This is a genomic window from Corallococcus sp. AB032C (genome assembly GCF_003668935.1).
Taxonomy (GTDB): Bacteria; Myxococcota; Myxococcia; order Myxococcales; family Myxococcaceae; genus Corallococcus; species Corallococcus exiguus.
In genome coordinates, this window is sequence record NZ_RAWP01000068.1 from 1 (window position 1) to 54118 (window position 54118).

47 protein-coding genes are annotated in these 54118 nt (G+C 69.6%); 24 read left to right on the top strand and 23 right to left on the bottom strand.

Annotated features, from left to right (window positions below; genetic code table 11):
• The first annotated feature begins 170 nt into the window (after positions 1-170).
• Positions 171-1433, top strand: coding sequence for an MFS transporter (locus D7X99_RS26375; RefSeq protein WP_121780199.1), 1263 nt, complete (start codon positions 171-173; stop codon positions 1431-1433).
• Positions 1434-1437: 4 nt separating this feature from the next.
• Here D7X99_RS26375 and D7X99_RS26380 read toward each other — a convergent pair whose 3' ends face one another.
• Positions 1438-2508 carry a PQQ-binding-like beta-propeller repeat protein gene (locus D7X99_RS26380; RefSeq protein WP_233613749.1) on the bottom strand — a complete coding sequence of 357 codons (1071 nt, stop codon included), beginning with the start codon at positions 2506-2508 and terminating at the stop codon, positions 1438-1440.
• 83 nt (positions 2509-2591) lie between these two features.
• On the opposite strand from D7X99_RS26380, the gene add reads away from it, so the two are divergent.
• Both add and D7X99_RS26390 read left to right on the top strand, forming a co-directional pair.
• A complete protein-coding gene (gene add, locus D7X99_RS26385) occupies positions 2592-3755 on the top strand; it encodes an adenosine deaminase (RefSeq protein WP_121780201.1) in 1164 nt (387 codons plus the stop codon).
• Between the two features lie 10 nt (positions 3756-3765).
• Positions 3766-4221, top strand: a complete 456-nt coding sequence (locus D7X99_RS26390; RefSeq protein ID WP_121780202.1) for a hypothetical protein — start codon at positions 3766-3768, stop codon at positions 4219-4221.
• Between the two features lie 72 nt (positions 4222-4293).
• On the opposite strand, the gene glgC is transcribed toward D7X99_RS26390, so the two are convergent.
• Positions 4294-5523 carry a glucose-1-phosphate adenylyltransferase gene (glgC, locus tag D7X99_RS26395; RefSeq protein ID WP_121780203.1) on the bottom strand — a complete coding sequence of 410 codons (1230 nt, stop codon included), beginning with the start codon at positions 5521-5523 and terminating at the stop codon, positions 4294-4296.
• A gap of 207 nt (positions 5524-5730) precedes the next feature.
• On the opposite strand from glgC, the gene D7X99_RS26400 reads away from it, so the two are divergent.
• Together D7X99_RS26400 and D7X99_RS26405 are read left to right on the top strand one after the other, a co-directional pair.
• The gene (locus tag D7X99_RS26400; protein ID WP_121780204.1) at positions 5731-6612 is read left to right on the top strand and encodes a GGDEF domain-containing protein; all 882 of its coding nucleotides are present in this window, start codon (positions 5731-5733) and stop codon (positions 6610-6612) included.
• Positions 6613-6617: 5 nt separating this feature from the next.
• Entirely contained in the window at positions 6618-6794 is a 177-nt protein-coding gene (locus D7X99_RS26405) for a hypothetical protein (protein WP_233613750.1), read from the top strand.
• Positions 6795-6822: 28 nt separating this feature from the next.
• Here the strand turns inward: D7X99_RS26405 and D7X99_RS26410 are convergent, their stop codons facing one another.
• The 5 genes from D7X99_RS26410 to D7X99_RS26430 all read right to left on the bottom strand — a co-directional run bounded on the left by D7X99_RS26410 (position 6823) and on the right by D7X99_RS26430 (position 15678).
• Positions 6823-7851, bottom strand: a complete 1029-nt coding sequence (locus D7X99_RS26410; protein WP_121780206.1) for an NAD-dependent epimerase/dehydratase family protein — start codon at positions 7849-7851, stop codon at positions 6823-6825.
• On the bottom strand, positions 7848-12257 hold the full coding sequence (locus D7X99_RS26415; protein ID WP_121780207.1) for an AMP-binding protein: 4410 nt from the start codon (positions 12255-12257) through the stop codon (positions 7848-7850). The genes D7X99_RS26410 and D7X99_RS26415 overlap by 4 nt, the downstream gene beginning before the upstream one ends.
• Before the next feature lie 17 nt (positions 12258-12274).
• Entirely contained in the window at positions 12275-13885 is a 1611-nt protein-coding gene (locus D7X99_RS26420; RefSeq protein WP_120580259.1) for a lactate racemase domain-containing protein, read from the bottom strand.
• A gap of 32 nt (positions 13886-13917) precedes the next feature.
• On the bottom strand, positions 13918-14583 hold the full coding sequence (locus D7X99_RS26425; RefSeq protein ID WP_120567363.1) for an HAD family phosphatase: 666 nt from the start codon (positions 14581-14583) through the stop codon (positions 13918-13920).
• Positions 14584-14685: 102 nt separating this feature from the next.
• Complete coding sequence (locus D7X99_RS26430) at positions 14686-15678, bottom strand: NAD(P)-dependent oxidoreductase (RefSeq protein ID WP_121780208.1); 993 nt, start codon at positions 15676-15678, stop codon at positions 14686-14688.
• Between the two features lie 380 nt (positions 15679-16058).
• Between D7X99_RS26430 and D7X99_RS26435 the strand changes: the two genes are divergently transcribed.
• From D7X99_RS26435 to hemH, 6 genes are all read left to right on the top strand, one after another.
• Entirely contained in the window at positions 16059-16391 is a 333-nt protein-coding gene (locus D7X99_RS26435) for an SWIB/MDM2 domain-containing protein (RefSeq protein ID WP_014394388.1), read from the top strand.
• Positions 16392-16578: 187 nt separating this feature from the next.
• A complete protein-coding gene (gene treY / locus D7X99_RS26440; protein ID WP_171805499.1) occupies positions 16579-19686 on the top strand; it encodes a malto-oligosyltrehalose synthase in 3108 nt (1035 codons plus the stop codon).
• Positions 19683-21827 (top strand): glycogen debranching protein GlgX, encoded by a 2145-nt coding sequence (glgX, locus tag D7X99_RS26445; protein WP_121780209.1) that lies wholly within the window; start codon positions 19683-19685, stop codon positions 21825-21827. Before treY ends, glgX begins: the two co-directional genes overlap by 4 nt.
• Before the next feature lie 35 nt (positions 21828-21862).
• Positions 21863-22855 (top strand): TerC family protein, encoded by a 993-nt coding sequence (locus tag D7X99_RS26450; RefSeq protein WP_121780210.1) that lies wholly within the window; start codon positions 21863-21865, stop codon positions 22853-22855.
• Positions 22856-22905: 50 nt separating this feature from the next.
• Complete coding sequence (gene apaG / locus D7X99_RS26455; protein WP_120580970.1) at positions 22906-23289, top strand: Co2+/Mg2+ efflux protein ApaG; 384 nt, start codon at positions 22906-22908, stop codon at positions 23287-23289.
• A gap of 25 nt (positions 23290-23314) precedes the next feature.
• Positions 23315-24382 carry a ferrochelatase gene (gene hemH, locus D7X99_RS26460; RefSeq protein WP_121780211.1) on the top strand — a complete coding sequence of 356 codons (1068 nt, stop codon included), beginning with the start codon at positions 23315-23317 and terminating at the stop codon, positions 24380-24382.
• Here hemH and D7X99_RS26465 read toward each other — a convergent pair.
• Entirely contained in the window at positions 24357-25466 is a 1110-nt protein-coding gene (locus tag D7X99_RS26465) for a hypothetical protein (protein ID WP_121780212.1), read from the bottom strand. The genes hemH and D7X99_RS26465 overlap by 26 nt on opposite strands.
• A gap of 95 nt (positions 25467-25561) precedes the next feature.
• The gene (locus tag D7X99_RS26470; protein ID WP_121780213.1) at positions 25562-27643 is read right to left on the bottom strand and encodes a hypothetical protein; all 2082 of its coding nucleotides are present in this window, start codon (positions 27641-27643) and stop codon (positions 25562-25564) included.
• Positions 27644-27834: 191 nt separating this feature from the next.
• Here D7X99_RS26470 and D7X99_RS26475 point away from each other — a divergent pair, with 191 nt between their 5' ends.
• Positions 27835-28533, top strand: coding sequence for a hypothetical protein (locus D7X99_RS26475; RefSeq protein WP_121780214.1), 699 nt, complete (start codon positions 27835-27837; stop codon positions 28531-28533).
• On the opposite strand, the gene D7X99_RS26480 is transcribed toward D7X99_RS26475, so the two are convergent.
• The gene (locus tag D7X99_RS26480; protein ID WP_121780215.1) at positions 28534-29499 is read right to left on the bottom strand and encodes an L-threonylcarbamoyladenylate synthase; all 966 of its coding nucleotides are present in this window, start codon (positions 29497-29499) and stop codon (positions 28534-28536) included. It abuts the gene before it with no gap.
• 32 nt (positions 29500-29531) lie between these two features.
• Between D7X99_RS26480 and D7X99_RS26485 the strand changes: the two genes are divergently transcribed.
• The 5 genes from D7X99_RS26485 to D7X99_RS26505 all read left to right on the top strand — a co-directional run bounded on the left by D7X99_RS26485 (position 29532) and on the right by D7X99_RS26505 (position 35585).
• Positions 29532-30947 (top strand): TIGR01777 family oxidoreductase, encoded by a 1416-nt coding sequence (locus D7X99_RS26485; protein ID WP_121780216.1) that lies wholly within the window; start codon positions 29532-29534, stop codon positions 30945-30947.
• A gap of 72 nt (positions 30948-31019) precedes the next feature.
• Positions 31020-31946, top strand: a complete 927-nt coding sequence (locus D7X99_RS26490) for an ABC transporter ATP-binding protein (protein WP_120577998.1) — start codon at positions 31020-31022, stop codon at positions 31944-31946.
• Entirely contained in the window at positions 31943-32665 is a 723-nt protein-coding gene (locus D7X99_RS26495; protein ID WP_014394402.1) for an ABC transporter permease, read from the top strand. Before D7X99_RS26490 ends, D7X99_RS26495 begins: the two co-directional genes overlap by 4 nt.
• The gene (locus tag D7X99_RS26500) at positions 32662-34533 is read left to right on the top strand and encodes a Gldg family protein (RefSeq protein WP_121780234.1); all 1872 of its coding nucleotides are present in this window, start codon (positions 32662-32664) and stop codon (positions 34531-34533) included. Before D7X99_RS26495 ends, D7X99_RS26500 begins: the two co-directional genes overlap by 4 nt.
• Positions 34530-35585 carry a hypothetical protein gene (locus D7X99_RS26505; protein WP_121780217.1) on the top strand — a complete coding sequence of 352 codons (1056 nt, stop codon included), beginning with the start codon at positions 34530-34532 and terminating at the stop codon, positions 35583-35585. The genes D7X99_RS26500 and D7X99_RS26505 overlap by 4 nt, the downstream gene beginning before the upstream one ends.
• Positions 35586-35588: 3 nt before the next feature.
• Here the strand turns inward: D7X99_RS26505 and D7X99_RS26510 are convergent, their stop codons facing one another.
• Genes D7X99_RS26510 through D7X99_RS26525 form a run of 4 tightly spaced genes read right to left on the bottom strand, consistent with a single transcriptional unit; the run spans position 35589 to position 39121 of the window.
• Entirely contained in the window at positions 35589-36347 is a 759-nt protein-coding gene (locus D7X99_RS26510; RefSeq protein ID WP_121780218.1) for a GvpL/GvpF family gas vesicle protein, read from the bottom strand.
• A 29-nt stretch (positions 36348-36376) separates the two neighbouring features.
• Positions 36377-36787, bottom strand: coding sequence for a response regulator (locus D7X99_RS26515; protein ID WP_121780219.1), 411 nt, complete (start codon positions 36785-36787; stop codon positions 36377-36379).
• Positions 36784-38898 (bottom strand): PAS domain-containing sensor histidine kinase, encoded by a 2115-nt coding sequence (locus tag D7X99_RS26520; protein WP_121780220.1) that lies wholly within the window; start codon positions 38896-38898, stop codon positions 36784-36786. The genes D7X99_RS26515 and D7X99_RS26520 overlap by 4 nt, the downstream gene beginning before the upstream one ends.
• Before the next feature lie 4 nt (positions 38899-38902).
• Positions 38903-39121 (bottom strand): hypothetical protein, encoded by a 219-nt coding sequence (locus tag D7X99_RS26525; protein WP_121780221.1) that lies wholly within the window; start codon positions 39119-39121, stop codon positions 38903-38905.
• A gap of 226 nt (positions 39122-39347) precedes the next feature.
• Here D7X99_RS26525 and D7X99_RS26530 point away from each other — a divergent pair, with 226 nt between their 5' ends.
• From D7X99_RS26530 to D7X99_RS26550, 5 genes are all read left to right on the top strand, one after another.
• Positions 39348-40862, top strand: a complete 1515-nt coding sequence (locus D7X99_RS26530; protein ID WP_121780222.1) for an FAD-dependent oxidoreductase — start codon at positions 39348-39350, stop codon at positions 40860-40862.
• 81 nt (positions 40863-40943) lie between these two features.
• Positions 40944-41432 (top strand): hemerythrin domain-containing protein, encoded by a 489-nt coding sequence (locus D7X99_RS26535; RefSeq protein WP_121780223.1) that lies wholly within the window; start codon positions 40944-40946, stop codon positions 41430-41432.
• Between the two features lie 53 nt (positions 41433-41485).
• Positions 41486-42181, top strand: a complete 696-nt coding sequence (locus tag D7X99_RS26540) for a DNA-3-methyladenine glycosylase (protein WP_121780235.1) — start codon at positions 41486-41488, stop codon at positions 42179-42181.
• A gap of 81 nt (positions 42182-42262) precedes the next feature.
• Positions 42263-43414, top strand: coding sequence for a zinc-dependent alcohol dehydrogenase (locus D7X99_RS26545; protein ID WP_121780224.1), 1152 nt, complete (start codon positions 42263-42265; stop codon positions 43412-43414).
• Between the two features lie 32 nt (positions 43415-43446).
• Positions 43447-43884, top strand: coding sequence for a hypothetical protein (locus D7X99_RS26550; protein WP_121780225.1), 438 nt, complete (start codon positions 43447-43449; stop codon positions 43882-43884).
• Between the two features lie 10 nt (positions 43885-43894).
• Here the strand turns inward: D7X99_RS26550 and D7X99_RS26555 are convergent, their stop codons facing one another.
• The 3 genes from D7X99_RS26555 to D7X99_RS26565 all read right to left on the bottom strand — a co-directional run bounded on the left by D7X99_RS26555 (position 43895) and on the right by D7X99_RS26565 (position 46582).
• Positions 43895-44254, bottom strand: a complete 360-nt coding sequence (locus D7X99_RS26555) for a GFA family protein (RefSeq protein ID WP_121780226.1) — start codon at positions 44252-44254, stop codon at positions 43895-43897.
• A gap of 149 nt (positions 44255-44403) precedes the next feature.
• The gene (locus D7X99_RS26560) at positions 44404-45162 is read right to left on the bottom strand and encodes a hypothetical protein (RefSeq protein WP_121780236.1); all 759 of its coding nucleotides are present in this window, start codon (positions 45160-45162) and stop codon (positions 44404-44406) included.
• 169 nt (positions 45163-45331) lie between these two features.
• Positions 45332-46582 (bottom strand): MFS transporter, encoded by a 1251-nt coding sequence (locus D7X99_RS26565; RefSeq protein ID WP_121780227.1) that lies wholly within the window; start codon positions 46580-46582, stop codon positions 45332-45334.
• Positions 46583-46664: 82 nt separating this feature from the next.
• Here D7X99_RS26565 and D7X99_RS26570 point away from each other — a divergent pair, with 82 nt between their 5' ends.
• Positions 46665-47357 carry an SIMPL domain-containing protein gene (locus D7X99_RS26570; protein ID WP_121780228.1) on the top strand — a complete coding sequence of 231 codons (693 nt, stop codon included), beginning with the start codon at positions 46665-46667 and terminating at the stop codon, positions 47355-47357.
• A gap of 25 nt (positions 47358-47382) precedes the next feature.
• On the opposite strand, the gene D7X99_RS26575 is transcribed toward D7X99_RS26570, so the two are convergent.
• The 4 genes from D7X99_RS26575 to D7X99_RS26590 form a co-directional block, all read right to left on the bottom strand.
• Positions 47383-48657: a pyridoxal phosphate-dependent aminotransferase gene (locus D7X99_RS26575; RefSeq protein ID WP_121780237.1), complete on the bottom strand. Its 1275-nt coding sequence runs from the start codon at positions 48655-48657 to the stop codon at positions 47383-47385.
• Between the two features lie 39 nt (positions 48658-48696).
• Positions 48697-49179 (bottom strand): DNA starvation/stationary phase protection protein Dps, encoded by a 483-nt coding sequence (gene dps / locus D7X99_RS26580; protein WP_121780229.1) that lies wholly within the window; start codon positions 49177-49179, stop codon positions 48697-48699.
• A gap of 113 nt (positions 49180-49292) precedes the next feature.
• Positions 49293-49820, bottom strand: a complete 528-nt coding sequence (locus D7X99_RS26585) for a carboxymuconolactone decarboxylase family protein (RefSeq protein ID WP_120550488.1) — start codon at positions 49818-49820, stop codon at positions 49293-49295.
• A gap of 6 nt (positions 49821-49826) precedes the next feature.
• Positions 49827-50381, bottom strand: a complete 555-nt coding sequence (locus D7X99_RS26590) for a peroxiredoxin (protein WP_120557013.1) — start codon at positions 50379-50381, stop codon at positions 49827-49829.
• 233 nt (positions 50382-50614) lie between these two features.
• On the opposite strand from D7X99_RS26590, the gene D7X99_RS26595 reads away from it, so the two are divergent.
• Positions 50615-52219 carry a sigma 54-interacting transcriptional regulator gene (locus D7X99_RS26595; protein WP_233613751.1) on the top strand — a complete coding sequence of 535 codons (1605 nt, stop codon included), beginning with the start codon at positions 50615-50617 and terminating at the stop codon, positions 52217-52219.
• A gap of 10 nt (positions 52220-52229) precedes the next feature.
• Here the strand turns inward: D7X99_RS26595 and D7X99_RS26600 are convergent, their stop codons facing one another.
• Together D7X99_RS26600 and D7X99_RS26605 are read right to left on the bottom strand one after the other, a co-directional pair.
• On the bottom strand, positions 52230-52823 hold the full coding sequence (locus tag D7X99_RS26600) for a hypothetical protein (RefSeq protein WP_121780231.1): 594 nt from the start codon (positions 52821-52823) through the stop codon (positions 52230-52232).
• Positions 52824-52919: 96 nt separating this feature from the next.
• Positions 52920-54118: hypothetical protein (locus D7X99_RS26605; RefSeq protein ID WP_121780232.1), on the bottom strand; the 1199-nt coding region annotated here is incomplete at its 5' end.

A 54118-nucleotide genomic window follows, 5' to 3' on the forward strand; every position in this document is an offset into this window, starting at 1 on the left:
GTCGCGGGGATGTATATGTGAAAGAGAGACAGGAGGCCCCCCGTGCCCTTCCCCCGGACTCACGGGGTGGGCAGGCGCGGCGGTGGATGTCTGTGTTTGGCGAAGCGGCAGGCGCTGGAGGCGCGGAGTCCTCCTTCCCTCCCGGGCCAGAAGCGGTAGGTTCGCGCGCCATGAACCGCCTCCGGGAACTGCGCTCGGTCCTGAACCTCACCGTCCTCGTGGCGGGCTTGGGCTACTTCGTGGACCTCTTCGACATCACGCTGTTCGGCGTGGTGCGCGTCGCGTCGCTGAAGGACCTGGGCATCACGGACCCCTCGGACATCTTCCAGAAGGGGCTGTTCATCTACAACGCGCAGATGGCGGGGATGATGGTGGGCGGCCTCTTCTGGGGCCTGCTCGGGGACAAGCGGGGACGGCTGTCCGTGATGTTCGGCTCCATCCTCCTGTACTCGGTGGCCAACCTGCTCAACCCCTTCGTCTGGGACGTGAACAGCTACGCCGCGTGCCGCTTCCTCGGAGGCCTGGGGCTCGCGGGCGAGCTGGGCGCGGCCATCACGCTGGTCGCCGAGTCCCTGCCCAAGGAGAAGCGTGGCCTGGGCACCACCGTCGTCGCCACGCTGGGCATGCTGGGCATCGTCGTCGCGGCGCTCGTCGCGCAGCACCTGCACTGGAAGGCGGCCTATGTGACGGGCGGGGTGATGGGCCTGCTGCTCCTCTTCGCGCGCTTCAAGGTGTCCGAGTCCGCCCTCTTCACCCAGAAGTCCGGCCCCGCGAAGGGGAACCCGCTCCTGCTCCTCACGGGCGGACGCTTCTCCAAGTACCTGGGCTGCATCCTCGTGGGCGTGCCCATCTACTTCACCACCGGCATCCTCTTCGTCTTCGCCCCGGAGCTGACGGCGGGCCTCCACGTGCAGGGCACGGTGACGGCGGGCAACGCCATCCTCTTCGGTAGCGTGGGCCTGACGCTGGGGGACCTGTCCTCCGGCTTGCTGAGCCAGTGGCTCCAGAGCCGCAAGCGCGCCGTGGGCTTCAGCCTGTGCGTCTGGTTCGCGCTGGTGCTCGTGTACGGGCTCATGCCGGGCCTCACCCCGACGCTCATCTACGCGCTGACCTTCCTCATTGGCCTGAGCGTGGGCTACTGGGCGGTGCTCGTCACCATGGCGGCCGAGCAGTTCGGCACCAACATCCGCGCCACCGTGGCCACGTCGGTGCCCAACTTCGTGCGCGGCTCCGCGGTGATTGCCGCCACCGCCTTCGGTCAGCTCAAGGGCTCCCTGGGCGTGGCGCACGCGGCGCTCGCAGTGGGCGCGGTGTGCTTCGTCCTGGCGCTCGTCGCCCTGGCGCGGCTGGCGGAGACCTTCCACCGCGACCTGGACTTCGTGGAGTCCGTGAGCGACGCGAAAGCGGACGTCCCCACCAGCTCCGGCGCCTGAGTCCTCAGGCGGGCGGCGGCACCCGCAGCCGCCACGCCAGCACGCGGCCGTCCAGCCCCAGCACGAACACGAGCGGCCCGCGCACCACCGGCCGCGTGCGCAGCGGCGTGTCCGCCCGCACGGTGAACGCAGGCGTCCAGCCCGGCGCCTTGAGCGCGACCAGGTTCCCCTCGTGGCCAGAGGTGGGCACCAGCAGCAGGTCCTCCAGTCCCACCTGCACCCGGCCCACCAGCGGCGAGGGCAGCACCACCCGCGCCACCTCCCGGCCCTCCGAGGTGGACAGCCCCACCAGCGACGACGGCCCCGCGCCCACCCACAGCGCGCCCAGCGCCCGCGCGGGTGGCCCCGTCAGCCCGTCCGAGAAGCGCTGCTCCCAGCGCGTGCTCCCGTCCTTCACCGACAGCGCCAGCAGCCGGCCCGGCCGCGTGGCCACGAACACGGTGTCGCGCTCCGAATCCAGCCCCACCACGTCCTTCACCGGTTGCGACCAGCGAGGCTCACCGCTCCGGGCGTCCAGCGCCCACAGCCCGGAGCCAAGCGGCACCACCAGCACGTCCGCCACCAGCACCGGCGCCGCCCGGAGCCCCGGGGCCACGGATGGCTGTGGCTCCAAGGATTCCGCCGACGCGGGCGCGGGGGCCTTGGGCGCCGGCCGCTTCCAGCGCTCCTGCCCGGAGTCCACCGCCAGGGCGCGCACCGCGCCGTCTGGCGCCACCAGGAAGACGGTGTGTCCCGCGTCGTCCCCCACGGGCGGTGTCAGCACGGGCGGCTCGCCGCCCAGGCGCCAGCGCTCCTTGCCGTCCTCGAGCGACAGGCAGGCCACCTCGCCCACCACCGTCCCCACGACGACGCTCTCTCCGGCCAGGGCGGGGGCCACCGCCACCTCTCGGCCCAGCCGGGTGGTCCACACCGGCCGGCCCTCTCGGTCCAGGCGCACCACCGTGCCCGCTTCGTTGCCCAGGAGCACCCCGTCCGAAAGGGCCGTGAGCCCCGTCCGTGAGGACGCATTGCTGGAGTACTGGAAGGCCAGTTCCACCGGCGCCCGCTGGCACGCCATGACGGCCAGCGTCAACATCAGGCAGGTCAGCAGGGGCAGGCGTGGACAGGCGCGGGACGGCATGGTTTGGGGGAGGATGACGCAAGCGAGGAACTTCGACCATGCCCACGATTCGTGAAGACGAAACCCCCAACGCCACCGGCATCCCTTCATCCGCCCGGCGTACGGACATCATCCCGCCTCCCACGCTGGCGGTGACGGAGGAGCTGCTCCACGCGCTCCCCAAGACGGACCTGCACTGCCACCTGGACGGGTCCATGCGGCTGAAGACCATCCTGGAGCTGGCCGAGCAGCAGAAGATCAAGCTCATGGCCGACACCGAGGACGGCCTCGCCAAGGCCATCCACATGGGCCAGGTGTGCAAGAGCCTGGAGGAGTACCTCGTCGCGTTCGACGTGACGCTCTCCGTCCTGCAGACCGCCGAGTCCCTCTACCGCGCCGCCTACGAGCTGGCCGTGGACGCCGCCGCGGAGAACGTGCGCTGGCTGGAGGTGCGCTACTCGCCCGCGCTGCACCTGCAGAAGGGCCTGAAGATGACCACCGTCATCGACTCCGTGCTGGAGGGCCTGCGCGCCGCCAAGAAGGAGACGGGCATCAAGTGCGCCGTCATCGTCTGCGGCATCCGCCACATCAACCCGCAGACGTCCATGCGCCTGGCGGAGCTGTCCGTCGCGTACAAGAACCGCGGCGTCGTGGGCTTCGACCTGGCGGGCGCGGAGGCCAGCTTCCCCGCCAAGGACCACCTGGACGCCTTCCGCCTCATCCTCAAGAACAACGTCAACTGCACCGCCCACGCCGGTGAGGCCTACGGACCGGAGTCCATCTCCCAGGCCATCCACTCGCTGGGCGCGCACCGCATTGGCCACGGCACCCGGCTGCGCGAGGACGGGGACCTGCTCAACTACGTCAACGACCACCGCATCCCCATGGAGGTCTGCCCGTCCTCCAACGTCCAGACGGGCGCGGTGTCCTCGCTGGAGTCCCACCCGCTCAAGTTCTATTTCGACTACGGCCTGCGGGTGACCATCAACACGGACAACCGCCTCATCACCGACACCACCGTGACGAAGGAGCTGTGGCTCGCCCACCGCGAGCTGGGCCTGTCGCTGGAGGACCTCACCACCATCATCGTGTCCGGCTTCAAGAGCGCCTTCCTCCCGTTCCGGGAGAAGCAGGACATGCTGCGGCACGTGAACCAGGAGATCGCCACCACGCTCGCCGCCTTCGAGAAGCGCCCCGTCGCGGCCATGCGCCAGCCGGCCTGAGCCCCCCGCCATGGACGAGACCCACGACATTCCTCCCGCGCCGGACTTCAACCCGTCGCGCGCGAAGGCCGCGCAGGACCTGTCCGTCCCCGCCATCCTGATGCTGGTGATGGCGGGCCTCACCTTCCTGTACTCGCTGGTGAGCATGGTGACCCCCGTGGACACGGAGAGGCTGGCCCCCTTCTTCAACAACCCGGACATGCCCCAGCAGTGGAAGGACGCCGTCACGTGGATGCTGTCGCCCATGGGACGCATCGTGACCACCGCGCCCGGGCTGGTGCTCAACGGGCTGGTGGCCTTCGGCGGCTGGAAGATGAAGAACCTGCAGAGCTACGGCTGGGCCATGACGGCCGCCATCCTCTGCTGCATCCCGTGCTGCGGCCCGTGCTCCTGCCTGTCGCTCGTGCCGGGCATCTGGTCGCTCATCCTGCTCAACCGGCCGGACGTGAAGGCCGCGTTCCGCTGAAGCGAAAAGCAAAGCGGGCGCCCCGGACGTGATTCCGGGAGCGCCCGCTGCTTGAAGACACCTGGCGATGGGTCAGGTGACCTTCATCCCCTTGGGGATGACGACGACGCCGCCGGACGTGACGTGGAAGCGGCGCTTGTCCTCCACCGGGTCGTACCCAATGGTCATCCCGGGCGGAATCTCCACGTTCTTGTCGATGATGGCCCGCTTGATGCGGCATCTCCGGCCGATGGTGACGTTCTCGAAGAGGATGGAGTCCTCCACCTCCGAATACGAGTTCACCCGCACCTTCGGCGACAGCACGGAGCGGTGCACCTGGCCGCCGGAGATGATGCAGCCCTCCGCCACCAGCGAGTCCGTGGCGCTTCCCACGCGCCGGTTCTCCTTGTCCGCGAAGACGAACTTCGCCGGCGGGTAGTTGTTGGGCTGCGTGTGGATGGGCCAGCGGTCGTTGTACAGGTTGAAGGTGGGGTCCACCTCCACCAGGTCCATGTTGGACTGGTAGTACACGTCGATGTTCCCCACGTCCCGCCAGTAGCCGCGCTCCTTGTCCTCCTGGCCGGCCACCGTGTTCTGGGCGAAGTCGTACACGTACACGGGCTCGTGCTTGTACAGCTGGCTGATGATGGACTTGCCGAAGTCGTGCGCGCTCTTCTCGTCCGCCGCGTCGCGCACCACCTGCTTCACCAGCGTGTCCGTGGTGAAGAGGTAGTTGCCCATGGAGGCCAGGCACATCTTCGGGTTGCCCGGCATGGGCGGCGGGTCCTTGGGCTTCTCCAGGAACTGGAGCATCCGCCCGTCCGGCCCCACGTCGATGATGCCGAACTCGTGCCCCTGCTCGATGGGCACCGGAATCGCGGCCACCGTGCACGCCGCCTTCCGCTCGATGTGGAAGTCCAGCATCTTGCGCGTGTCCATCCGGTACACGTGGTCCGCGCCGAAGACGAAGATGTGGTCCGGCTCCTCGTCCGTGATGATGTTGAGGTTCTGGTAGATGGCGTCCGCGCTGCCCTTGTACCAGTCCACGCCGGTGCGCATCTGCGCGGGCACCGCCTCCACGTAGTGACCCAGGAACGCCGTCATGCGCCACGCGCGCGACAGGTGGTTGTTGAGCGAGTCGCTCTTGTACTGGGTCAGCACCTTCATCCGGTACACGCCGGAGTTGGCGAAGTTCGACAGGACGAAGTCGATGATGCGGTAGCGCCCACCGAACGGAACGGCGGGCTTCGCGCGCTCCCGGGTCAGGGGCTCCAGGCGCGTGCCCGCGCCTCCCGCGAGAATCATGGCCAGCAGCTTTGACATAGGTGCCGGCCACGTTAGCCCCCGGCCGCTGGCCCACAATGGCCGTGCGGCCCGTGCAAGCTTTTCCGTTGAGTGCCCAACCGGGCGGGGCGGATGGGAGGAAAGCGACCTCTCGGTTTCGCGGCATGTAGGAGGAGGGGCGCAACCCCGTACGTCCTCTTGGCTTGCGTGGCTTCCATGGACCTTGCGTGCTAGCGTGGCCGGGCGATGTCTGGCGACCAAACGCGAGTCACCAAGATCTCCAGCCTCACCCCGGGACCCGAGCGCGGCGCTGAGTGTTGCCTCGTGCAGATCCACGGCCCTGAGCTGGGCAAGAAGTACGTGCTGGAAGAGACCGAGTTCACCATCGGTCGCGACCAGCACAACCACATCGTGGTGGACCTGGACAATGTGTCCCGCCGCCACGCGCGCATCTGGGGCCGGCAGGGGAAGATGTTCGTGGAGGACCTCCAGTCCACCAACGGCACCTACCTCAACGACCGGGAAGTGCTCCAGGCGCAGCCGTTGCGCAGCGGGGACCTGGTGAAGGTGGGAGGCTCCATCTTCAAGTTCCTCGACGGCGACAACATCGAGACCCAGTACCACGAGACCATCTACACGCTGACCATCGCGGACGGTCTCACCGGCATCAACAACAAGCGCTACTTCGTGGAGTACCTGGAGCGGGAGATGGGCCGCTCGCACCGGTACCAGCGCAAGATGTCGTTGATGATGTTCGACATCGACCACTTCAAGCAGATCAACGACGTGCACGGCCACCTGGCCGGTGACTACGTGCTGCGCGAAATGGCCCAGTCCATCAAACGGCTGGTGCGCCGCGAGCAGTGCTTCGCGCGCTACGGCGGTGAAGAGTTCGCCATCGTCATGCCGGAGGACGGGCCGGACAAGGCGCGCCTGTTCGCGGAGAAGATCCGCAAGCTGGTGGAGGACAAGCGCTTCGTCTTCGAGGACAAGGACATCCCCGTCACCATCTCCCTGGGCGTGGCGGAAGTCGCCTCGGAGATGTCGGAGCCGTCCCAATTCATCAAGGTGGCGGACGCGAACCTCTACAAGGCCAAGAAGTCCGGCCGCAACCGCGTGGTGGGCTGAAGGCCATGGCGGACGAAGCCAGCGGCCCGTCCTTCCTGGCCCGGCTCATCCTCGTCCTGTTGGGAGTGGCCTTCCTGGGCGCCGCCTGGGTGTGGCACCAGAAGGACAAGGACCCGAACGCCGCCCGGCTCGTGGAGCGCGTGAGCGGCGGCCGGGTGCACGGCGGCGCGGCGAACCCGTAAGGGCCCGCCGCGCGGTCTTCCTGAAACGTCAGGTGCCTTCGCGCGACTCGGCCAGCCGGCCGCGGGTGCCGGGCAGGTTTCCGGGCGGCATCTTCCCGTAGAGGTACTGGACGGTGTCCAGCAGCGTCTCGTGGACGTCGCGCGCCTTGAAGCCCAGCTCGCGCTCGGCCTTGGCGGGCTCCAGGTAGAAGAAGTGCTCGCCAATCTCGACCTCCTGCGGGTCGAGCTTGGACACGGTGCCGCGCAGCTTCGCGAACTGCTCCAGCAGCTTGCCGCCCCAGATGTTCACCTCGCGCGGCAGCTTCATGCGCGGGGCGGGCACGCCGGTGAGGCGCTGGAGCCGGTCGAAGAAGTCCGGCATGGCCATGTTCACGCCCATCAGGTGGCGGCCGTACACCTCGCCCTTGGTGAGCGCCTGCACGAAGGCGTCCGCCGCGTCGCGCGCGTCCACGAAGGAGATGCCGCCGCCGGGCATGGCCGGAATCTCCCGGTTGAGGAACTTCACCACCGTCCAGGTGGAGGACAGGCGGTCATCCCCAGGCCCCATCAGCAGGCTGGGGTTGAGCACCACCAGCGGGACGGAGTGCTTGCGGCAGTACTCCAGCGCCAGCTTCTCCTCGTAAATCTTGGACAGGTAGTAGGGCCAGTTGGCGACGGTGGTGATGGGGTAGTCGTCGTCCTCCGTGCCCACGCGGTCGTCCTTGGACACCGCGATGGTGCCGGAGGTGGAGCCCAGGATGACGCGTTGGATGCCCGCTTCGCGCACGTCGCGCAGCAGCTCGCGCGTGCAGTCCACGTGCAGCTCGTACATCCGCCGCGCGTCCTTGCTCTGGAAGGAGACGAGCCCCGCCAGGTGGTAGACGGCGTCCACGCCCTCCAGCGCGCGGCGCACGGCGTCCCGGTCCTTGAGGTCGCCCTGGTGCACTTCCGTCTTCGCGAACGCGGGGCCTGACGGCTTCGAGCGCGCGATGAGGCGCACGTCGTGGCCCGCGGCCGTAAGCCTGGGCACCAGGTGCGTGCCCAGGAATCCCGTGCCTCCGGTGACGAGCAGCTTCACGCGTCCTTCCCTTCCGGCAGGGCCCGGGCGGGCGGGGTGAAGTCCCGGTCCGCGCCCACCTGCTCCAGGTCCAGCACCTTGCCCGCCCTCAGCGAGCGCACCGCTTCCTCCGCGATGTGCGTCACGTAGCGGTAGCCCTCCGAGCGCGCCATGCCCTGCGCCCGGGCCTTCAGCGACGCGTACTCCAGCGCCGGGCCCACGTGCACCTCCAGCTCCTTCGTCTTCGGGAACATGGAGCCCTTGGGCAGCGCTTCGTACGCGCCGTGGATGTACAGCGGCAGCACGTCCACCCCGTAGGTGAGCGACAGGTAGCCCAGCGTCGGCTTGAACTCCATCAGCTCGCCCGTCTTGGAGCGCGTGCCCTCCGGGAAGATGAGGACGTTGAAGCCCTGCCGCAGCGCCTCGCCCGCCACGCGCAGCGATTCACGCAAGCTGCCCTGCCGGTCGATGGGGATGAGGTGGGTGAAGTTCTCGAACCACGCGCGCTTGAGCGGCGTGTCGAAGAAGTAGTCGCGCGCGGCCAGCGACACCAGCCGTTCGCCCTGGTCGCCCAGCACCACGCGCACCAGGCCCGCGTCCAGGTGGCTGGCGTGGTTGGCGATGACGAGGAAGTTGCGGTTCTGCGGGATGAACGTCTTGCCCGTCACCTTCACGTCGAAGACGCCGCCGTAGAGCACCTTCTGCCCGAAGGACAGCAGCTGCCGGCCCAGCGCGGACACCGACTCCGGCACCGGAATCTCCGCTTCCTCCGTGCGCTCGGCTTCCTTCTTGATGTCGCGCGCCCGCGTCTCCTGCGAGGGCCGGCGTCCGGAGGCCACCACCAGCTTGCGCAGGTCCTCCACCGTCTGCACCTGCGTCAGGTCTTCAATGGCGGGCAGCGGCACGCCCGCGCCCTCCAGCGCCACGGACATCTCCGTGAGCATCAGCGAGTCGAAGCCCAGGTCACCAATGAGCTGCGAGTCCGCCCGCACGTCCGACGCCGGGCGGTGGCATACCTCCGCGATGAGCGGGAAGAGCCAGTCCGACACGCCGCCCGTGGTGGGCGCCGCCTGCGCCTTCTCCTTCACGCGGCCCGCGCTGGCGGCCACGCGGTCCAGCCGCTGCAGTTCCTCCACCACGCGCTTGCGCTTCACCTTGCGCGTGGACGTGCGCGGCAGCTCGCCGTCCCAGAAGCGCAGCACCTTCACGCGCCGGTAGAAGGGCATGCCCGCGCTCACCTTGCGGAAGTGCTCCTCCAGCTCGTGGCGGACCTCTTCACGCGGGCGGTCCTTGAAGTCCGGCACGCACAGGCACGCCACCTTCTCGCCGCCGGCGTCATCCGGCAGGCCGACGATGGACATCTCCTTGATGTGCTCGTGCTCCTGGTACAGCTCCTCCAGCTCGTCCGGGTAGACGTTCTTGCCGTTGGCGTCGACGATGACGTCCTTGGCGCGGCCCATGAGGTACAGGCGGCCTTCGTCGTCCATGCGGCCCAGGTCGCCGGTGTGCAGCCAGCCTTCCTTCACCACGGCTTCGGTGGCCTCGCGGTCCCCGAAGTAGCCCGCCATCACGTTCGGGCCCTTGGCCAGCACCTCGCCAATGCCGTCGTTGTCCGGGTTCTGGATCTTGAACTCGATGCCCGGCAGCGCCTTGCCCACCGTGCCCTTCACGCGCTTGTTGGTGGCCTCGGACACCGCCAGCACCGGCGCGGCCTCCGTGAGGCCGTAGCCCTCGCGCATGGTGAAGCCCAGCTCGTGGAAGGCCTGGTGCACTTCTTCCGACAGCGCGGAGCCGCCGGACACCAGCACCTTCACCCGCCCGCCGAACTTGCGATGCACCGGCCAGAACAGCAGCTTGCCCAGGTTGAGCGAGCTGCGGTTGCGCAGCTCCCCGTTGGCCGCCATCAGCGCCTTGAGCGCCTGCTCCACCAGCGGCGGGCGCGCGGCCATCTCCTGCGTAATCTTGCGGTGCAGCAGCTGCCAGAGCGCGGGCACGCCAATCATCGCCGTCACGCGGCCCGTCTCGAAGACGTCGCCCAGCCGGTCCGACGTGAGCTCGTCGATGTACGTGATTTCCGCGCCGCGCATGAACGGCGTGAGGAAGCCGGCGGAGAACTCGAAGGTGTGGTGCAGGGGCAGCACGGACAGCACGCCGTCGCCCACGCCCACGTCGAACGCGCCCGCCAGCTTCGCCACCAGCGCCGCGAAGTTGCGGTGGGTGAGCATCACGCCCTTGGGCGTGCCGGTGGTGCCGGAGGTGAAGATGACGCTCGCCACGTCGTCCGCGGCGGCGGACTTCCTCACCGGGCCAATGCGGTCCGGGAACGCCGGGTCGCCCGTCATGGCCTCCGCGAGGCTGGCCACGCCCACGCCCTCACCCAGCGCCGTGAAGAGACCGGGGAAGTCCTCCGCGACCTGCTCGGACACCAGGCACTGCTTGGCGGCCGCGCGCTTCGCGATGTTGACGACCTCCGCCTCCGTCAGCGCGGGGTCCACGGGGACGGCGGTGCCACCGGCGCGCAGGATGCCGAAGTAGCTGATGGCCCACTCCGGCCGGTTCTCCGACACCAGCAGCACCCGGTCGCCGCGCTTGATGCCCTGGGCCATCAGGTAGCTGCCCACGCGGGCCGCGTAGCGGTGCACCTCGCCGAAGGTGAAGCGCTCTTCCTTCTCTCCCGCTGCCATGCGGAACGCCACCCGGTGGCGGTACGCGTGCACGGTGGCTTCGAAGAGCTCCAGCAGGTCGCGGTGCGCGGGGATGGCGGTGCGCTTCTCGCGCTCCTCGTCCAGGCCCGGGAACACCCACTTCTCCAGGCCGGGCAGGTGCGTGCCCAGGAAGTACTCGCGCCAGTCGATGCGGTCCGGCGCCCAGTCAATCTTCGCGCGGTCCGCCGGCACCATGCGCTCGTAGACGGAGCGCGTGTTGTCGCAGCGGAAGACGTAGCGGTTCTCCCAGAGGAAGGGGAGGAACAGTTCGATGAGGCCGCCGAGGCTGCCCGCCTGGGACTCCACCTCGTCCAGCGCGACGCGGGCCTTGTCCATCATCGCCTGCACGCGGGGCGCGCCCCACGCGGGCCGCACCTCGTCCATGGCCTTCTTCAGCAGCTTCGCGCCCTTCGCCAGCATGGGCGCGCTGAGCAGCTGGAACTCCTGCTTGCTCACGGGCTGCGGCTCGATGCGCGAGCGCAGCGAGTTGACCAGCGAGTTGCCCGTCTCACGGTTGCGGTAGTAGCGGCGGCGGTACAGACCCACCAGCTCCACGGAGCGGCTGGCGAGGAACGGGTTCACGTCACCGGACGCCAGGTTGTAGACGCGGCGCTCCTCCACCTGGATGGCGTGCGCGGTGATGCCCAGCGTGGCGCCCGCCACCTGGTCCACCGGGATGATGTCCAGGATGGCGTGGTCGCCCGCGGGGATGCCGCGCTGGCCCTTGATGCCCGCGTACGCCAGCGGCGCGGACGTGGTGAAGCCTTCGTTCCAGCCGGGGAAGGGGAAGTGCGCCGCGCTCTCCACGATGGAGGGGCGCACGATGGAGTAGCGAAGCCCCGGCGTCCCCGCCATCACCTGTTCGCCCAGGTGCTTGGCGTACGTGTACGTGTTGGGCCAGCCCCAGTGCTGCGCGCGCTCCATGCCCGCGCGGACCAGCTCGCCGGACAGCCACAGCTTGCGCTCGCGGCCCACGGCCAGGCGCAGCGTCTTCTCGTCGGTGGCGTCGCGGCCCTCCTCCTCCAGGCGGTCCAGCGCCTTCTGCCGGAAGAGGGAGGTGAGCGCCTTGTCATCCGCCTGTTCGCGCAGGCGGGCCACGATTTTATCCGCGTCCGCCAGCTCCTGCTCCAGGCTGAAGTCGCGCCCGTCCATCTCCCCCTGCTTGGGGAAGTAGTTCAGCACCTGCTCGTCCTCGAACACGAGCCCGCTGCGGTTGCCCACGACGAACGCGGTGGACATGTGGATGAGCGGCACGCTCCAGCGCAGCGCCAGCGCCACCGCGTTCTTCACGCCGTGGGTGTTGACGTTGAGGCCCACCTCCAGGGACGGATTGAAGGAGACCAGACCCGCGCAGTTGACGATGGCGTGCACCTGTCCGGTGAGCGCGTCGACCTGCGCCTCCTCCAGGCCCACGAAGGGGTCGGTGATGTCGCCATCCAGGATGGTGCACTTCTTCTGGATGAACGCCATGGCGCCTTCGTCGCCCAGGCGGTCGCGCAGCGGCTGGAAGGGCTCGCTGGGCGCCACCTTGTCGAAGAAGCGGCGCTCCGCGGACGCGGCGCTGCCCTTGCGCACGATGACGTAGACCCGGTCCAGCACGTCGCCGTAGTGGGCCAGCAACATCGACAGCGTCACCTTGCCCACGAAGCCGGTGGTGCCGACGAAGACGATGCGCTTGCCGGTGAAGACCTCGGTGACGTTCAGCTCGGAGGGCGTGGCCATGTCCGTGTGCGACCCTTTCACTTCACGTCCACCATCACCGTGGGCGCGATGCGCAGCAGGCTGATGGACGCGGAGCGCCCCATGAAGCCGCGCGCCTCTTCAATCGCCTCGGAGAGGGTGTCGGTGCGATCCCAGCCAAGCAGGGCCGGGACGTGGTTGTTCTCCGCGCCCGCGACGATGACCTTGCCTACGTGCTGGCGGCCATTCTCGCCCCAGTACCACATGTAGAAGGGGTGCACGCCGTGGTAGGCGTTGCCCTTGCGGTACAGGTGCACGTAGCTGGGGTTCTCCGCGAACTCCTTCTCGTACTTGTGCTCCAGCTTCATGGAGTCCCGCGTCTCCGGCAGCAGCCGGTGGAAGAACTCGATGTAGCTGGGGTGCTGCACGGGGTCGAACTCGTCGTAGGCCGGGTGCAGGAGGATGAGCACGCCCCCCTTCTTCACCAGCGGCACGCCCCGGTTGAGGTTGTAGAAGTACCCCAGCCCCATCACCTGCACGAGCAGCGGGTTGAGGACGGAGTTGACGCTGTAGGGGCTGACGAACGGGATGGGGAAGATGACGATGTCGCTCTGCCCCTCCACCGGCACCACGTACTGCTTCCAGCTCTGCTCCAGCGTCTTCTGGTGCGTGGGCTCCGTGGCCCCCGCGAACACGCCCGTCACGTCATAGGGCGCGGGGATGGCGTTGAGCACCTTGCGCGCCGCCGCGCGGGGCAGCTTGGACAGCGTGAAGCGCAGGGCCTGGAACTTCAGCCGGTCCGCCTCCGTGTAGTCCTCTTCCTTCTTCGCCAGGAAGTCCGTGGGCGCGCCGAACATGCGGTTGTTCAGCGTGGTCTCGATGTGGAAGACCTTCAGCGTCTGGTCGATGACCGTGCCGATGCGCGAGTTCTTCGTGTAGAGCGCGCTCGCCTTCGGCTCCATGTAGCTGTCGGAGTCGCGGATGGTCTTCGGGTTGTGGTGGTGCCGGAGCGACGCGTAGTTCGTCACGCCCGTGCCCATGGACTTGTGCCCGCCGTTCATGGGCACGAAGTTGATGTTCACGTAGACGATGAGGTCGCTCTCCGCCACGCGGCGGTTCACCGCCACCACTTCATTGTGGCTGGTGCGCTCCAGCTCCGTGATGCCGTCCGGGTCTTCCGCGTCGTGGTTGTAGTAGCGGTCCGGGTAGTAGGCGTCGAAGATCTTCTCGCCCACCATGCGCTTCATCTCGCCTTCGGTCATCCGGCGGTGCAGCGCGTTGGCGATGACCAGGTGCACGTCATCCACGCCACTGTCCGCGCACAGCTCCAGCACCACCTCCAGGATGGACTGGCGCACGTCCGGCGTGACCATGGGCGGCAGCGGGACGCTGATGTCGTCGATGACGCACGTCAGCCGCATGCCGGGCTTGAGCAGCGCGTGCAGCGGGTCCATGCCCTCCGGGTGGTTGATGGCCCAGCGGATGGCGGCCTTCACGTTGGGCACGCCCTCCAGCGGGGGGCGGGGGAAGATGACCCGGGTGCCCACGGGCAGGTCTTCCTGGAGGAAGCCCTCACCGTAGAAGAGCGCCCGAGGGGGGCTGCCCTTCTCCGTGATGACCACCTGGCTTTCCTCGTCGTACAGCTTCTGGAGCGTCTTGAGCGGGCGCATGGATGAAGGGGGCGGCGAAAAGGGGTGGGGGATTACTTCAGGTCCAGGATGGGCCAGTTGTACGCGCGCGCGAGCGAGCGCAGCCGCAGGTCCGGGTTCACCGCGGTGGGCCGTCCCACCACGGCGAGCATGGCGTAGTCGGAGGCGCTGTCCGAGTAGCCATGGCACTGGTTGAGGGCCAGGCCTTCGCGCTCGCAATAGGCGCGGATGGCGTTGGCCTTGTTGGCGCCTTCGATGATGGGCGGAATCACCTTGCCGGTGGCCTTGCCGCCCACGAACTGCATCTTGTTGGCGATGACGTCATCGCAGCCCAGGTGCCGGGCCAGCGGGCGCATGGTGAAGTCCAGCGCTCCGGTGACCAACACGATGCGGCAACCGGCACGACGCGCCTCGTCGATGAGGTCCTGCGTCTGCTCGTACAGCGCGGGCTTGAGGACGTCCTCGAACATGTCCTCCGCGATGGTGACGAGCCGGTCCTCGCTGAGGCCCGAGTAGTACCGGTAGAAGAACTCGTTGAAGGCCTTGCGGTTGACGGCATCCAGGATGCCGAACACCGGGAGCCCCAGGGCGGTGCCCAGGGTGCGGCCCGCGATGCCCCGGAGCGAGCCCCGGTTCATGGCGTAATAGGCATAGACGTGGACGATGTTCGTCCGGACCAGCGTCCCGTCGACGTCGAAGAAGGCTGCTTTGGCGGGCACTTTGGGGGGCATGGGCGGTCGGGCTTCCTCCCATCCTGGGGGGGGTCCGGTCAACGAAAGCGGAAGGCCAGCGTGGGCTGCGGGCCCTTTGGGCGCATGGGGCTATAACCAGCCCTGCGCGCGATACCATTCACCACTGCGAGTGATGGACTCCGCCAGGCCACGGCGCGGCCGGAAGCCCAGCAGGCGCTCGGCCTTGGCCCCCGAGCAGGTCCAGGCCGGGGCCAGGAGCTGCCGCGCCAGCTTCCGGTTCAGGGGGAGCTTGCGGCCCGTCAGCCGCGTCACCCCGTCCGCCGCCGAGGCCAGGGCGGTCAGCACCGCCGGGGACAGCCTCCAGGTGCGCGTCTGGAAGCCCAGGGCCTTCGCCCCCAGGTCCTGCATCTCCTCCAGGGTCAGCCGCTCCGGCCCCGCGCAGAAGAACGCCTCCCCCAGGGCCTCCGGCTTCTCCGCCAATACGAGCAGCAGGTCCACCACGTCCTCCACGTCCACCAGGGACAGGGGACGGGGGCCTCCGGCCAGCTCCAGCCGGATGCCCTTCTTCCCCAGCTTGAAGAAGGTCAGGTTTTCCCGGTCTCCGGGCCCGAGGATGCGCGGCGGGCGGATCACCGTCACCGGCAGCCGGTCCTGGAAGGAGAACGCGATGCGCTCCGCTTCCGCCTTGCTCTCGCCGTACCACTCATGCGGATGGAAGGCGTCCTCCTCTACATGGGGGCGCTCCGGGGTGGAGGGCCCGTGGGAGGCCAGGGAGCCGCACATCACCAGCCGGGGACGGGGCTCTGGCAGGGCGGCCATGGCCTCACAGATGAGGTGGGTGCCCTCCGCGTTGACGCGCATGAACTCGTCGCGCAGCGCGGCGCGGCGGATGCCAGCCAGGTGGAAGACGACGTCCACGCCCTTCACCGCGCTGGCCAGCGAGGCGGGGTCCGTCACGTCGCCCACCAACCGCGTCCAGGGGTGGCCCTCCAGGGCCTTTTCCAGCTCGCGGGTGTCCGTGGTGGGGCGCAACAGGCATGAAATCCGGTCGCCGCGAGCCGCCAGCGCCCGCGCGAGCCAGGTCCCCAGGAAGCCACCGGCACCAGTGATGAGGGCATTCATGGGCGCTGTTTCATCCGAAAAGCCACATCCCGTCCACCGCCGAAAAGGGCAGGGTCCCCCCCGAGGGGGAGGCTGCTCCGGGGGCCGACTTTCCGCCTCCGGGCGCGCCGCGAGGCACAATCCCCGAGGGAAAACGGCCTCCGGAGCCGGATTCTGGCGCTCCGGACGCGTCGCGGGACTTCCGTTCCCGAGGGAAGAATGCGCTGCGGGGCCGAGTTCTAGCCTCCGAAGCCGTCGCTCCGAGGAGCCCCAGAGGGAAAAAGCGCGCGATGGACGCTGTTTTTCGCTCTAGGCCGTGCTACTACGCGCCATCGGCTCTAGCTTGAAGATGCAAGCACGCCGTGCAACGTCCCCTTCGGAGGGGAGGAGACACAAGACGAATGGCCGCCAAGAAAGCCGCTGCGAAGAAGTCTGCCCCTGCTGCCGCGAAGAAGGCTCCTGCCGCGAAGAAGGCCGCGGGCCGTAAGCCCAACGCCGCGTTCATGAAGGAGATGACGCCCTCCGCTGAGCTGGCGGCGATCGTCGGTTCCAAGGCGCTGCCCCGCACCGCGGTGGTCAGCAAGATCTGGGACTACATCAAGAAGAACAACCTCCAGGACGCGAAGAACAAGCGCCAGATCAACGCCGACGACAAGCTCAAGCCCATCTTCGGCGGCAAGAAGAACGTCACCATGTTCGAGATGACCGCGCTGGTGAACAAGCACCTGAGCTGAACGGTGCAGGGCCCGTCGGGGCCGTCGCCGGTAGCCCGAAGGACCCTGGGGGCTCGTCACGCATCGCGCGGGACGGGCCCTCCGCTTTTTCCCTCTGTACCGGCCGCCCGTCCGGAGCGTTGAAAAGGGGGCGAAGGCGCATCTGCCTGCTGGCGGACGCGCCGCGTCGGACCTACCTCTGGGGGTCATGTTCCACGACGGTTCCGAGGCAGGGGAGCGCTCCGCGCGGGTGGCGGACGCGGATGGCACGAACACGGCGGTGGAAGCCCAGGCGGAGGGCCTGTTCGAACAGGTCCAACGCGAGCTGCAATCGCGCCGCGGCACGCCGCTGTCCACCTACCGGATGCAGCTGCACCAGGGCTTCACCTTCCAACAGGCGAAGGCGCTGGTGCCGTACCTGGCCCGGCTGGGCGTGAGCGACTTCTACGCGTCGCCCTACCTCAAGGCCACGCCCGGCAGCACCCACGGCTACGACTGCGTGGACCACCAACGGCTCAACCCGGAGGTGGGCACGCCGGAGGACCACGCCGCCCTCTGTGACACGCTGAGCGAGCACGGGCTGGGGCAGGTGCTGGACGTGGTGCCCAACCACATGGGCATCGAGCGGGACAACCGGCTGTGGTTGGACGTGCTGGAGAACGGCCCGTCATCCGTCTACGCGAAGTTCTTCGACGTGGACTGGCGGCCGGTGAAGGACGAGCTGGCGGACAAGGTGCTGCTGCCCATCCTGGGCGACCAGTACGGCATCGTGCTGGAGCGCGGCGAGCTGAAGCTGTCCTATGAGTCCGGCGCCTTCCATCTGCACTACTACGACCACCGTCTGCCGGTGGCGCCGCGCCAGTACGCGACCCTCCTCAGGCACGGCCTGGAGCGGCTGGAGAAGCAGCTGGGGCCGGAGTCGACGCACCTGGTGGAGCTGCTCTCCGTCCTGACGGCCCTGGACCACCTGCCGCTGCGCACGGAGGTGGGCCCGGCGAAGGTGACGGAGCGGCACCGCGAGAAGGAGGTCATCAAGCGGCGGCTCGCCGCGGTGGTGGCGGACAGCGCGGAGCTGGCGGCGTACGTGGAGGAGAACCTCCGGGTGTTCAACGGCACGCCCGGCAACGTGCGCTCCTTCGACCTCTTGGATGCGCTGCTGCAGAACTGCAGCTACCGGCTGGCGCACTGGCGCGTGGCGGGCGAGGAGATCAACTACCGCCGCTTCTTCGACATCAACGGCCTGGCCGCCATCCGCGTGGAGGACGCGGACGTCTTCCAGGAGGCGCACCAGCGCATCTTCGAGTGGCTGCGCGAGGGGCGCGTCACGGGCCTTCGCATCGACCACCCGGATGGCCTCTTCGACCCCACCGCCTACTTCCTGGACCTGCAGGAGCGCTTCTTCGTGGAGCGTGCGCGTGCGCGCTTCGACTCCGGGAAGAAGGACGGGGACGAGGCGCGGTGGCCGGAGGTGGAGGCGCTCTTGCGCGCGAAGTGGCGGCGCGAGGTGATGGCCACGCCGGACAGCCCGCTGCGCAAGGCGCTCTTCGTGGCGGTGGAGAAGATCCAGGGCGGCCGCGAGCGCATCCCGGAGTCGTGGGCGGTGCACGGCACCACCGGCTACCGCTTCGCCAACGCGGTGAGCGGCCTGTTCGTGCACCCGGCCGCGGAGGCGCACCTGACGGAGACGTACGAGCGCTTCGCGGGCGACACGCAGGACTTCGCGGAGCTCGTGTATCAGAAGAAGCTGCTCATCATGCGCGTGAGCATGGCCAGCGAAATCAACGTGCTGGCGCATGAGCTCAACCGCATCTCGGAGATGAACCGCCGCACGCGCGACTTCACGCTCAACAGCCTCAGGCGCGCGCTGGTGGAGTTCATCGCGCTGTTCCCCGTGTACCGCACCTACGTGGACGGCTGGCGCGCGGAGCTGGACGTGCGCGACGTGCAGTACATCGAGTGGACCCTCCAGCGCGCCAAGGAGCGCAACACCACCACCAACGCGTCCATCTTCGACTTCCTGCGCGACATCCTCCTGGGCCGCTACCCGGAGCACGTGGGGGACGACGAGAAGGCGGTGATGCTGAGATTCGCGATGAAGCTCCAGCAGGTGACGGGCCCCGTCATGGCCAAGGGCCTGGAGGACACCGTCTTCTACATCTACAACCGGCTGGTGAGCCTCAACGAGGTGGGCGGCGAGCCGGAGCACTTCGGCATGCGCGCCACCACCTTCCACCTGCGCAACCAGGAGCGCGCGGAGCGCTGGCCGGCGAGCATGCTCACCTCCAGCACCCACGACACCAAGCGCAGCGAGGACGTGCGCGCGCGCATCAACGTCCTCACGGAGCTGCCGGAGGACTGGCGGGAGAAGGTGCGCGCCTGGGCGGACCTCACCCGGCCCTTCGTCAGCCACCTGCCCTCGGGCCCCGCGCCGTCTTCCAACGACGTCTACCTCTTCTTCCAGACGGTGGTGGGCGCGTGGCCCATGGGCGAGCAGGTGCCCGAAGGCGAGTGGAAGGAGTTCCACCGCCGCGTGCGCGAGTACATGGGCAAGGCCATCAAGGAGGCCAAGGTCCGCACGTCGTGGACCAACCCGGACGGCGCCTACGACGACGCGGTGGCGCGCTTCGTGGACGCGTGCTTCGACCCCGCGAAGGGCCAGGCCTTCCTGGACGACGTGAAGGCCTTCAAGCGCCGCATCGAGCGCGCGGGCCAGCACAACGCGCTGGGGCAGCTGCTCCTGAAGCTGGCCTCGCCCGGCGTGGTGGACACGTACCAGGGCTGCGAGCTGTGGGATTTGTCGCTGGTGGATCCGGACAACCGCCGGCCGGTGGACTACGCCCTGCGCGAGCGGCTGCTCACGTCGCTGGACGACGCGGCGGCGAAGGACCGGCCCGCCCTGTGCGCGCGGCTGGTGAAGGACCTGGACGACGGGCAGGTGAAGCTCTTCGTCCTGGCGGAGGCGCTGCGGCTGCGCCAGAAGTACGCGGACCTCTGCCGCGCGGGCGGCTACGAGGCGCTGGAGCCGTCCGGGCCGCGCTCTCCCGCGGCGGTCGGCTTCGCGCGCACGCACGGTGACAGCGTGCTGATTGCCTGCGCGCCGCGTTACACGCTGGAGGCGCTGGAGTCCGGCGGGCTGGCGCGGGCGTATGACGGTACGTTCCTGAACCTTCCGGAGGCATATGCGGGCATGATGTTCCGCAATGTCTTCACCGGGCGCCCCGTCCGTCCCCAGCAGGGGCCGGGAGGCGTGGGGCTGGCCCTGGGGCCGCTCCTCGCGGAGTTCCCGGTGGTGCTGCTGGAGAGGAGCACTGGATGAGAAGGGCCGAGGTGCTTCCAGGGAAGCCGTTTCCCCTGGGCGCCACGTACGACGGGAACGGCGTGAACTTCGCCGTCTTCAGCGAGCACGCGAAGAAGGTGGAGGTCTGTCTCTTCGACCCCGCCGACCCCAAGAAGGAGACGCGCCGCTTCCCGTTGCTGGAGACCACGAACCACGTCTTTCACGGCTACATGCCGGGCGTCCACGCCGGCTGCCTCTACGGCCTGCGGGTTCACGGTCCGTATGAACCGAAGAAGGGCCTGCGCTTCAACCCGCACAAGCTGCTGGTGGACCCCTACGCCCGGGCGCTGCACGGCCAGGTGGACCCCAAGGCCCCCATCCACGCGTACGTGCACGGGGGCAAGGAGGAGGACCTCGTCATGGACACGCAGGACGACGCCTGGGGCGTGCCCAAGGCGGTCATCCTGGCGGACGGGTTCGACTGGGAGGGCGACAAACGGCCGGAGGTCCCCTGGCACAAGACGGTCCTCTACGAGCTGCACGTCAAGGGCTTCACCAAGCTGAACCCGCGCGTGCCGGAGCACCTGCGCGGCTCGTACGCGGGCCTGGCGCACCCGGCTTCCATCGAGCACCTGAAGAAGGTGGGCGTGACGAGCGTGGAGCTGCTCCCCATCCACGCCTTCATGGACGAGCCGTTCCTCACCCAGAAGGGGCGCTCCAACTACTGGGGCTACAACTCGCTGGGCTTCTTCGCACCGGACGCTCGCTACTGCGCGTCGGGCTCGCTGGGCGAGCAGGTGGCGGAGTTCAAGGGGATGGTGAAGCTGCTGCACCGCGCGGGAATCGAAGTGATTCTCGACGTCGTGTACAACCACACCTGCGAGGGCAACCACCTGGGGCCCACGCTGTCCTTCAAGGGGCTGGACGCCGGCGCGTACTACCGGCTCAGTGAGAAGGACCCGCGCTACTTCATGGACTTCACGGGGTGCGGCAACTCGTGGAACGCCACGCACCCGTACGCGCTGAAGCTCATCGCGGACTCGCTGCGCTACTGGGTGGAAGAGATGCACGTGGACGGCTTCCGCTTCGACCTGGCGACGACGCTGGGACGGGACAGGCACGGCTACGACACCCGCGCGGCCTTCTTCCAAATCCTCCACCAGGACCCCGTCTTGAGCCGCGTGAAGCTCATCGCGGAGCCGTGGGACGTGGGGGACTACGGCTACCAGGTGGGCAACTTCCCGGTGCTGTGGAGCGAGTGGAACGGCAAGTACCGCGACACCATGCGCCGCTATTGGAAGGGCGACGACCGGCAGGCGGCGGAGATTGGCTCCCGTCTCACCGGCAGCTCCGACCTGTTCGCGCTGTCCGGCCGCAAGCCCACGGCGGGCGTGAACTTCGTCACCGCGCATGACGGCTTCACGCTGCACGACCTGGTGACGTACAGCCAGAAGCACAACGAGGCCAACGGCGAGGAGAACCGCGACGGCGCCAATGACAACCACGCCTGGAACTGCGGCGTGGAGGGGGAGACGAACGACCCCAAGGTGAACACGCTGCGCGAGCAGCAGAAGCGCAACTTCCTGGCGTCCCTCTTCCTGTCGCAGGGCGTGCCCATGCTGGTGGCGGGCGACGAGATGGGCCGCACGCAGAAGGGCAACAACAACGCCTATTGCCAGGACAACGAGCTGTCGTGGGTGAACTGGGAGCTCAACGAGAAGCAGCGCCAGCTGTTGGACTTCACCTCCCGCATCATCAAGCTGCGGCGCGAGCAGCCGGTGCTGTCCAAGCGCCGCTTCTTCCGCGGGGCCCACATCTGGGACAGCGAGCTGAAGGACCTGGCGTGGTTCCGGCCGGACGGCAAGGAGATGAAGCGCGAGGACTGGGAGAAGCCCTACGTGCGCTCCCTGGCCTTCCTGCTGGGCGGAGACGCCATCGCCACGCCGGACGACGAGGGCCACCGCATCGTGGGGGACACGTTGCTGGTGTTGCTCAACGCGCACCACGAGCCCATCACCTTCATGCTGCCCGCCCTGGAGTGGGGCGCGGACTGGGAGCTGGTGGTGGACACCGCGGCCACGGGGGAATCCCTGCGCACGCACACCCCGGCGGGCGGCAAGGTGCAGGCGGTGGGACGTTCCCTGGTCGTCTTGCGGCGCCCGGCGACGGAATGGGAGTAGCCGCCGGGGCCGTCCCGGAGTAGGCAGCGGGCGTGATGACCCACACGCTCTGGCCCTGGGTGGCCTTCAACGTCTTCGTCCTGGCGATGCTCGCCCTGGACCTGGGGCTGTTCCACCGCAAGGAGCACGCGGTGTCGCCGAAGGAGGCGACGCTGTGGACGCTGGTGTGGGTGAGCATCAGCCTCGCGTTCTGCGGAGGCGTCTTCCACTACGGGGGCAAGGGGCCGGCGCTGGAGTGGCTGACGGCGTACGTCGTGGAGTACGCGCTGTCGGTCGACAACCTCTTCGTCTTCCTGATGGTGTTCGGCTACTTCCGGGTGCCGCCGCAGCACCAGCACCGGGTGCTCTTCTGGGGCATCCTGGGCGCGTTCGTGATGCGCGCGCTGCTCATCGTCGCGGGCACGGCGCTGGTGGCCCGCTTCGAGTGGCTCATCTTCCTGTTCGGCGCGTTCCTCGTCTACACGGCCTCCAAGATGCTGTGGGCCAAGGACGACGACGACGTGGACCCGGAGGCGGGCTTCATCGTGAAGATGGCCCGGCGCCTGCTCCCGGTGTCGCGCCAGGGCGAGGGCAGCCGCTTCTTCGTCCACGAGGACGGCCGGCGCAAGGTGACGCCGCTGTTCATCGTGTTGCTGGTGGTGGAGGCCACGGACCTGCTCTTCGCCATGGACTCCATCCCGGCGGTGCTGGGCATCAGCAAGGACCCGTTCATCATCTACACGTCCAACGTCTGCGCCATCCTGGGCCTGCGCTCGCTGTTCTTCGTCGTCTCCAGCCTGATGGAGAAGTTCCACCTGCTGAAGGTCGCGCTGGGCGTCATCCTGGCCTTCGTGGGCGTGAAGATGCTCATCGAGCACTGGTACAAGATCCCCATTGGCATCTCGCTGGCGGTGATTGCCGCCTGCCTCCTGGTGGCCATCGTGGCGTCGCTGGTGTTCCCCAAGCCTCCGGAGGCGGCGGGGTCCACCCCGGTGGCGGACGCGGACAAGGCCCCGGACGCGCCGGCCAAGGAGCAGGAGCGCGGCTGAACCCTGCGTTTCCCTTGCATCGGGGGGGAGTCGCTGCCAAGTCTCCCGGCATGTCCACCGCCACCACCGACGGCATCCGCGTCACCGTGGAGCCGACCTTCTGGCCGGAGCGCAGCACCCCTGAGTCCGGGCAGTTCGCCTTCATGTACAAGGTGGTGCTCTTCAACGAAGGCACCGTCCCGGCGCAGCTGCGGTCGCGGCATTGGATCATCACCGACGCCCAGGGGCACGTGGACGAGGTGAAGGGCGAGGGCGTGGTCGGCCGTCAGCCGCACCTCAAGCCCGGCGAGCGGTTCGAGTACACGAGCTGGGCGATGCTGAAGACGCCCTTCGGCACCATGCGCGGCGGCTACGAGATGGAGCGTCCGGACGGCACGCGCTTCGAGGCGCGCATCGCCGAGTTCGCGCTCACGCTGCCGCACGCGCTGCACTGAAAAAGACTCCCGAGGGACTTCGCGCATGGCCGTGCCGACCACGAAGCGGGGACTGCTGCTCGTCAACCTGGGGACACCGGACGCGCCCGAATCCGGGCCGGTGCGCCGCTACCTGCGCGAGTTCCTCAACGACCCGCGCGTCATCGACATCCACCCGGTGGGGCGCTGGTTCCTCCTGAACCTCTTCATCCTGCCCTTCCGCCCCGCGAAGAGCGCGGAGGCGTACCGCAAGGTGTGGACGAAGGAGGGCTCGCCGCTGCTCGTGTACAGCCGTGCGCTGGAGTCGCGGGTGCGGGAGCGGTTGGGGGATGACTACGAGGTGGAGCTGGCCATGCGCTACGGCAACCCGTCGATGCCGGACGCCATCGCGCGGCTGAGGGCGAAGGGCGTGTCGGAGTTCACGGTGCTGCCGCTGTACCCGCAGGAGGCGACGTCGTCCTCGTCGTCGTCGTTGGCACGCATCTATGAAGTGCTGACGGAGGGCTGGGACGTCCCCAACGTGCGCGCGGTGCCGGCCTTCTGGGACGACGCGGGCTTCCTGGACGCGTTCGCGTCGGTGGCCCGGCCGGTGATCGCGGACATGCGCGCGGACCACGTGCTCTTCAGCTTCCACGGGTTGCCGGAGCGGCACATGCGCAAGAGCGACCCGACGGGACAGCACTGCCTGTCTTCCGCGGGGTGCTGTGACGCCATCACGCCGGAGAACCGGCACTGCTACCGCGCGCAGTGCTTCGCGACGGCGCGGATGCTGGCCCAGCGGCTGGCGCTGCCGGAGGGCGGCTACACGGTGTCCTTCCAGTCGCGGCTGGGGCGCACGCCGTGGGTGAAGCCCTACACGGACCTGGTGCTGCCGGAGCTGGCGGCGAAGGGCGTGAAGCGGCTGGCGGTGATGTGCCCGGCCTTCGTGGCGGACTGCCTGGAGACGCTGGAGGAGATTGGCCTCCGCGCGAAGGAGCAGTTCGTGGAGGCGGGCGGCGAGTCGCTGACGCTGGTGCCGTCCCTCAACGCCCACCCGGAGTGGGTGGACGCCGTGGTGCGGATGGTGCGCGCTTCGGACGGCCCGGCCCCTACGGCGCGGGCGGAGTCGCGGTAGGCGCGGGCGCTGCCTCCGGAGCCTGGGGCATCTCCTGAGCCTGGGGAGCCTGCTGGGGCGCGCTGACGGGCGTGATGCGGGCCTTGTAGGTGCCCGCGGGCAGGTTCACGGCGGGCTGCGCGGGGCCGTTGAGGGCGGTGGACAGGGTGCCCTCCCAGGAGCGCCACTGGCCGGCCTTCACCAGGAACTCGCCCTTGCCGGTGACCTTCACGGTGGCGCCCAGCTCGGTGCCTTCCGGCTGTGCGGCGGGGGCGGGCGCGTCGTCCAGCTCGTTGGGGACCTCGATGGCGGTGTTCTCGGGGCCCGCCTGGCGCGCGGCCTTGTCCTTCTTGGGAAGGGCAGGGCGCGGGGCGCTGAGGGTGCCGCCGAACTGCTCCACGATGTCGTACTCGAGCGTGGCCACCTGCTCGCCGTTGTCGCCCGGGGTGACGGAGACGAGCTTCACGCGGTTGTGGCGCTCGCCGCCGGGGGCGCGGCGGAACAGGGTGCCCAGGGCGTCCGGCGTGGTGAGCTCGGTGCCCAGGGGCCACGTCTCGCCGGGGCGCACGGGGTCGCGCGGCAGCTCCAGCACCAGCGTGGCCAGGTTGCGCGCGGGGCCCTGGAGCCCGTCGATGATGAAGCCGCGGTCGCTGAACGTGGCGTCCTCGGGGGCGCCGGTGTTGGGCGCCACGCGCAGCTGACGCTCACCGGATTTGTCCAGCACGAGCACGTACGTGTACTCGGTGGGGACGGGGGCCTTGGCGGCGGCCGGGGCCTGGGCCGCGGCGGGGGCGGCCTTGGCGTCCTTCCCCTTCTTCTTGTCGGCCTTGCCGGGCTTCTCCGCCGGGGCGGACTCCAGGACGGGCGCGTTGCGGTCCAGGGCGAGGTTGAGGCGGAAGGAGACGGGCGCGTCCTGGACGAGCTTCCAGCGCAGGACGACGGCGTCCTTGGGGACGGCGGGCGCGGCGGGAACGGGAGCGGCCTCGGCGGGCTCGGGCGCGGTGGCCCCCGGCGGGCGCGGGATGGGCTCCATCTTGCCCGGCGCCTCCTGCTTGCAGGCGGTGAACGCGAGTGCGACGAGCAGACCGGAGAGACTTCGCTTCACGGGGACACTCCTGGGTGACGGTCGCGGGATAGCGGAGCGGACGGCGGTTGTAAAAGGGAGAACGGGCTTTGACGCGGCCCGACGAAGTTGGAGCTTCATGGAAGGGGCGGCATGCAGGAGCGCAGGCCTTCCGGCGCGGTGGGCGGCGGCTCACCGGCGATGGACGCAAGGAGCGCGAGCTCGCTTGGGCCGGGCAGCGTGCCTCCGCAGGCGCCGGGGCAGGGCGCCACCAGTTCGTCGAAGCGCGTGCAGTAGACCTCGATGGGCGCGGGTGGGGCCGGAGGCGGCTGGGGTCCCGTGCCGCACCCGAAGAAGAATTGCCGGGTGCCTGGAGGGGGCGGGCCCAGGGGTCTGGAGCGGGTGGCCATGCATTCCAGGGCGACGCGGGCCTCCGCCAGGCACGCCCGCGCAGCGGAAGCGGTGATGCCGGAAGACGCCTTCCAATCAGCGGCCCCCGCGGCGGCGGCGGCCTGGAGCCGTGGGTCCCGGGAGCGGAGAATAGGGGACAGCAAGCGCTGACGGTCCTCGGGGAGCAGGTTCCGCTCCGCGATGTTCCTGACGCGGGCCGCGGAAGGCGTGCCCTTCAGGGCCTCGGCCATCAGGAGGAGCATGCCCTCGTCGGTCGGCGTGATGCGCGGGCTCCGCTGGAAATCCAGCAGCAGGTCGAGGACCGCCTCGCGTCCGCCCAGCCGGTTCGCGTGGGGTGGGGTGAGCAGCTTCGTCACGACGGCGGGCGTGGCGGTCAGCCCGTCGAGCAGGCCGGTGTCGCGCTCCATCACCCAGTCGAGCAGGGCCTCCGCGCGTGCGGGGTCGTCGAGGCCCAGCTCCGTGCGCAGCATGCGCAGCTGCGCCCCGGTCAGCGGCTGGAGCACGTCGATGAGCTCCCTGGGGGACAGCTTCGCGACGTGGCGGGACAGGACCGAGACGGCGTCTCCCGGGCAGCGCGATTGGGTTTCGGCGATGGCGCGCAGCCGCGCCGCGGACAGGGCCACGTCCCGGGCATCGTGGAGCTGGGGGCAGGGGACGGTTCGTGCCCAGGTTTCGAAGGCCGCATCGGTGGCGGGGTGGCTTCGTTGCTGCTCGCGCAGCAGACCCACGATGGGAGCCAGGGTGGGGTGCTCACGGTGGGCGCGTTCGAGCCACGCATTCTCCAGGGGCGTGAGCGGAGGTGTGGTCAGGGCCTGGAGGCTGGGCCAGGCCCCTTGATGCAGCAGCAGGAGCGCGTCGACCCTGTCGGAGCCCCGGTCCGTGGCGGCTCGCAGGAAGTCGTGCTGGAGCCCGGCGGGTTGATCCCAGAGCCAGGTGACCAGCGACTCGGCGCGACCTTCGAGGACGCCGAACCGTTCAGGCAGACGAAGGCGTTGGGCCAGGCGAATCAACTGCAGACAGTGAGGGCCCGGGCAGGCCCCGTCCCTGAACAGGAGGGGGATGCCCGCGCGAAGCCCCGCATCCCGGCAGCCGGGCTGGAGCACCACGTCCAGGAGGCTGCCCTGGCTCGTGAGGAGGTCCGCGTGCTGGGCGCGCTGCTCGGGGGAGGCGGTGACGCCGCAGAGGAGCATGGCGTGCGTTGGCGGGCTCAAGGGATACAGCTCGCGCGCGGTGGGGTGCGCGTCGTACTCCTTCCTGGCGACGCCCACGCCCTTGCGCGCGAGGTTCACGAGCTGGGTGAGGGCCTCGGTGCAGGGATGCTTCGGGGCGTAGGGGCCGGTGACGCAGTCGTGCTCCGCGACGAGCTCGTGGTAGCGCAGGAGCGGATCCGCCGCCTGCCTCCAGGCTTCACAGTCCACGGGCGCCACGCGGGTGTTGGAGTCCGCGCGGGTGATGAAGCCGTCGCGGCCATCCAGCAGGAAGCGCAGGTTCCGCGTGGCGGGAGTGACGCCGCGGGCTTCGAGCTTCAGGGTGGTGTCTGGAGCGCGGCCCGCTTCGAGGACGGTGAAGACGAACTGGCAGCCGCCGACGGAGTTGGCGTCCGGCGCGGGAGGCCGGCTGCCGTCTGTGCAGGGCAGGGGAAGGAAGCCGACGACCGCGGGGAGGTCGTGGCGGTCCTTCTCCCCGAAGAAGGCCTGTTCGGCGGTGTGGAGCGCGGTGAGTCCGCACACGGCTTCGGCGGAAGGGCCCGGCCGCGCGCCAGATGCCATGGCCAGGACGACCCATAACCACCCCGTGACGATGCCCATGTGTCTGTTCCCCTCTCCAGGAAGAGAGCCTGGGCGACCTGGGCTGTTGGCCGCAAGCCCCCGGGCGTCTGGCGACCCAGCTTCCGGGAACCCTCCGTATTCCTCTATGTCCGCACACCGCGAAGCGCGGGGGATGCCTGCGATGGCGGCCTCAATGGGACGAGGCCCGTGGCTTGGAATGGAGCGATGAAATGAAGTTCAAGGCTTTGGGGCTGTCGGTGGTGCTGGGGTTGTCGGCGGGTTGCGCGTCGGGGAAGCCCACCGCGCTGGAGCGGCGGCAGGCGGTTCGGGACTCGCTGGACAAGACCTACCGGAGCACGGAGGGGTTCCAGACGGTCCGTTGGGGGATGACGCCGGAGGAGGTGCGCGCCGCGCTGCCCGAGGCGAGCGTGGCCCCGGATGGAACGCTGCGGTTGAAGACCACTATCGCGGAGCTTCCGGCGGAGGTGGCGCTGGGGTTCCTGGACAACCGGCTGGCGGCGGTGGACGTCTTCTTCCAGGAGGTGGCGGAGCCGCGCACTTTCCAGACGCTGATGCGCGATCTTCTCACCCGGAAGTTCGGGGAGCCGAAGACGGCCCGTGAGGTGAAGCGGCAGGTGAAGTGGGGAGACGTTCCCGTGCGCTTCGCCGCGGACCTGGCGCCGCTGCAGGAGGCGGACGGGACTGCCTCCACGGCGACCCTGGAGAGCGCGCTCGCGGGACAGGGGCAGTTCAAGGTGCTCAACCGGTGGACCACGCCCGAGAGCCACGTGAACCTGACGCAGTGGACGCTGCCGGCCCGGGGCATCATGGCCATCCAGTATGAGAGCGCGAAGTACGCGCCCAAGCGCGAGGGGCTCATCGGCCGCTACACCGCGAAGGCGCGGCAGGAGCTAGTGAAGGAACTCTGATCAGCTGTCGCGGGGCGCCGCCGCGCGGGACAGCCGGTCCCGCACGGCGATGCCAAGGCCGCTCGCTGCGGGCAGACAGGCCACGAGCACGTCGTGACCCTGTTCGTCGGCTTCACGCAGCCGCGCATAGAGGACTCGCGCTGCCTGCGCGGGTTCTCCTGGCACGTCGAAGCGCTGCACATCTCCAGGCAATGACAGTGACGCGGGGCCCAGCACCCCGACTCGCAATCCCTGTGCGCGCAATGCTTCCACCCGCTGCACCGCTTCATGTGGCTCCGCGAGCACCACGCCCGCCCTGGGCGCGTAGTGTGACTCCAGCGAACCGGACACGCGCACCGTGGTCGACGTGCGCACCGGTACCACGCGCCCCAGCACGCGCTCGATGTCTTCCGTCGCCAGACCACCGGGCCTGAGAATCGCGGGGGCTCCGGACGAGAGGTCCACGATGGTTGACTCCACGCCCACCGTGGACGGACCTCCGTCCAGCACCAGGTCCACGTCGTCGCCCAGGTCTCGCTGCACGTGCTCCGCGGTCGTCGGGCTCACCCGGCCGAAGCGGTTGGCGCTCGGCGCGGCCACGCCTCCTCCCAGCCGCTCGAGCACCTCCATCGCCACGGAGTGGCCCGGCACTCGCAACGCCACCGTGTCCTGGCCTCCCGTCACCGCGTCAGTGGCCTTCGACGTGCGCCGCAGCACCAGCGTCAGCGGACCCGGCCAGAACGCCCTCGCCAGCGCCTTCGCTTCGTCCGGTACTTCACGGGCCCACTCCGGCAGGTACTCCTCATCCGGGATGTGGACGATGAGCGGGTGGTTCGCCGGCCGGCCCTTGATGGCGAAGACGCGGCGCACGGCCAGCTCGTCCTCGGCGTTGGCCGCGAGGCCGTAGACCGTCTCTGTTGGCAGGGCGATGACACCGCCGTGCCGCAGCAATTCGACTGCACGGTCGAGGAGGTCGGGAGTAAGCATGCTCGGGTCGCACTGTCTCCCCTGGAGAAACCATGGGCAAGCCGCACGTTTTCGAAGCGCACAGCCAGATGCCGGTCCCCGCCGCCGACCTCTTCTCCTGGCACACCCGCGAGGGGGCTTTCGAACGCCTGTCGCCCCCCTGGGAGACCGCTGAAGTCGTGGAACGCTCCGGCGACGGCATCCGCCCCGGTGCCCAAGTCGTCGTCAAACTCCACCTGGGCCCCATCCCCCAGCGCATGGTCGCCGAGCACACCGCCTACGTGGAGGGCTCCTCCTTCCAGGACACCCAGCGTGAAGGCCCGTTCGCGAAGTGGATCCATGACCACCGCATGAACCCCTCCGACCCCCGGGCCTCCATCCTGGAGGACTCCATCCAGTACGAGCTGCCCGTGGGCGCGCTGGGGGACACCTTCGGCGGCGGCTATGCGCGCAAGCGCCTGGAGCGCATGTTCGCGTACCGCCACTCGCTCACCCGCGCGGACCTGCGCCGCCATGCCGCCTTCGCGAGCGATGGCCCGCTCACCGTGGCCATCGGCGGCGCGTCCGGCATGCTGGGCTCCGCGCTGGCGTCGTTCCTCACCACCGGCGGCCACCTCGTGAAGCGGCTGGTGCGCGGCCGTGCGAACGCTGCTCGCGGGGACATCTCCTGGGCTCCCGACAAGGGCACCGTTGATGCCGCGGGCCTGGAGGACGTGGACGCCGTGGTGCACCTGTCCGGCGCCAACGTGGGCGAAGGCCGGTGGACCGACGAGCGCAAGCAGGAGATCCTCAAGAGCCGCACCGAGAGCACCCGCCTGCTGTGTGAGACGCTGGCCCGCGCCACCCGCAAGCCGCGCGTGCTCATCTGCGCCTCCGCTACCGGCTACTACGGCAGCCGGGGCGACGAGGAGGTCACCGAAACGTCCTCCTCCGGCGACGGCTTCCTCGCGGACGTCACGCGCCAGTGGGAGGCCTCCACCAAACCCGCACAGGAAGCAGGCATCCGCGTGGTGAACCTGCGCATCGGCGTGGTGATGGACGCGCGCGGTGGGGCGCTCGCGAAGCTGGCGCTCGCGACCCAGGCGGGCGGCGGCGGGCCCGTGGGCTCCGGACGCCAGTGGCTGAGCTGGGTGTCCCTGGAGGACGTGCTGGGGCTCATCCAGTTCGCCATCTTCACCCCGTCCATCCAGGGGCCCCTCAACGCCGTGTCCCCGAACGCGGTGCGACAGGGCGAGCTGGCGAAGGTGCTGGGGAAGGTGCTCCACCGTCCCGCCGTGTTCCCGCTGCCCGCCGCCGTGGTGAAGACCGTGTTCGGTCAGATGGGCGAGGAGACCCTCCTGTCCAGCACCCATGCCCTGCCCACGGTGGCCCAGGCCCACGGCTTCCCCTTCCTCCTGCCCGGCCTGGAGGAGGCCCTGCGCTTCACACTGGGCCGGACCACCGACGGCGCGGAATACCGCCACGGGTAAGCCCCGTGCTTGACACTCCTCGGGAGGGGCGACAGAAGTGCGCCGCTTCCCCCTCGCTTCGAGGAGTCCTGATTGATCCAGGTCGAAGGGCTGACGAAGTTCTACGGCGAGCACGCGGCCATCCGGGACCTGGCCTTCACCATCGGCCAGGGCGAGGTCATCGGCTTCCTGGGCCTCAATGGCGCCGGCAAGTCGACGACGCTCAAAATCCTGGGGTGCGTGCTGTTGCCCACCTCGGGCCGCGTCGTCATCGACGGGCACGACGTGGTGAGCCAGTCCCATGAGGTGCGCCAGCGCATCGGCTACCTGCCGGACGTGCCCCCCGTCTACGAGGAGATGACGGTGGGCGAATACCTGGCCTACGTCGCCCGGCTGCGCGACGTGCCCGCCAAGGCCACCGCGTCCCACGTCGGCGAAGCCGAGGAGAAGACCGGCCTGCGCGACGTGCACGGCGAGGTCATCTCCACGCTCAGCCACGGCTACCGCCAGCGCGTGGGACTGGCGCAGGCGCTGGTGCACAAGCCCGCGCTGCTCATCCTCGACGAGCCGACCAGCGGCCTGGATCCGCTTCAAATCGTGGAGATGCGCGACGTCATCCGCGGCCTCAAGGGCGCGCACACGGTGCTCGTGTCCAGCCACATCCTCCCGGAGATCTCCCAGACGTGTGACCGGCTGCTCATCATCCACAAGGGCACGCTGCTGGCGCAGGGCAGTGAAGAGGATCTGTCGCGGAGCCTGGGCGGCCCGTCCATCGTGCTGGAGGTGCGGGGCGACCGCGCTCGGGCACTCGAAGCGTTGCAGGGCTTCGGCGCGGTGGAGGTGCGGGAAGGGGCGGGCGGAGTGCTGGCCCTGAAGGTCGCGGCGGCGCCGGATATTCGGCCCCAGGTGGCGCGGGCGGTGGTGGGCGCGGGACTGGAGTTGTTGCGCTTGGACGCGAACGAGGGACAGCTGGAGGCGCTGTTCCTGCGCCTGACGCATGGGCAGGAGGTGAAGGCGTGAAGGCGCTCCTGATTGCTCGCCGCGAGCTGGCCGGCTACCTGCGCACGCTCAGCGGCTACGTCATCCTGGCCATCATCCTCGCGGTGAACGGGCTGTTCTTCAACGCGTACGCCCTGGGCGGCGCGAGCAAGCGCTCCGCGGAGGTGCTGTCCGGCTTCTTCTACTACTCCAGCGGCTTCACCATCGTGGCGGCCATCCTCGTGTCCATGCGGCTGGTCGCGGAGGAGCGCCAGACGGGCACGCTGCCGCTGTTGTACGCGTCGCCGGTGCGGGACCGGGACATCGTGCTGGGCAAGTTCCTGGCGGGGCTCGCGTTCCTGGCGCTGTACCTGCTGCTCACGCTCTACATGCCGCTGCTGGTGTTGGTGAACGGCAAGGTGTCCTTCGGGCACGTGGCGGCGGGCTACCTGGGGCTGCTGCTGCTGGGCAGCGCGTCGCTGGCGGTGGGCACGTTCGGGTCGTCGCTCGCGAAGAACCAGCTGCTCGCGGCCATCTTCTCCGCGGTGATGCTGGTGGCGCTCATCCTGTGCTGGCTGCTGGCGCGCATCACCGAGCAGCCGCTGTCCGACGTCTTCAGCGCCATGTCGCTGTGGAACCAGCACTTCCCCCCGTTCCAGGCAGGGCTCATCCACGTGAGGGACGTCGTCTACTACCTGGTGGTCACCTACGTGGCGCTGTTCGCGGCCACGCGGGTGCTGGAAGCGCGGAGGTGGCGATGAGCTCGCCGGCTTCTTTCGGGACGGGGCTCGCCGCGACGGGGGCGTTCGTCGTGGGGCTCGTGGCCGTGTTCCTCGCGGAGCGCGTGCTGGGCGTGGGCTCTGGCCGCGTGGCGCTGGCGTCGCTGGGGACCGCCGGGGTGGTGGCCGCGACGGCGTGGCGCGCGGTGCGGATGATCGCCGCGCCCGCGGACCGGCGCGCGCTGGAGCGGTGGGTGCTCACGCTGTACGTCGTGGGGCTGGCCGCGCTGGTGCTCTACTTCGTGAAGGGGGACGTGGGGACGGCGCTCCTCGGTGAGCCGCTGTCGCGTTCGTCGCCCCGGCTGTCGGTGGTGCTGGCGGTGCTGTTCCCGGCGTTGCTGTTGTGCTCGCTCGTGCCGCTGGCGATGGTGGAGGCCGCGCTCGTGGCGATGGCTCGGGCGCAGGTGCCGGAGACGGGGCGCGTGAAGAGCGCGCTGTTCTCAGGGTTGGGCATGGCGTTCGTCATCGTGTTCGCGTTCGCGGCGACGTACGTGGCGACGCAAGCGGATCCGACCTGGGACCTGTCGTACTTCCGGACCGCGAAGCCGGGCGATGCGACGCGCAAGCTGGTGCGCGGCCTCAACGAGCCCTTGCAGGTGACGCTCTTCTTCCCGCCCGCGAACGAAGTGGGCGAGGCGGTGCGGCAGTACTTCCGCGACCTGGAGCCGGAGAGTCCGCAGCTGGGCGTGGAGTCGTTGGACCAGGCGGTGGAGCCCGCGCGCGGCAAGGCCCTGGGCGTCAGCAACAACGGCTCCGTGGTGCTGTCGCGGGGGGCCCGCAAGGAGATCCTCACGCTGGGATTGGACCCGGAGCGTGCGCGCGGGCAGCTCCAGCGGCTGGACGCGGAGGTGCAGCGGCGGCTGCTGGCGGTGGCGAAGCCCCAGCGCATCGTCTACCTCACGGGAGGCCATGGAGAGCGCGCCGACACGCGGCCCGTGCAGGGTGAGGCGGCCCGGCCGTCGGTGGCGCAGTTCAAGGAGTTGCTGCGCGCGCAGAACGTGGATGTGCGCACGCTCACGGTGGCGGAGGGGCTGGGCTCGGCGGTGCCGGGCGACGCGGCGATGGTGGCGGTGCTGGGGCCCACGCGCGAGCTGCTTCCGGAAGAGGCCACCGCGCTGCGCGAGTACTGGGAGCGGGGAGGGCGGTTGTGGATCGCGCTGGAGCCGGATGGCGCGGCGCTGGAGCCGTTGCTGCAACCAATGGGGCTCAAGTCGCTGCGCGTGCCGCTGGCGAATGACCGGGTGTACTTCCGCACCACGCGTCAGCTGAGCGACCGGGCCAACCTGGGCACGGCGAGCTTCTCCTCGCATCCTTCGGTGACGTCGCTGTCCGCGCTGGGCTCACAGGGCGCGGTGGCTTTCATGGGTGCGACGGCGCTGGAGCCGCTGACGCCGCCCGTTCCCGGCGTGATGCTGGACACGAGCGTGCGCGCGCAGGGCGAGACGTTCGCGGACCGCAATGGCGACTTCGAGCCGGAGCCCGGCGAGGTCACGAAGGCGTGGCCGCTGGTGGTGGCGGTGGAGCGGCCCGCCGCAGAGGGCAAGCCCGCGCCGCGCGCGGTGGTGATGGCGGACGCGGACGCGCTGGGTGACGGCATCCTGGGCAACGTGGGCAATGCGTATCTCGCGGTGGACACGCTGCGCTGGCTCTCCGGCGAGGAGGCGCTCTCTGGCGTGACGACGAGCGAGGAGGACGTGCCGTTGCAACACACGCGCTCGCAGGACGTCGTGTGGTTCTACGCGACGGTCTTCGGGATGCCGATGGCGGTGCTGGCGGTGGGCTACTTCGTGACGCGGCGGCGTGGACGGCGTGCGCCCCGGAGCACCGCGGTGGCGGGAGGTGCGCGATGAAGGCGCGCGACGTGGCGGTGCAGGGCGTGCTGGCGGGCGTGGCGCTCGTGGCCGCGTTCCTCGTGTGGCAGCGCGAGCCTTCGCGTGCGCAGGGTGAGGTGACGGTGGAGGACGCGCAGGCGAGCGCGCTCGACCGCATCCGGTACGACGAGGAGGCGCGCTTCGTGGAGTTGTTCCGCGACCCCCAGGACCGTGACACCGTCTGGGTCCGCTTGGGCAACAAGCCCGCGAAGCCGGGTTCCGAAGCTGGAACGACGGATGGCGGTGTGGCGCAACCCGGGCTGGGAGATGCTGGGACGGATGCGGGTTCCATCGCCACCGCGAGCCCCGCCCCCGTGCCTCCGCCCCGCGAACTGCGTGGCAACGACGTGGCGCTGAAGCTGTTCTCCCGCTTCGCTCCGCTGCGCGCGCAGCGGGACCTGGGCGTCCTGGACGACAAGAAGCTGGACGAAATCGGCCTCGCGAAGACAGAGCGCGGCCTGACGCTCACGCTCGACGGAACGCCCAGGACGTTCCTCCTCGCCACGCCCGCTTCGGGCTGGGGCGCCCCCTACCTCCAGCGCACGTCCGACGGGCACGTCTTCCTCCTCGGCCCCGGACTGCTGCCGGACCTGGAGGCCGCGTCCAGCCGGCTCGTGGACCGGCGCCTGCACACCTTCGACGTGGACGGCTTCGACCACATCGTCATCTCCACCGGCACCACGTCCCGCGCCTTCGTCGCCAGCGGCAAACCGCCGGGCGCCGTGCAGCTGTCGCCCGTGGATGCCCCGAGCACTCCGGACGACTTCGCCCGCAACTGGCATGACCGCCTGTGGCGACTCACCCCCGTGGAGCTCCTGGGCCGGGGTGAAGCCCCTCCGGGCCCGCCCCCCACGCCCGCCTTCCGCGTGGAGTACCAGCGCGGCGGCAAGGCCGTGGGCGAGCTCTCCATGGCGAAGACGCCGGACGGTTCGTGGTACGCGCGCACGGAGTTCACCGCCGGCTGGACGCGCATGGGCGGCGGACTGGAGCTGCTGGCCGAGGACGCCGCGAAGCTCACCGCGCCGCGCTGAGGCTCACCGCGCGGTGGAATCCGCCTCCACGTCCAGCCGCACGTCCACGAAGCTGTAGGCCGGCCACGGCCCCGTGAACCGGAACGTGTACGCGTCCAGCCGAGCCACCAGCGAGTGCACCCGCGCCTCGAACGCGGCCACCCGCGTGCGGTCCACCAGCCAGGCCGCGTTGAGCATCATCCGCTCACCCAGCGGCGGCGCTTCGTGCGTGGCCTCCGCCAGCGGACGCAGGCCCGCCCTCAGTCCGTCCAGGTCCTTCCGGGTGCAGTCGTGCAGCGCCGCCTCCAGCCTCGCTTCGTGGTCCTCCTCGAGCTCGGCGGGACCGCGCGCCAGCTCCGGCCGCGCCTCCATCAACCTGCGCGTCAGCGCGTCGCCGTGGCGGTACACCTTCAGCCCCAGCTCCACCCGGCCCTCCAGCTCGGACAGCGCCCGGCTCAGCGGCGCGCGCGCCACGCGCAACAACTCCCGCACGCGCTCCTCCGACGGCAGCACCGTCCCGAAGGCCACCGGCACCAGCGTGTGCTCGCGCACCACGGCCTCCGTGACGCGCTGGTGCATCAGGAGGTACGTCCGCGTGGGCACCACCCGCGGGCCCGCCACGTCGGACACCAGCGCCGCGAGGCCGCCCTCGTGCACCAGGCGCACCGGGGCCTCATCCAGCCCCGCGAGGTCCAGGTTCCATCCGCCGTCCTCGCGCACGACGCCGTAGAGGTAGTGTGCCCGCCCCTCGCGCGAGGACTCCGCCTGGGTCTTCGTCGTCATGACGTGCCCACCTCCGTGCAACCGCGGCTTCAGCGCGCGGATGCCGCATCGCGCAGGGCGATCATCTTCTTCACCTGCTCCACCAGCGCGTCCGGCAGGCACGGCTTGGTGACGTACGCATCACACCCGGCCTCGTTCGCGTCCTCCGAGTGGCCCTTCAGCGCATGCCCCGTGAGCGCCACCACCGGGATGCCCTTCGTGCGCGCGTCGCCCTTCAGCCGGCGCGTCGCCTCCCAGCCGTCCATCACCGGCAGCGACAGGTCCATCAGGATGACGTCCGGCACCAGCTCGAAGGCCTTGTCCAACGCCTCCTGGCCGTTCTTCGCCTCCGCCACTCGGAAGCCGGAGAACTCCAGGTACTCCGCGTACATCTCCCGGGCATCCTGGTAGTCGTCCACCACCAGCACGAGCGGCTTTGTCTTTTCCGGGATGTTCGTCATGTCCGTCTCGCACGTCTTGGAAAGTGCAGGGTGAAGGTCGAACCCTGGCCCGGGGCGCTCTGGAGGGAGACGCGTCCCCCCAGCATCGCGGCCAGGCGGCGGCAGATGGACAGGCCCAGGCCCGTTCCCCCATAGGCACGCGTGGGCGAGCTGTCCACCTGCTGGAAGTCCTCGAAGATCTTCTCCTGGTTCGACACGTCGATTCCGATGCCTGTGTCCTTCACCGAGATGGCCACGGTGCCGGTGGCGTTCTGATACTCCGCCGCCACGTGCACGCCGCCTTCGTGCGTGAACTTCAGCGCGTTGGACAACAGGTTGAGGACGATCTGCTTCACCTTCTGTCGGTCGCTCCACACCCCCGGCAGCCCTTCATCCAGGCGCGAGTCCACCGTCAGCTTGCTGCGCGCGATGATGGGGTCCATCTCCGCCATCACCTCCTGGAGCAGCTCCGGGATGCCGAAGTCCGACAGGTGCAGCGGCATCCGCCCCGCCTCGATGCGGGTGATGTCCAATATCTCGTTGATGACCTCCAACAGGTGCCGCCCGTTGGAGTCGATGCGCGTGAGGTTCCTTCGCTGCGGCGGCGTCATCTCCCCGGACACGCCCTGCAGCAGCATGTTCGTGTAGCCGAGGATGGCGTTCAGCGGCGTACGGAACTCATGCGACATGTTGGCCAGGAACTGCGACTTGGCCGCGCTCGCCTGCTCCAACTGGATGGCCTGCCGGCGCAGCTTCTCGTTCTGTTCCGCCAGCTCCGCGGTGGCGGACTGCACGCGGGCCTCCAGCTCGCTGGAGACCTCCTTCACGCGCTCCAGGAGCCGCGCCCGCTCCAGCACCTCCGTGCGGTCGTGGAACACGGTGACGATGCCCGTCAGCTCGCCCCCGTCGCCCAGCACCTTGTTGGCCATGGCCTCCATGGGCACGGGCGCGCCGGTGGACGGGTCGTCCAGCGTCAGCTGGCTCTTCCAGCGCGACACGCCCGCGTTCACCGGCCCCAGCAGGTTCGCGAGGAAGGACGCGAAGAGGGCGTCGTTGGAGCGCACCCGGCGCAGCGTGGGCTCGCCGCCGGGGCCTTCCTCGTGAGGCCACGCGAAGAGGCGCTCGGCCGGGTCGTTCATCATCACCATGCCGCCCGCCGGGTCGGTCAGGATGATGGGGTCCGCCACCGAGTCCAGCACCCGGTCCAGGCGGTGGCGCTCGCTCCGGGCCTCGCGCTCCGTGGCGCGCAGCTGCCGGTAGCTCTCCCCCAGCGCCTGCGTGGCGCGGCCCAGGTCCGTCAGGTTGCGCAGCACGCTCACCACCACGGACGGCCCGTCCGGTGCCAGCACCGGCGTGGTGACCAGCTCGAAGAGCAGGTCCATGCCCTCCAGCGGATCCACCAGCGGCACCTCGCGCCGGTGCACGGAGGTACCGCCCTGCGCGAGCGTCTCCCGGAACAGGCGCTGGTTGAGCTCCACGGCGCGCGTGCGGCCGGGGCTCGCGTCCGGGCCCGCCACCAGCAGTCCCTCCGCGCGGGCGTTGGCGAAGAGCAGCGTGCCGTCCGAGTCCGTGAGCAGCACGGGGTCCGACACCGCGTTGATGACCCGGCGAAGCAGGCGGTCCGGCTCCGGACGGCGCGGCGCCCGCGCATCCGAGGTCAGCTGCCGGGCCAGGAGCGGCCCCGCGCACGACGCCACCCACGCCACGTCCTCCGGCACGACCGGGCCGGGCAGCCCCACCACCAGCAGCGCGGCCGCCGGTGCTCCGGAGCGGCCCAGCGGCACCGCGAGGAACCCGCCCGGCATCGCCGCGCCCTCCACCGCGTCCGCCGCCAGCCACCGCGCCCCGGGCCGGGTGCGGAAGGCGGCGAGCGGCGACCCCTGCGTGTCCCACGCCCGGGCCAGCGCGGCCTGCTGCGCGCCCGTCAGCCCTTCACTGGCCAGGCACACGGAGGCACCCGCGCCATCCCCCGGCCCGACACAGGCGGTGGACGCGCCATGTCTGCGCGCGAGCCACTCCACGACCGCTCGCGCACAGGCGACTGCGGACTCGCAGGCGAGCAGGTGCTCGGCGAGCACGAGGCGCGCCCCGGGATCGGCTTTGGCGGGGGGCAGCGGGGCTGGAGACGCCACGACCTTACGCTCCGGGTGAAGGGGGACGCGGAGAACGGCCGCGTTCCAGCGAGTCTGCGGTGCGGACCTCCGAAAATGCCACCACGATGCGCGCCTCCCCCTTCAAAGGAGAGGGGCGGCCCAGGACCTCCAGGGCCGGCGAGTCGAAGCGCAACCCCCTGTCCAGCAGGCGGTCCAGCACGTCCACCAGGCTGGCCCCGCCAGCCACGCGTTCCACGGGCATTCGGCGCATGCTCCTTGGGTCCGCCCGGCGCGGACCTTCGGGTCCAAGGGCCGTTCTAACGCGCTGGCGACATCGCACCCCAGCCCCGTTCACGCCCGGCCCCTGACTGACCAACACCTGGGGCGAAGCTCTGTTGGGTCGCGTACACCCGGCGCTGGGCAACCGGCCGGGCGGGGCTCGGCAGGCATGGCTTATGCCCTGGGAAGCGGATTCCTAGCCTTCCGTCATGAACGACGAGCGCCAGCACAAATCCCTCTGGACGGTGACGACGCCTCCCCGGGACTTCCCCTCCCTGCCGGGCGACCTGGACGTGGATGTAGCCATCATCGGCGGTGGCATCGCGGGCCTGACGACCGCCTGGCTGCTCAAGCGTGCCGGCAAGAAGGTGGCGGTGCTGGAGATGCACCGCGTCCTCTCCGGCCAGACGGGACAGACGACCGCGCACCTCACGGAGCTGCTGGACACGCCGTACACCACGCTCCTGAAGGACTTTGGTGAGAAGGGGGCCCACCTGGCCGCGTCGTCCAGCCGCGCCGCCATCGAACAGATTGCGTCCCTGGTGGAGACGCTCGCCATCGACTGCGGCTTCACCCGCGTGCCGGGCTACCGCTACGCGGAGACGGAAGCCGAGCTGCGCGACCTGTTGCACGAGGTGTCCGCGGCGCGGCAGTCCGGACTGCTGGCGTCCTACACGAAGGAGGTGCCGCTGCCCTTCCCGGTGAAGGGCGCGCTGCGCGTGGAGGACCAGGCGGTGTTCCACCCCCGGCAGTACCTGCTCGCGCTCGCGGACCGCATCCCCGGCGACGGCTGCCACCTCTTCGAGAACACCCAGGTCGTGGACATCCATGACGGCACGCCTTGCCGCGTCGTCACGGAACTGGGCACCGTGACGGCGAAGGCGGTGGTGGAGGCCACCACCACGCCGCTCAACCGCGTGGCCATGCACACCAAGCTCTACCCGTACCGCACCTACGCGGTGGCGGCTCCGCTGGACGCGCCGCTGGAGCCGGGCCAGTACTACGACAGCCGCGACCCGTATCACTACGTCCGCACGCAGCGGGTGGACGGCGTGCCCTACGTCATCGTGGGCGGCGAGGACCACAAGGTCGGCAGCGAGGAGGACACCGCCGCGCGCTTCGCCGCGCTGGAGGCGTACACGCGCGACCGCTTCCCCGTGAAGCGCATCACGCACCGCTGGTCCGGACAGGTCATCGAGTCCGCGGACGGCCTGCCCTATATCGGCCGCAACGTGGGCAGCCGCCACGTGTACGTGGCCACGGGCTTCTCCGGCACGGGCATGACGTTCGGCACGCTCGCGGGCATGGTGCTGTCGGACCTCATCCTCGGCAACCAGAACCCCTATGCCGCGCTGTACGACGCGGGCCGCGTGAAGCCCAAGGCCGGCGCCAAGGACTTCATCCAGGAGAACGCGGAGGTGGCCTTCCGCTTCGTCGCGGACCGGCTGTCCAGGCCGGACGGACACCACCTGTCGGACGTGGCGCCGGGCGAGGGGAAGATCCTGGAAGTCGATGGCCGCAAGGTGGCCGTGTACCGCGAGGAGAACGGCACGCCACACGCGGTGTCCCCGGTGTGCACGCACCTGGGCTGCCACGTGCACTGGAACAACGCGGAGCGCTCCTGGGACTGCCCCTGCCACGGCGGCCGCTTCAGCCCCACCGGGCGCGTGCTCAACGGTCCCGCGCTCAAGGACCTGCCGTCCGTGAAGCTGCCGATGAAGTGAGAAGTGCGTGCGGGTGGGCTTCCTTTCGGACGGTCCCACCCCCATCTCTCTGCACATCCACTTTCATTCAGGGGGCAGGGAATGAACGCGTTGGAGCTGATCAAGCAGCAGCACGAAGAGGTGTCCAAGCTCTTCAAGAAGTACGAGAAGCTGGCGGACCACGCGGACGACCAGCGCCAGGAGCTGTTCGAGCAGATCGCCGACCGGCTGGGCGCGCACGCGAAGATTGAAGAACTGTACCTCTACCCGGCGCTCAAGGAGGACGACACGGAGGACGAGCTGCGCGAGGCCGTGGAGGAGCACCTCGCCGTCAAGCGCCTCATCGCGGACCTGCTGGACATGGAGCCCTCCGACGAGGAGTTCGACGCGAAGATGAAGGTCCTCCAGGAGCAGGTGGAGCACCACGTCGAGGAGGAGGAGAAGGACCTCTTCAAGGCGGCGCGGAAGATCCTCACCAAGGATCAGCTGGAGGACCTGGGCATCCAACTGGAGGAGGAATACGACTCCCTGATGGAGGGCGAGCCCCGCAACGACGTGCCCGAGGAGACGGAGCGGGCCGCGCCCATCTAGCGCGGCGCGTCCGAAGCAAGACAGGGGTTGCGCGTGGCGTGGGGCCGGGCAGCATGCGGTCCATGCCGCGCGCTCCTGTCTCCACCCCTGTGTTGCTGCCGGATGCCTTCACGCCCGCCGCGCGCCGCGCCCTCGTGCGCGCGGACCCCACGCTGGGCACGCTCTTCAAGACGATTGGCCCGTTCCGCTTCGAGCGGAGCCCGCTGCACAGCCCCTTCGAGGCGCTGGCGCACTCCATCGTCTACCAGCAGCTCCACGGCCGCGCGGCGGCGACCATCTTTGGACGCGTCTGCGAGCGGGTGGGGCAGGGCAAGGGCTTCACGCCCCAGAAGCTGCTCGCGCTCCCGGACGCCACGCTGCGCGAGGCCGGCCTGTCCGCGAACAAGCTGCTGGCCATCCAGGACCTGGCGCGCAAGACGGTGGACGGCACGGTGCCGCCGCTCGCGCGCGTGCGCCGCATGTCCGACGCGGACCTCATCGAGCACCTCACGCAGGTGCGCGGCATTGGCCAGTGGACCGTGGAGATGCTGCTCATCTTCCGCCTGGGCCGGCCGGACATCCTCCCCGTGGACGACTTCGGCGTGCGCAAGGGCTTCATGGTGCTGCATGGCCTGAAGGAACAGCCCAAGCCCAAGGCGCTGCTGGCGTACGGCGAGCGCTGGCGCCCTTATCGCAGCGTGGTGAGCTGGTACCTGTGGCGGGCGGCGGACAAGCCCGTGGGCACCTTCGCACCGCCGGAGAGCAGCTAGCCGAGCAGGGGCCGGGAGCGCACCGTCCCTTGCCTTACCGCGCGGGCGTCCTCACCCGTTAGGGACGGAGGAATCCCGCGCATGCGTGCACTCACCTACCAAGGTCCCTATCGCGTCCAGGTGGAGCAGAAGCCGGACCCCCGCATCGAGCACCCCCAGGACGTCGTCCTCAAGGTGACCCGCGCCGCCATCTGCGGTTCGGACCTGCACCTGCTGCACGGGCTGGTGCCGGACACGCGCGTGGGCTGCACCTTCGGCCACGAGTTCACCGGCGTGGTGGAGGAGGTGGGCAAGGAGGTGTCGCAGCTGAAGAAGGGCGACCGCGTGGTGGTGCCCTTCAACATCTCCTGCGGCACCTGCTTCTACTGCCAGCGCGGCCTCACCGGGAACTGCGAGAACAGCAACCCCGGCAGCGACGTGGCCTCCGGCGTCTACGGCTACTCCCACACCACGGGCGGCTTCGACGGCGGCCAGGCTGAGTACGTGCGCGTACCCTTCGCGGACGTGGGGCCCATGAAGATTCCGGACGACATGGACGACGAGTCCGTCCTCTTCCTCTCCGACATCCTGCCCACCGGCTACCAGGCCGCGGAGATGGGGGAGATCAAGGGCGGCGAGACGGTGGTGGTGTTCGGCGCGGGCCCGGTGGGCCTCTTCGCGATGAAGTCCGCGTGGCTGATGGGCGCGGGCCGCGTGGTGGCGGTGGACCACGTGCCGTACCGCCTGGAGTTCGCGCGGAAGTTCGCCAACGTGGAGACGGTGAACTTCAAGGAGGTGGGCGACATCGTCCTGCACCTGAAGGAGCTGTTCGACGGCCGCGGCCCGGACGTCTGCATCGACGCGGTGGGCATGGAGGCGGAAGGCTCGCGAGCGCACCGCGTGCTGGGCCTGGGGCTGAAGCTGGAGGCCGGCGCGCCCACCGTCATCGAGTGGTGCATCAACTCCGTGCGCAAGGGCGGCAACGTCTCCATCATTGGCGTGTACGGGCCGCCGTGGAACTTCGTGCCCATTGGCACCGCGATGAACAAGGGCCTGACGCTGCGGATGAATCAGGCGAACACGCGCCGGTACATGCCTCACCTCCTGGAGCACATCCAGAAGGGCCGCATCGACGCGAAGAGCATCATCACCCACCGCTTCCCGCTGGAGCAGGCGCCGGACGCCTACCACCTGTTCGCGCAGAAGCAGGACGGGTGCGTGAAGTGCGTCCTCATGCCGCACGGCCACGCCTGACAGACACCACTCGCCATTACAGGAGGCACGTCATGCCCCAGAAGACGACGCGGAAATCGAGCCGCGCGAAGAACGGCCACGCGAAGGCGCGGGCGAATCCCACCCTGGCCGTGGACCAGGACCCCGCCAACCGCCCGGGCGTCCCCATGGAGACGGTGCCGAAGCCGCTGGCCGGTGCGCGCGCGCCCATCGCGCTCCAGCACGCGGAGGTGCCGGTGTTCAAGCACGCCGGCCGCAAGGAGATGCCTCCGGTGTTCGGCACCGCCCAGCCTCCGAAGGGGCTGAGCGGCCTGCTACGAAAGGCGGCCTACGCGAAGCCGGACCACAAGCCCGGCCACTGGATGCTGCTGCTCCTGGCGGACCGGGTGGACGTCTGGGAGCACCGGCTGCGGAAGTCCGTTCCGTGGGCCGCTCCTTCCGCGGCGGTCCTCGTCGCAGGGGGCCTGATGTGGCGGGGCCGCCGGGCGTGAGGCGCGGGCCTTACGCGTCCCGGCCGTTGTAGGGGAAGGGCGTGACCGTGGACAGGTCCAGGCCGTCCAGGCAGCGCAGGTTGACGGCGAACATCGCCTTGCCGTCCGGGCCCTTGCCGGTGGCGTAGGACTCCACGCCGCAGGTGGGGCAGTGCAGGTGGTTGATGACCTTCTTGTTGAACTGGTAGGTCTTCACGTGGTCCGCGCCGGAGAGGGACTTGAACTGCTCCGGCGGGACGAACGTCAGCACCGCGCCAATCTTGTGGCAGATGGAACAGTTGCAGCTCACCACCTGCGCCAGGTCCGTGGTCGCCTCATAGCGGACCTGTCCACAGTGGCAGCCACCCGTATACGTCTTCATCTCCGCCATGGTGCTTCCTCCGGTTGCTGCGTGATGCCCGGGCCGGAAGCGTGCTGCTTCCGCCCACCCGGTGCGTGTGACGCGCATCAATGAACGGAGGCGGTGGGGACCGCAAGCGCGCAGGTGGCGTCCCCGCGCGCATGCGGCGGTGCGTCACGTCAGTCCGCGTACGTCGTCACGGAGATCATCCGCACGAAGCGGCGGTCCGTGCTCACCGCCGCGATGGCGAAGCCCTGCGTGTAGCCCGGCGCGCCGCACCCGCGGCAGCTCCAACCCGTGGTGTAGAGCCGGTTGCTGTTGCGCGAAATCTGCGTGATGTAGGCCACCGCGCCCTCCACCTCGTCCACGTTGTAGCTGTACACGCTGAGCTGCCCGATGAGCTCCCGCACGGTGATGGGCTCGAAGATGCTGGCCTGCGGACCGAAGGCGTTGCTGAACGCCTCACCCAGCGTCTGCTGGTTGGCGAAGCCCTGGCCGTTGGGGACGTAGCCCTCGTAGATGCGCGCGGAAGAGAACGAGCCGGTGGCGCCGAACAGCACCGCGGGCGTCTGGGTGACGGGGTACAGGTTCAGCGGATAGCCCGTGAAGACGGCGTCGTTCACCTCGTAGAAGTCCGCGAAGTACTTCGCCGCGGTGCCCGTCAGCGACTGCTGGAAGGGCGTGTCGTTGAGGCGGGTGGTGAGATAGGCGCGCTCGGCACTGTCCACGCCATAGACGCCGCCGGTGTCGTTGAGGAACGCGTCCAGCGCGGTCCGGATCTCCGAGCGGAGGACGGTCGTGCCGCCGGGGCTGCTGGGGCTCTTCGCGGCGGTGATGCTCGCCTCGAAGGCGGGGATGCTGGTGGTGGAGGTGGCGAACGCCGGAGCGGAGAACAGCATCAGACCGCCCAGCAGCGACGTCATCGAAAGGGTCTTCATGGGGAACCTCTTCATTCGCGGCCCGCGTCACGGGCGCGCGTTCAAGGGGGGAACCGCGAGCGACGCGTTGGCGAGTACCACGCTCCCCTGACACGTCCGGCGTGAGGTTCCGGTGACGCGCGCGCCCGTGACACGCCCGTGAAGGAGCGTGTCGCGAGCCTGGAATCTTTCACGCTGCGGGCTGCGCGGCCGTGGGTGTGGGCACGTTGCGGCGCAGGGGCGCGAGCAGCGCGAGGAACGCGGCGGACAGCGCGACGCCCAGCAGGAACATGTTCCCGTAGCCCAGGTTGCCGAACTTCGGATCCGCGAGCAGGCCCGCCAGTGGCCCCGCGGGCGCCTTGCCCGCGACCTCCACGCTGGCCAGCAGCGTGTAGTGCGTGGCGCCGATTCTCCGGTCCGTGCGCGACATCATGAACGCGAACATCACGGTGGTGAGCGCGCCGCCGAAGAACTCCTCGGTGAGCGTGACGCCCAGCACGCCCGCGTCGCTGACGCCCGCCCGCGTGAGCAGCCACCGCCCCAGGAGCGGCAACAGGCGCATCGTGCCGGTGAGCGCCACCGCGCGCAGCAGAGGCAGCCGCGCGGCCAGGAGGCCTCCGCACGTGGACCCCAAGAGCGACGCGGCGGTGCCCCACGTGCCCACCCACAGGCCGATTTGCGCCGGCGTGTAGCCCGCGTCCACGAGGAAGGGCTTGTAGAGGACGTCGGACATCGTCTCGCCCAGCTTGTACGTGCCGATGAAGAGCAGCAGCCACCCGGTGCCCGGCACCGTGAGCGCGGACTTGATGCGGGCCCAGAGCGCGGGCCAGTCCAGCTTCGGTGACTCGTGGCCTTCGGCTTCGCGCGGAGGCGGCTCGCGCACGAAGAGGACGATGGTGAAGACGGTCAGGCACAGCGCCGCCATGACGAGGAACAGCCCGGACCAGCCGATGCTCGCGCTGGCCCACACCAGCAGACCGCCGCCGGTGAGCATGCCCAGCTTGTAGCCCACCACCTGCGCGGTGTTGCCCAGGCCCAGCTCCTCCGGACGCAGCAGGTCCACCGCGAAGCCGTCCACCGCGATGTCTTGCGTCGCGGCGAAGAGGTTCATCACGAAGATGAGGCCCAACAGCAGCGGCAGCGATTCCCGCCCCGCCGCGAAGGCCGCCCCCGCGCACGCGAGCGCCAGGCCCGCCTGCATGGGGAGAATCCACGAACGCCTGCGCCCCACGCGCTCGGAGCCGTAGCGGTCCACCAGCGGGGCCCACAGCGCCTTGAGCATCCACGGCAGGGACAGCGCGCCCGCGAACCCCAGCGCTGCCAGCGACACGCCGCGCGTGCGCAGGTAGACGGGCAGCGCCGTCACCTGGAAGCCGAAGGGCAGCCCCTGCACGAAGTACAGCGCGCACAACAGCCACAGCCGGGACGGGATGCGTCGCATGGTCGTGGCGCGAGCATAGGCATGCCCCCTGGCCTGAGTCGTGGGCCTATACTCGCCGTTCCAGTCACTCCCAGGGAGTCGCATGCCGGAGCGAGCCGCAACCGAGTCGGGAATCATCGTCGTGGAGCTGTCCTCCGAGCACGAGCTGGAGGCGGACCACGTGGACGCGGTGGTGGATGTGAAGGCGTCTTCGTTCTTCACCGGCAACGCGGCCTTCGCCAACGCGAAGGAGGTGGCCGCGCTGGTGCGCCTCATGGAGGACCTGGGCGTGCAGGCCACGGCCTTCACCCTCCAGTCGGTGCAGGCGGAGACCCAGGAGGGGCTGCTCACGCGCTCCTCGTCCGCCCTCTACACGGTGCGCATCCGCCTGGTGGAGATGACCCGGGTGGGGGACGTGCTCGCCGCGCTGTCCGGCCTGAAGCAGGCGACGCTGCGCGAGCTCAAGTGGGGCTACACGCACGAGCCGGAGGCCCGGCAGGACTGGCTGGAGGCGCTGGCCCGCGAGTCGGTGAAGAAGGCGCGGCGCGTGGCGGCCGGGCTGGGCGTGACGCTGGCAGGGTTGCACCGCTTCTCCGAGCGCACCTGGGAGTCGAGGGCCTTCGGAAACCACGGCGGCGCCTACGGAGGCGGGAACGAGGACGTGATGCCCATGGCCCCGTCGGGCAGCTACAGCGTGAAGCGGACGGCCGCGCTGGGCTTCCCCGTGTCCCACCGCAAGAAGGTGCACGTGATGGCCACCGCGGAGTTCCAGTCGCACCCGGCCCCCGAGTCCTGAAGCGCTGGGGGCCGGAGCTCGCGCTTCACGGCATGGCGCCGGGCGTGTGCTTGAGCACGAGCGCCTCCAGCCGCAGGAGCGCCTTGTCCAGCGTCTCCCACGACGGGCCGAAGGACAGGCGCACGTAGTTGCGGAAGCGCGACGCCCGCGCGCGGCGCTTGCCGGGGTTCACGTCGAAGAACTCACCGGGCACGGTGATGACCTGGTGCTCCAGCGCGGCGCGGAAGAAGGCCATGCCGTCGTTGAGCGGCGCGGGCAGTCCGGACAGGTTGCCCCAGACGTAGAACGTCCCGTCCGGCGCGCGGTCCGTGCGGATGCCCAGCCGCTCCAGCCGGGAGTGGAACCGGTCCCGCTTCTCCCGGAACGTGTGGTGGATGGCGCGCGTCTCCGCCACCACCGCGTCCTCCTGGAGCAGCGGAATCGCCGCGCGCTGCAGGGGCCGGCTGCCGCCGCCGTCCAGGAAGCTGCCCGCGCTGGCGACCGTGTCGATGACCTGCCTGGGTCCCACCGTCCACGTCATGCGCCAGCCCGGGTAGCGCCAGTTCTTGGTGAGCCCGTCGAAGAGGATGACCGGGTCGCGGTTCACGTCCTCCACGTACCTGGCGGCGCTCTCCACCGGCAGCACGCCCGGGCGGCCCGTCCAGATGTAGTGCGAATAGAACTCGTCGATGAGCAGCGAGCACTCCAGCTCGCGCGCCACGCCCACCCACCGCGCCAGCTCCTCGCCCTGCACCAGCTTGCCGGTGGGGTTGCACGGGTTGGAGAAGAGCAGGGCGGACAGCCCGCGCCCTTGAATCTCCCGGCGCAGGTCGTCGTGCGTGAAGGCGTAGCCGCGCTCGCCCTCCAGCAGGATGGGGATGGCGGTGAAAGCCTTGAAGACGTCCAGCAGCTCTTCGTACGCGGTGTAGTCCGGCAGGAAGTGGCCCAGGTTGACGCTGCCCAGGCTCGCCGCGGCGCGGGTGAGGGCCGCGCGGCCGCCGCCGGACAGGCAGACGTTCTCCGCGCTGTACTGGCTGGACATCCCCTTGCGGTAGAGCCGGTTGTAGAGCCCCGCGATGGCCTCCCGGACCTCCCAGAGGCCCGCGACGGGCGCGTACTCCTGGTCCGCCATGTCCACCGTCACCGAGTGCACGCGAGACGGGGCACCGGGCAAATCTCCCGTCTCCGGCTGACCCTGGCCCAGGTTGCACCACTCCGGGTCGCCGGGACGGTAGCCGCGGCGCGTGGCCTCGGCGGTGACGAAGATGACGCCCGTGCGGGGCACGGTGCGAAACGCATGCAGGGGGACGCTGTCGCTCACGGACGACACGCTAGCGCGCCCCCTGCTTCGGCGCAGCCCCTAGCCTTCCAGCGAGGCGCGGAGGAACCAGGCGTGCTTCTCGAACTCGGTGATGATGCCGGTGAAGAGGTCCACCGTGTCCGTGTCCTTGAGGCCTTCCACCGCCGTGCGGCTCTCACGCAGGCCGCCGAGGTACACCTCGATGCGCTCGGCCAGGAGCTTCACGTGCTCCAGGTCGCGCGAGGTCTCCTGCGGGTACTCCGGCAGGCGGCTGTGCTTGCCCACATGGCGGCTGGTGCCGTACGCGCGGCCGCCCAGCGTCACCGCGCGCTCCGCGATGGAGTCGTTGTGGTTGGCCAGGCTCACCGCGAACGTTTCGAACAGCGGGTGCAGCGCGGCGAACTGCGGGCCCTTGATGTTCCAGTGGGCGACCTTGATCTGCGAGTGCAGGTCCAACCCGTCCGACAGCCGCTCGTTGAGGGTGGCGGCGATGGCGGTGCGGGCCTGCTCGGAGAGGGGACTCGGGCTCTTGTAGAGGGCCATGACGGACACGTTCCTTTCGGTGAAGGGTGGGACGTCGGAAGAGAAAAGACAGCGCCCCCCGGTGTCATCCACCGGAGGGCGCCAATCACAACCCAGAGATAACGACGAGGGGACTAGGACTCCAGTCCAACCGCCGCCGCGTGGATGACGCTCGCGATGCGGACCGCATCGTGCACGTGGTCCTCGCTCAGGCCGCCTTCCAGCACGACCTTCTCATGCGACTGGATGCACATCTCGCAGCCGTTGATGGCGCTGACCGCGAGGCAGACCAGCTCGAAGTCCACCTTGTTGGTCAGCACCTGGGCCAGCCGGTTCATCCGCAGCCCGGCCCGCTTGGTCGCGTACGACTCCTTCCCGATCATGTGACGGAATCGGTAGAAGACGTTGTTCATCGCCATCAGCGAGGCCGCCGCGCGTGCGTCCTCGATGACCGGCGTGGCCTTGTCGCCCAGTGCCTGCTTCGCCTCGTTCAGCATGGCCTCCTTCAGCCGCTCGTTCCGGGCGGCGAAGGCGCATGCCACGGCCGTCCCCCAGCGCTGCTCGGGGGTGAGGGTCGTGCTCTCCAGGACCGCGGAGAGGTTGAGGCGGGTGTCCTTGTGGGCGTCCGCGAGCTCGCTGCGGACGACTTCGAGCGAAGCCATGGTGCCTTACCCCGCCTTCTGCAGCTTCGTGGTGAGCGTCTCCTCACCCTTCTGCCAGTTGCACGGGCACAGCTCGTCGGTCTGGAGCGCGTCCAGCGTGCGGACGGTCTCCTTGACGTTGCGGCCCACGGACAGGTCGTTCACGGACACGTGGCGGATGATGCCCTCGGGGTCCGCGATGAACGTGGCGCGCAGGGCCACGCCCTCTTCCTTGTGCAGGATGCCCAGCGCGCTGGACAGCTCGCGCTTGATGTCCGCCAGCATGGGGAAGGGCAGGTTCTTCAGGTCCGGGTGGTGCGTGCGCCACGCGTGGTGCACGAACTCGCTGTCGGTGGACAGGCCCAGCACCTGCGCGTCGCGGTCCTGGAAGTCCTTGTTGTGCTTGCCGAACTCCGCGATCTCCGTCGGGCAGATGAACGTGAAGTCCTTCGGCCACGCGAACAGGACGGTCCACTTGCCCTTGTACGTGTCGTTGGAGATGTCCTGGAACTCCTTGTTCTTCTCCAGGCTCACGGTGCCCTTCAGCTTGAAGTTCGGAAGCTTGTCGCCAACGGTCAGCATGGGATTCGACTCCTTGGGGATGGGGGGCGGGCCACCGTGGTCCACCCCAGAGGTGATGAGTTGCTACCGGGTAAAGCAGCCACCGTGCCAGCGCATCAACTGCCCTGATTCCAGGAGGTTACAGCTCCCCCTGAGATTCGCACCGGCGGGGCGGTGACGCCGGACCGGTGAATAACGAAATCCCGGTGCCTTTCGCCACTGCAATTTCGGTGGGCCGCTATTATCGCCAACACATGCCGGATGAACTGATGGGGCGCCACCCGGAAGTGACGCAGGATGCTCGGGAGCTGGTCGAGCTGGCAACCACCGAAGAAGGGGTGGGAGAGCTGCTCCGTCGGGGATTGGACTGGGTGTCGCGCGTGGTGCCCTTCGACCTGGCCACGCTGTTCCTGCTCAAGGAGGGCCGGCTGGAGGCGGTGGCGGCGCGCGGCCCGCTCGCGAACCAGGCGGTGCGCAAGCATTCGCTGCAGCTGGCGGACTTCCCATCCCTGAAGCAGGCGCTGGAGACGCGGCGCGCGCGGGCCTTCACGGAGGAGGACCACTCGCACGGGGATGGCGACCCGTTCGATGGGGTGTTGGACCTGCCCGCGGGGCACTCGTGCATGGTGGTGCCGCTGTGCGCGGGGGAGCGCTGCTACGGCGTGCTCACGCTGGACCGTGTGCAGTGTGAGACGTACGCGCAGCCGGTGGTGGACCTGGTGGAGGTCTACGGTCAGATGCTGGCGACCGCGCTCCAGGGCGCGGAGCAGCGCGCGACGGCGGAGCGGCTGCACCGTCAGGACCACGAGCACGCGAAGCTCTTGGAGTCGCAGCTGGGCGGGGACTCCGAAGGCATCCTGGAGACGTCCCTGAGTCCGGTGATGCGCGACCTGTCCTTGCGCGCGCGTCAGGTGGCGGAGACGGACACGCCCGTGCTGATCACGGGAGAGACGGGCACGGGCAAGGAGCGGCTGGCGAGGGCCATCCACCGCTGGAGCACGCGGGCGGATCAGCCCTTCGTGTCGCTCAACTGCGCGGCCATTCCGGCGGGCCTGCTGGAGAGCGAGCTGTTCGGCCACGTGAAGGGGGCCTTCACCGGCGCGAACCGCGACCGGGCGGGCCGCTTCCAGATGGCGCACGGGGGCACGCTGCTGCTGGATGAGATTGGCGAGCTGCCGGTGGAGCTGCAGGCGAAGCTGCTGCGCGCGCTCCAGGAGAAGACGTTCGAGCCGGTGGGCAGCGACAAGACGGTGCGGGCGGACGTGCGCATCCTCGCGGCGACGCACGTGGACCTGCACCAGGCCATCGCGCAGAAGCGCTTCCGCGAGGACCTCTTCTATCGTCTGAGCGTCTTCCCCTTGCGGTTGCCGCCCCTGCGCGAGCGGCGCGAGGACCTGCCGCAGCTCACCGCGTTCCTCCTGGAGGAGCAGGCGAAGCGCACGGGCCGGCGGGGCATGCGGGTGACGGCGTCAGGGCTGACGCGGCTGGCGTCCTACGACTGGCCCGGCAACCTGCGCGAGCTGGCGAACGCGCTGGAGCGCGCCACCATCCTCACGCGCGGCCAGGAGCTGACGGCGCAGTCCTTCGACCTGGCGAACGGCGAGCGCGCGCGGGAGGTGTCGGGCTCGGTGTCGGTGGAGGAGACGCCGGCGCCGCTGCTCGCGGGGGCGAAGGTGCCCACGCTGGCGGCGGTGCAGCGCGAGCACATCCTGCGGGTGCTCACGCTCACCCGGGGCCGCGTCTACGGTGAGGGCGGCGCGGCGGCGCTGCTGGGGCTCAAGCCGTCCACGCTGCAGAGCCGGATGAAGAAGCTGGGCATCGAGCGGCTGGAGGGCTTCACCGCCGCCGAGGACGCGTGACGCGTGCGCGTCAGTGCCTGCGGCTGTCCTCGCGGGCCTCGCGGCGGTCCTCGCGCGTCTCCTGGCGGTTCTGCGCCGTCTCGGAGCGGGCGAGCTGGACCAGGTCGGCGATGAGCATGCGCTTGCGGCTGAGGCTGCCGCTGTCCATCCGGCCGTAGAGGTTGTTGAGCTCCTGGGAGATGGAGCGCGTCTGCTGCAGGGCGCGGGACTCCTGGCGGGCGTCGCGCACGTCGTCGCGGTGGTCCTTGCGGTCGTCGTAGCGGTTGCCGTCGTGGCGCACTTCGCGGGCGCTGGAGCGCGCCTCCTGCTTGTCCTGGGACAGCTCGCGACGGGTCTCGTTCAGCTCCGACGACACGTAGCGGCGCAGGTCCTCTTCCACCTGGAGCAGGTCGCGGCGCGCGGCGCGGCCACGGGCGGAGTCGTAGCGGGAGAGCAGCGACTCCACCTGGCGCAGGTCCTGATGATCATCGCGGGTCTCGCGCGCGTCCTGCCTCAGCTCCTGACGGTCACGGGCCTGCTCGCCGTGGTTGTTGTCGCGGGGACCGCCTGCGTGAGCCAGGACCGGGAGGGACAGCGCCATCGTTGCCAGCAGCCACTTCGACATGGGGGGCTCCATCAAGTGCGTCGGATGCCCTGATGGACGCGGCCCGCCGCCGAGAATTCACGGCGGCGGACATTCCCCCATGGGTGGGAGCGGGGCCTACGACACCGCGGGTGCGACCGGGCGCGGCTTGGAGGGCGCCACGGGGTAGTGGGCCTCCTTGCCGAAGGGCTGGTCGAAGAGGTGCGGATCCGCCTGGCGCGAACGGAAGAGGTCCACGATGTAGTTCATCCGCTGGTCCAGCTTGCTCCAGTCCTTCGCGGCGGTGCCCGTGAGGCTGTCGGGCGTCTTGTCCAGCCGGCCCAGGAGCTCCTTCAGCTTCGGATCCTCGATGGTGCGCAGGTGCGGCGGGAAGAGCGTGGACTCCATGCCGGCGGGGGGAGGCAAGTCATTGCCCAGCTTCAGCGCGCCGCCGGGCACCGCGAGCTTCATCATGTGCTCGGTGGCGATGCCCCGGAACACGCCGGCCAGCTTGTCCACCAGCGGGTTGACGACGAGGTCCACCGCGCCCGTCTTGATGGCGGCCTTGGCGGCGAGGTTGGCGGGGAAGGGCAGGGCGTTGGCGCCCGCCTCGATGCTCTTCTTGAGGATGTTGGCGAAGATCTCCTTCACCGGGGCGTTGAGCGCCTTCTCCACGAAGCCCTGGAGTTGGGTCTGCTCATGCAGGCCCACGGTGTCGTTGGCCCGGAGCATCATCTCGGCCTTCTTGTTCGGGTCCTTCTCGAACATGGCCTGCGCGTAGGTGCCGAAGGCTTCCTTGAGCAGTGGCTTGTCCGAGGGGAAGCCGTCCAGGTACTGCTGGAGCTTCGCGGGGTCCAGCTGGGTGTCACCCTGGAAGGTCTCCACGAAGCGGGCGAACTCGTGGCCCACCTCCTTGAAGACGAACTGGTTGCCGTCGCCAATGGCCTTGCTGACGGTGTTGAGCGCGTCCGCGCCGGCCTTGGCGATGTCGCCGGTGGGCATGGCGGGCAGGCCCAGCTTGCGCAGCAGGTCGTCCACCTTGGACATGGCCTCGCCCACGACTCCGCCGCCCTTGAGGGCGTCCACGAAGGGCTTGGGCATGTCCTCCTGGCGGATGCTCACGCCGGCCTGCTTCGAGGCCCAGGTGGCGAAGGTGGACCAGTTGGCGTTCTCCTTGCCCAGGAGCGTGCCCATGGCGTCGGACAGGTCGTGGTAGCCCTGGGTGATGGCCAGGTTGCGCGCGACGGGGTCCTGCATCGCGGCGATGTTCGCCACGTCCGCGGCGGTGGGGTAGCTGCCCGGCGTGGGGCGCGGGCCGCCCTGCTGGGGGGCCGCGG

Bases quoted from the DNA above. Each gene is read 5' to 3' on its own strand.
- D7X99_RS26480 (WP_121780215.1), bottom strand. From the start codon at position 29,499: ATGCTTACTCCCGACCTCCTCGACCGTGCAGTCGAATTGCTGCGGCAC.
- D7X99_RS26570 (WP_121780228.1), top strand. From the start codon at position 46,665: ATGCCGGAGCGAGCCGCAACCGAGTCGGGAATCATCGTCGTGGAGCTG.
- D7X99_RS26500 (WP_121780234.1), top strand. From the start codon at position 32,662: ATGAGCTCGCCGGCTTCTTTCGGGACGGGGCTCGCCGCGACGGGGGCG.
- D7X99_RS26530 (WP_121780222.1), top strand. From the start codon at position 39,348: ATGAACGACGAGCGCCAGCACAAATCCCTCTGGACGGTGACGACGCCT.
- hemH (WP_121780211.1), top strand. From the start codon at position 23,315: ATGGCCGTGCCGACCACGAAGCGGGGACTGCTGCTCGTCAACCTGGGG.
- D7X99_RS26435 (WP_014394388.1), top strand. From the start codon at position 16,059: ATGGCCGCCAAGAAAGCCGCTGCGAAGAAGTCTGCCCCTGCTGCCGCG.
- apaG (WP_120580970.1), top strand. From the start codon at position 22,906: ATGTCCACCGCCACCACCGACGGCATCCGCGTCACCGTGGAGCCGACC.
- D7X99_RS26400 (WP_121780204.1), top strand. From the start codon at position 5,731: ATGTCTGGCGACCAAACGCGAGTCACCAAGATCTCCAGCCTCACCCCG.
- D7X99_RS26550 (WP_121780225.1), top strand. From the start codon at position 43,447: ATGCCCCAGAAGACGACGCGGAAATCGAGCCGCGCGAAGAACGGCCAC.
- D7X99_RS26375 (WP_121780199.1), top strand. From the start codon at position 171: ATGAACCGCCTCCGGGAACTGCGCTCGGTCCTGAACCTCACCGTCCTC.
- D7X99_RS26510 (WP_121780218.1), bottom strand. From the start codon at position 36,347: ATGACGACGAAGACCCAGGCGGAGTCCTCGCGCGAGGGGCGGGCACAC.
- D7X99_RS26380 (WP_233613749.1), bottom strand. From the start codon at position 2,508: ATGTTGACGCTGGCCGTCATGGCGTGCCAGCGGGCGCCGGTGGAACTG.
- glgC (WP_121780203.1), bottom strand. From the start codon at position 5,523: ATGTCAAAGCTGCTGGCCATGATTCTCGCGGGAGGCGCGGGCACGCGC.
- D7X99_RS26420 (WP_120580259.1), bottom strand. From the start codon at position 13,885: ATGCGCCCGCTCAAGACGCTCCAGAAGCTGTACGACGAGGAAAGCCAG.
- D7X99_RS26415 (WP_121780207.1), bottom strand. From the start codon at position 12,257: ATGGCCACGCCCTCCGAGCTGAACGTCACCGAGGTCTTCACCGGCAAG.
- D7X99_RS26540 (WP_121780235.1), top strand. From the start codon at position 41,486: ATGCGGTCCATGCCGCGCGCTCCTGTCTCCACCCCTGTGTTGCTGCCG.
- glgX (WP_121780209.1), top strand. From the start codon at position 19,683: ATGAGAAGGGCCGAGGTGCTTCCAGGGAAGCCGTTTCCCCTGGGCGCC.
- D7X99_RS26390 (WP_121780202.1), top strand. From the start codon at position 3,766: ATGGACGAGACCCACGACATTCCTCCCGCGCCGGACTTCAACCCGTCG.
- D7X99_RS26535 (WP_121780223.1), top strand. From the start codon at position 40,944: ATGAACGCGTTGGAGCTGATCAAGCAGCAGCACGAAGAGGTGTCCAAG.
- D7X99_RS26505 (WP_121780217.1), top strand. From the start codon at position 34,530: ATGAAGGCGCGCGACGTGGCGGTGCAGGGCGTGCTGGCGGGCGTGGCG.
- D7X99_RS26430 (WP_121780208.1), bottom strand. From the start codon at position 15,678: ATGAATGCCCTCATCACTGGTGCCGGTGGCTTCCTGGGGACCTGGCTC.
- D7X99_RS26405 (WP_233613750.1), top strand. From the start codon at position 6,618: ATGGCGGACGAAGCCAGCGGCCCGTCCTTCCTGGCCCGGCTCATCCTC.
- D7X99_RS26545 (WP_121780224.1), top strand. From the start codon at position 42,263: ATGCGTGCACTCACCTACCAAGGTCCCTATCGCGTCCAGGTGGAGCAG.
- D7X99_RS26470 (WP_121780213.1), bottom strand. From the start codon at position 27,643: ATGGGCATCGTCACGGGGTGGTTATGGGTCGTCCTGGCCATGGCATCT.
- D7X99_RS26600 (WP_121780231.1), bottom strand. From the start codon at position 52,823: ATGTCGAAGTGGCTGCTGGCAACGATGGCGCTGTCCCTCCCGGTCCTG.
- add (WP_121780201.1), top strand. From the start codon at position 2,592: ATGCCCACGATTCGTGAAGACGAAACCCCCAACGCCACCGGCATCCCT.
- D7X99_RS26555 (WP_121780226.1), bottom strand. From the start codon at position 44,254: ATGGCGGAGATGAAGACGTATACGGGTGGCTGCCACTGTGGACAGGTC.
- D7X99_RS26525 (WP_121780221.1), bottom strand. From the start codon at position 39,121: ATGCCCGTGGAACGCGTGGCTGGCGGGGCCAGCCTGGTGGACGTGCTG.
- dps (WP_121780229.1), bottom strand. From the start codon at position 49,179: ATGGCCCTCTACAAGAGCCCGAGTCCCCTCTCCGAGCAGGCCCGCACC.
- D7X99_RS26485 (WP_121780216.1), top strand. From the start codon at position 29,532: ATGGGCAAGCCGCACGTTTTCGAAGCGCACAGCCAGATGCCGGTCCCC.
- D7X99_RS26565 (WP_121780227.1), bottom strand. From the start codon at position 46,582: ATGCGACGCATCCCGTCCCGGCTGTGGCTGTTGTGCGCGCTGTACTTC.
- D7X99_RS26585 (WP_120550488.1), bottom strand. From the start codon at position 49,820: ATGGCTTCGCTCGAAGTCGTCCGCAGCGAGCTCGCGGACGCCCACAAG.
- D7X99_RS26560 (WP_121780236.1), bottom strand. From the start codon at position 45,162: ATGAAGACCCTTTCGATGACGTCGCTGCTGGGCGGTCTGATGCTGTTC.
- D7X99_RS26590 (WP_120557013.1), bottom strand. From the start codon at position 50,381: ATGCTGACCGTTGGCGACAAGCTTCCGAACTTCAAGCTGAAGGGCACC.
- D7X99_RS26450 (WP_121780210.1), top strand. From the start codon at position 21,863: ATGACCCACACGCTCTGGCCCTGGGTGGCCTTCAACGTCTTCGTCCTG.
- D7X99_RS26595 (WP_233613751.1), top strand. From the start codon at position 50,615: ATGCCGGATGAACTGATGGGGCGCCACCCGGAAGTGACGCAGGATGCT.
- D7X99_RS26475 (WP_121780214.1), top strand. From the start codon at position 27,835: ATGAAGTTCAAGGCTTTGGGGCTGTCGGTGGTGCTGGGGTTGTCGGCG.
- treY (WP_171805499.1), top strand. From the start codon at position 16,579: ATGTTCCACGACGGTTCCGAGGCAGGGGAGCGCTCCGCGCGGGTGGCG.
- D7X99_RS26515 (WP_121780219.1), bottom strand. From the start codon at position 36,787: ATGACGAACATCCCGGAAAAGACAAAGCCGCTCGTGCTGGTGGTGGAC.